Annotated in this window: 56 protein-coding genes and 1 pseudogene (1 of these 57 cut by a window edge); 22 read left to right on the forward strand and 35 right to left on the reverse strand. The window is 63.5% G+C overall.

The window, feature by feature from the left end; genetic code table 11:
- Nucleotides 1-136 precede the first annotated feature (136 nt).
- The 14 genes from ACLEJR_RS21370 to ACLEJR_RS21435 all read right to left on the reverse strand — a co-directional run bounded on the left by ACLEJR_RS21370 (nt 137) and on the right by ACLEJR_RS21435 (nt 14,572).
- Nucleotides 137-1,054, reverse strand: a complete 918-nt coding sequence (locus ACLEJR_RS21370; protein ID WP_092252247.1) for a dihydrodipicolinate synthase family protein — start codon at nt 1,052-1,054, stop codon at nt 137-139.
- A gap of 192 nt (nt 1,055-1,246) precedes the next feature.
- Nucleotides 1,247-2,275, reverse strand: a complete 1,029-nt coding sequence (locus ACLEJR_RS21375) for a trans-3-hydroxy-L-proline dehydratase (RefSeq protein WP_440816286.1) — start codon at nt 2,273-2,275, stop codon at nt 1,247-1,249.
- A gap of 118 nt (nt 2,276-2,393) precedes the next feature.
- Nucleotides 2,394-3,116 carry an amino acid ABC transporter ATP-binding protein gene (locus ACLEJR_RS21380; protein WP_440816289.1) on the reverse strand — a complete coding sequence of 241 codons (723 nt, stop codon included), beginning with the start codon at nt 3,114-3,116 and terminating at the stop codon, nt 2,394-2,396.
- The gene (locus ACLEJR_RS21385; RefSeq protein WP_440816291.1) at nt 3,109-3,759 is read right to left on the reverse strand and encodes an amino acid ABC transporter permease; all 651 of its coding nucleotides are present in this window, start codon (nt 3,757-3,759) and stop codon (nt 3,109-3,111) included. Before ACLEJR_RS21385 ends, ACLEJR_RS21380 begins: the two co-directional genes overlap by 8 nt.
- Before the next feature lie 54 nt (nt 3,760-3,813).
- Nucleotides 3,814-4,479 (reverse strand): amino acid ABC transporter permease, encoded by a 666-nt coding sequence (locus ACLEJR_RS21390; protein ID WP_440816294.1) that lies wholly within the window; start codon nt 4,477-4,479, stop codon nt 3,814-3,816.
- Entirely contained in the window at nt 4,472-6,238 is a 1,767-nt protein-coding gene (gene lhpI, locus ACLEJR_RS21395) for a cis-3-hydroxy-L-proline dehydratase (protein WP_440816295.1), read from the reverse strand. Before lhpI ends, ACLEJR_RS21390 begins: the two co-directional genes overlap by 8 nt.
- Nucleotides 6,239-6,248: 10 nt before the next feature.
- Nucleotides 6,249-7,067 carry an ABC transporter substrate-binding protein gene (locus ACLEJR_RS21400; RefSeq protein WP_440816297.1) on the reverse strand — a complete coding sequence of 273 codons (819 nt, stop codon included), beginning with the start codon at nt 7,065-7,067 and terminating at the stop codon, nt 6,249-6,251.
- Between the two features lie 230 nt (nt 7,068-7,297).
- On the reverse strand, nt 7,298-8,047 hold the full coding sequence (locus ACLEJR_RS21405) for a helix-turn-helix domain-containing protein (protein ID WP_440816299.1): 750 nt from the start codon (nt 8,045-8,047) through the stop codon (nt 7,298-7,300).
- A gap of 490 nt (nt 8,048-8,537) precedes the next feature.
- Nucleotides 8,538-9,794, reverse strand: a complete 1,257-nt coding sequence (locus ACLEJR_RS21410; protein WP_440816300.1) for an FAD-dependent oxidoreductase — start codon at nt 9,792-9,794, stop codon at nt 8,538-8,540.
- Entirely contained in the window at nt 9,791-10,027 is a 237-nt protein-coding gene (locus ACLEJR_RS21415) for a (2Fe-2S)-binding protein (RefSeq protein WP_440793232.1), read from the reverse strand. Before ACLEJR_RS21415 ends, ACLEJR_RS21410 begins: the two co-directional genes overlap by 4 nt.
- Nucleotides 10,028-10,185: 158 nt before the next feature.
- Nucleotides 10,186-11,301: an NAD(P)/FAD-dependent oxidoreductase gene (locus ACLEJR_RS21420; protein ID WP_440816302.1), complete on the reverse strand. Its 1,116-nt coding sequence runs from the start codon at nt 11,299-11,301 to the stop codon at nt 10,186-10,188.
- A complete protein-coding gene (locus ACLEJR_RS21425) occupies nt 11,298-12,230 on the reverse strand; it encodes a 4-hydroxyproline epimerase (protein ID WP_440816304.1) in 933 nt (310 codons plus the stop codon). The genes ACLEJR_RS21420 and ACLEJR_RS21425 overlap by 4 nt, the downstream gene beginning before the upstream one ends.
- Nucleotides 12,231-12,514: 284 nt before the next feature.
- On the reverse strand, nt 12,515-13,186 hold the full coding sequence (locus ACLEJR_RS21430; RefSeq protein ID WP_440816307.1) for a GntR family transcriptional regulator: 672 nt from the start codon (nt 13,184-13,186) through the stop codon (nt 12,515-12,517).
- A gap of 219 nt (nt 13,187-13,405) precedes the next feature.
- Nucleotides 13,406-14,572 (reverse strand): MFS transporter, encoded by a 1,167-nt coding sequence (locus tag ACLEJR_RS21435; RefSeq protein ID WP_440816309.1) that lies wholly within the window; start codon nt 14,570-14,572, stop codon nt 13,406-13,408.
- Nucleotides 14,573-14,699: 127 nt separating this feature from the next.
- On the opposite strand from ACLEJR_RS21435, the gene ACLEJR_RS21440 reads away from it, so the two are divergent.
- Both ACLEJR_RS21440 and ACLEJR_RS21445 read left to right on the forward strand, forming a co-directional pair.
- Nucleotides 14,700-16,088: a PLP-dependent aminotransferase family protein gene (locus ACLEJR_RS21440; protein WP_440816312.1), complete on the forward strand. Its 1,389-nt coding sequence runs from the start codon at nt 14,700-14,702 to the stop codon at nt 16,086-16,088.
- 100 nt (nt 16,089-16,188) lie between these two features.
- Complete coding sequence (locus tag ACLEJR_RS21445; RefSeq protein ID WP_440816314.1) at nt 16,189-18,330, forward strand: TonB-dependent siderophore receptor; 2,142 nt, start codon at nt 16,189-16,191, stop codon at nt 18,328-18,330.
- Nucleotides 18,331-18,439: 109 nt separating this feature from the next.
- Here the strand turns inward: ACLEJR_RS21445 and ACLEJR_RS21450 are convergent, their stop codons facing one another.
- Together ACLEJR_RS21450 and ACLEJR_RS21455 are read right to left on the reverse strand one after the other, a co-directional pair.
- Complete coding sequence (locus tag ACLEJR_RS21450; RefSeq protein WP_440816422.1) at nt 18,440-19,174, reverse strand: SDR family NAD(P)-dependent oxidoreductase; 735 nt, start codon at nt 19,172-19,174, stop codon at nt 18,440-18,442.
- 301 nt (nt 19,175-19,475) lie between these two features.
- Nucleotides 19,476-19,682, reverse strand: coding sequence for a tautomerase family protein (locus ACLEJR_RS21455; RefSeq protein ID WP_025213530.1), 207 nt, complete (start codon nt 19,680-19,682; stop codon nt 19,476-19,478).
- Nucleotides 19,683-19,810: 128 nt separating this feature from the next.
- Here ACLEJR_RS21455 and ACLEJR_RS21460 point away from each other — a divergent pair, with 128 nt between their 5' ends.
- Nucleotides 19,811-20,734, forward strand: coding sequence for a LysR substrate-binding domain-containing protein (locus ACLEJR_RS21460; protein WP_440793218.1), 924 nt, complete (start codon nt 19,811-19,813; stop codon nt 20,732-20,734).
- A 76-nt stretch (nt 20,735-20,810) separates the two neighbouring features.
- Here the strand turns inward: ACLEJR_RS21460 and ACLEJR_RS21465 are convergent, their stop codons facing one another.
- The 3 genes from ACLEJR_RS21465 to ACLEJR_RS21475 all read right to left on the reverse strand — a co-directional run bounded on the left by ACLEJR_RS21465 (nt 20,811) and on the right by ACLEJR_RS21475 (nt 22,988).
- Nucleotides 20,811-21,050, reverse strand: coding sequence for a hypothetical protein (locus ACLEJR_RS21465; protein ID WP_440816316.1), 240 nt, complete (start codon nt 21,048-21,050; stop codon nt 20,811-20,813).
- Between the two features lie 322 nt (nt 21,051-21,372).
- Nucleotides 21,373-21,807, reverse strand: a complete 435-nt coding sequence (locus ACLEJR_RS21470; RefSeq protein ID WP_440816319.1) for a nuclear transport factor 2 family protein — start codon at nt 21,805-21,807, stop codon at nt 21,373-21,375.
- A 284-nt stretch (nt 21,808-22,091) separates the two neighbouring features.
- Nucleotides 22,092-22,988: a LysR substrate-binding domain-containing protein gene (locus ACLEJR_RS21475; RefSeq protein WP_440793214.1), complete on the reverse strand. Its 897-nt coding sequence runs from the start codon at nt 22,986-22,988 to the stop codon at nt 22,092-22,094.
- Nucleotides 22,989-23,098: 110 nt separating this feature from the next.
- Between ACLEJR_RS21475 and ACLEJR_RS21480 the strand changes: the two genes are divergently transcribed.
- The 3 genes from ACLEJR_RS21480 to ACLEJR_RS21490 all read left to right on the forward strand — a co-directional run bounded on the left by ACLEJR_RS21480 (nt 23,099) and on the right by ACLEJR_RS21490 (nt 27,434).
- Complete coding sequence (locus ACLEJR_RS21480) at nt 23,099-24,496, forward strand: MFS transporter (RefSeq protein WP_440816321.1); 1,398 nt, start codon at nt 23,099-23,101, stop codon at nt 24,494-24,496.
- A complete protein-coding gene (locus ACLEJR_RS21485; protein ID WP_440793210.1) occupies nt 24,493-25,767 on the forward strand; it encodes a glucarate dehydratase family protein in 1,275 nt (424 codons plus the stop codon). The genes ACLEJR_RS21480 and ACLEJR_RS21485 overlap by 4 nt, the downstream gene beginning before the upstream one ends.
- Nucleotides 25,768-26,249: 482 nt before the next feature.
- Nucleotides 26,250-27,434 carry a porin gene (locus tag ACLEJR_RS21490; protein WP_440816324.1) on the forward strand — a complete coding sequence of 395 codons (1,185 nt, stop codon included), beginning with the start codon at nt 26,250-26,252 and terminating at the stop codon, nt 27,432-27,434.
- A 280-nt stretch (nt 27,435-27,714) separates the two neighbouring features.
- Here the strand turns inward: ACLEJR_RS21490 and ACLEJR_RS21495 are convergent, their stop codons facing one another.
- From ACLEJR_RS21495 to ACLEJR_RS21545, 11 genes and pseudogenes are all read right to left on the reverse strand, one after another.
- Complete coding sequence (locus tag ACLEJR_RS21495; RefSeq protein WP_440816327.1) at nt 27,715-29,211, reverse strand: cytochrome D1 domain-containing protein; 1,497 nt, start codon at nt 29,209-29,211, stop codon at nt 27,715-27,717.
- Complete coding sequence (gene cobA / locus ACLEJR_RS21500) at nt 29,208-30,044, reverse strand: uroporphyrinogen-III C-methyltransferase (protein WP_440816330.1); 837 nt, start codon at nt 30,042-30,044, stop codon at nt 29,208-29,210. The genes ACLEJR_RS21495 and cobA overlap by 4 nt, the downstream gene beginning before the upstream one ends.
- A 45-nt stretch (nt 30,045-30,089) precedes the next feature.
- Complete coding sequence (gene nirJ, locus ACLEJR_RS21505) at nt 30,090-31,262, reverse strand: heme d1 biosynthesis radical SAM protein NirJ (protein WP_440816333.1); 1,173 nt, start codon at nt 31,260-31,262, stop codon at nt 30,090-30,092.
- 145 nt (nt 31,263-31,407) lie between these two features.
- A pseudogene (ahbB, locus tag ACLEJR_RS21510) lies at nt 31,408-31,911 on the reverse strand (siroheme decarboxylase subunit beta); the annotation flags it as partial.
- Entirely contained in the window at nt 31,886-32,329 is a 444-nt protein-coding gene (locus ACLEJR_RS21515; protein ID WP_440816336.1) for an Lrp/AsnC family transcriptional regulator, read from the reverse strand. The gene ACLEJR_RS21515 and the pseudogene ahbB (ACLEJR_RS21510), both read right to left, overlap by 26 nt.
- On the reverse strand, nt 32,322-32,834 hold the full coding sequence (gene ahbB, locus ACLEJR_RS21520) for a siroheme decarboxylase subunit beta (RefSeq protein WP_440816339.1): 513 nt from the start codon (nt 32,832-32,834) through the stop codon (nt 32,322-32,324). Before ahbB (ACLEJR_RS21520) ends, ACLEJR_RS21515 begins: the two co-directional genes overlap by 8 nt.
- The gene (locus ACLEJR_RS21525; RefSeq protein WP_440816342.1) at nt 32,831-33,289 is read right to left on the reverse strand and encodes an Lrp/AsnC family transcriptional regulator; all 459 of its coding nucleotides are present in this window, start codon (nt 33,287-33,289) and stop codon (nt 32,831-32,833) included. The genes ahbB (ACLEJR_RS21520) and ACLEJR_RS21525 overlap by 4 nt, the downstream gene beginning before the upstream one ends.
- Before the next feature lie 2 nt (nt 33,290-33,291).
- On the reverse strand, nt 33,292-34,470 hold the full coding sequence (locus tag ACLEJR_RS21530) for a cytochrome D1 domain-containing protein (protein WP_440816345.1): 1,179 nt from the start codon (nt 34,468-34,470) through the stop codon (nt 33,292-33,294).
- A complete protein-coding gene (locus ACLEJR_RS21535) occupies nt 34,467-34,796 on the reverse strand; it encodes a c-type cytochrome (RefSeq protein WP_440793193.1) in 330 nt (109 codons plus the stop codon). The genes ACLEJR_RS21530 and ACLEJR_RS21535 overlap by 4 nt, the downstream gene beginning before the upstream one ends.
- 179 nt (nt 34,797-34,975) lie before the next feature.
- On the reverse strand, nt 34,976-35,287 hold the full coding sequence (locus tag ACLEJR_RS21540; RefSeq protein WP_440793191.1) for a c-type cytochrome: 312 nt from the start codon (nt 35,285-35,287) through the stop codon (nt 34,976-34,978).
- 24 nt (nt 35,288-35,311) lie between these two features.
- Nucleotides 35,312-37,006 carry a cytochrome D1 domain-containing protein gene (locus tag ACLEJR_RS21545; protein ID WP_440816348.1) on the reverse strand — a complete coding sequence of 565 codons (1,695 nt, stop codon included), beginning with the start codon at nt 37,004-37,006 and terminating at the stop codon, nt 35,312-35,314.
- 198 nt (nt 37,007-37,204) lie between these two features.
- Between ACLEJR_RS21545 and ACLEJR_RS21550 the strand changes: the two genes are divergently transcribed.
- The 6 genes from ACLEJR_RS21550 (at nt 37,205) to ACLEJR_RS21575 (ending at nt 42,984) form a co-directional block, all read left to right on the forward strand.
- Nucleotides 37,205-38,008 carry a CbbQ/NirQ/NorQ/GpvN family protein gene (locus ACLEJR_RS21550; protein WP_440816351.1) on the forward strand — a complete coding sequence of 268 codons (804 nt, stop codon included), beginning with the start codon at nt 37,205-37,207 and terminating at the stop codon, nt 38,006-38,008.
- Entirely contained in the window at nt 37,992-38,576 is a 585-nt protein-coding gene (locus ACLEJR_RS21555) for a cytochrome c oxidase subunit 3 (protein WP_440816354.1), read from the forward strand. Before ACLEJR_RS21550 ends, ACLEJR_RS21555 begins: the two co-directional genes overlap by 17 nt.
- 12 nt (nt 38,577-38,588) lie before the next feature.
- Nucleotides 38,589-38,846: a cytochrome C oxidase subunit IV family protein gene (locus tag ACLEJR_RS21560; protein ID WP_440793183.1), complete on the forward strand. Its 258-nt coding sequence runs from the start codon at nt 38,589-38,591 to the stop codon at nt 38,844-38,846.
- Between the two features lie 280 nt (nt 38,847-39,126).
- Nucleotides 39,127-39,567 carry a c-type cytochrome gene (locus tag ACLEJR_RS21565; protein ID WP_245138113.1) on the forward strand — a complete coding sequence of 147 codons (441 nt, stop codon included), beginning with the start codon at nt 39,127-39,129 and terminating at the stop codon, nt 39,565-39,567.
- A 3-nt stretch (nt 39,568-39,570) separates the two neighbouring features.
- Complete coding sequence (locus ACLEJR_RS21570; RefSeq protein ID WP_440816357.1) at nt 39,571-40,998, forward strand: cbb3-type cytochrome c oxidase subunit I; 1,428 nt, start codon at nt 39,571-39,573, stop codon at nt 40,996-40,998.
- Between the two features lie 147 nt (nt 40,999-41,145).
- A complete protein-coding gene (locus ACLEJR_RS21575) occupies nt 41,146-42,984 on the forward strand; it encodes a nitric oxide reductase activation protein NorD (RefSeq protein ID WP_440816360.1) in 1,839 nt (612 codons plus the stop codon).
- 4 nt (nt 42,985-42,988) lie between these two features.
- On the opposite strand, the gene ACLEJR_RS21580 is transcribed toward ACLEJR_RS21575, so the two are convergent.
- Together ACLEJR_RS21580 and ACLEJR_RS21585 are read right to left on the reverse strand one after the other, a co-directional pair.
- Nucleotides 42,989-43,189, reverse strand: a complete 201-nt coding sequence (locus tag ACLEJR_RS21580; RefSeq protein ID WP_440793176.1) for a protein DnrP — start codon at nt 43,187-43,189, stop codon at nt 42,989-42,991.
- Nucleotides 43,186-43,869: a Crp/Fnr family transcriptional regulator gene (locus tag ACLEJR_RS21585; RefSeq protein ID WP_440793174.1), complete on the reverse strand. Its 684-nt coding sequence runs from the start codon at nt 43,867-43,869 to the stop codon at nt 43,186-43,188. Before ACLEJR_RS21585 ends, ACLEJR_RS21580 begins: the two co-directional genes overlap by 4 nt.
- A 583-nt stretch (nt 43,870-44,452) precedes the next feature.
- Between ACLEJR_RS21585 and ACLEJR_RS21590 the strand changes: the two genes are divergently transcribed.
- Nucleotides 44,453-45,643, forward strand: coding sequence for an NnrS family protein (locus ACLEJR_RS21590; RefSeq protein ID WP_440816363.1), 1,191 nt, complete (start codon nt 44,453-44,455; stop codon nt 45,641-45,643).
- Nucleotides 45,644-45,668: 25 nt separating this feature from the next.
- Entirely contained in the window at nt 45,669-46,112 is a 444-nt protein-coding gene (locus ACLEJR_RS21595; RefSeq protein ID WP_440816366.1) for a hypothetical protein, read from the forward strand.
- A gap of 130 nt (nt 46,113-46,242) precedes the next feature.
- Here the strand turns inward: ACLEJR_RS21595 and ytfE are convergent, their stop codons facing one another.
- Nucleotides 46,243-46,917 (reverse strand): iron-sulfur cluster repair protein YtfE, encoded by a 675-nt coding sequence (gene ytfE / locus ACLEJR_RS21600; protein WP_440793168.1) that lies wholly within the window; start codon nt 46,915-46,917, stop codon nt 46,243-46,245.
- 159 nt (nt 46,918-47,076) lie between these two features.
- On the opposite strand from ytfE, the gene norR reads away from it, so the two are divergent.
- The 8 genes from norR (at nt 47,077) to ACLEJR_RS21640 (ending at nt 54,145) form a co-directional block, all read left to right on the forward strand.
- Nucleotides 47,077-48,603: a nitric oxide reductase transcriptional regulator NorR gene (gene norR, locus ACLEJR_RS21605; RefSeq protein WP_440816369.1), complete on the forward strand. Its 1,527-nt coding sequence runs from the start codon at nt 47,077-47,079 to the stop codon at nt 48,601-48,603.
- Nucleotides 48,604-48,799: 196 nt separating this feature from the next.
- A complete protein-coding gene (pdxH, locus tag ACLEJR_RS21610) occupies nt 48,800-49,447 on the forward strand; it encodes a pyridoxamine 5'-phosphate oxidase (protein ID WP_440793164.1) in 648 nt (215 codons plus the stop codon).
- A gap of 88 nt (nt 49,448-49,535) precedes the next feature.
- Complete coding sequence (moaB, locus tag ACLEJR_RS21615) at nt 49,536-50,090, forward strand: molybdenum cofactor biosynthesis protein B (protein WP_440793162.1); 555 nt, start codon at nt 49,536-49,538, stop codon at nt 50,088-50,090.
- On the forward strand, nt 50,087-51,322 hold the full coding sequence (locus ACLEJR_RS21620; protein ID WP_440816372.1) for a molybdopterin molybdotransferase MoeA: 1,236 nt from the start codon (nt 50,087-50,089) through the stop codon (nt 51,320-51,322). Before moaB ends, ACLEJR_RS21620 begins: the two co-directional genes overlap by 4 nt.
- 80 nt (nt 51,323-51,402) lie before the next feature.
- Nucleotides 51,403-52,398 (forward strand): ubiquinone anaerobic biosynthesis protein UbiU, encoded by a 996-nt coding sequence (gene ubiU, locus ACLEJR_RS21625; protein WP_440793158.1) that lies wholly within the window; start codon nt 51,403-51,405, stop codon nt 52,396-52,398.
- A gap of 10 nt (nt 52,399-52,408) precedes the next feature.
- A complete protein-coding gene (locus tag ACLEJR_RS21630) occupies nt 52,409-53,299 on the forward strand; it encodes a U32 family peptidase (protein WP_440816375.1) in 891 nt (296 codons plus the stop codon).
- A complete protein-coding gene (gene ubiT / locus ACLEJR_RS21635; RefSeq protein ID WP_440793154.1) occupies nt 53,293-53,766 on the forward strand; it encodes a ubiquinone anaerobic biosynthesis accessory factor UbiT in 474 nt (157 codons plus the stop codon). Before ACLEJR_RS21630 ends, ubiT begins: the two co-directional genes overlap by 7 nt.
- Nucleotide 53,767: 1 nt before the next feature.
- Nucleotides 53,768-54,145, forward strand: a complete 378-nt coding sequence (locus ACLEJR_RS21640; protein WP_440793152.1) for a putative zinc-binding protein — start codon at nt 53,768-53,770, stop codon at nt 54,143-54,145.
- Nucleotides 54,146-54,301: 156 nt separating this feature from the next.
- Here the strand turns inward: ACLEJR_RS21640 and ACLEJR_RS21645 are convergent, their stop codons facing one another.
- Nucleotides 54,302-54,979, reverse strand: coding sequence for a Crp/Fnr family transcriptional regulator (locus ACLEJR_RS21645; RefSeq protein WP_440816378.1), 678 nt, complete (start codon nt 54,977-54,979; stop codon nt 54,302-54,304).
- A 129-nt stretch (nt 54,980-55,108) separates the two neighbouring features.
- Nucleotides 55,109-55,276 carry the final stretch of a two-component system response regulator NarL gene (narL, locus tag ACLEJR_RS21650; protein ID WP_440793148.1) on the reverse strand. 480 nt of this gene lie beyond the right edge of the window, so only the last 168 of its 648 coding nucleotides appear in the window; the start codon falls outside the window, past its right edge — the gene reads right to left on this strand; its stop codon occupies nt 55,109-55,111.

Below are 55,276 nucleotides of genomic sequence, written 5' to 3' on the forward strand. Positions count from 1 at the left end.
CCACCCCCCCCCTCCCCCCCCCCCCCCCCCCCCCGATGGCGGTGTGTCAGCCACCGCAGAGTCGACTGATAGATCACTATCGCGAGCAGGCTCGCTCCCACAGGGGGCCGTGTCAGCCAATGACTTCGGGTAACGCCTAAAGCCCCACATCCGGCAACGCCGGCCGGTTCGCCATCGCCTTGGCCATGATCTGCTCCACATACACCCGATCCGCCTCCGGCAAGGCCAGGCGCGGTGGGCGGGTGAGGGCGCTGCCGCGGCCGGCGATGGCTTCGCACAGTTTGATGCATTGCACCAGGTCGGCGCGGGCGTCCAGGTGCAGGATCGGCATCAGCCATTCGTAGATCGGCATCGCTTCGGCAAAGCGCCCGGCGCGGGCCAGGCGGAAGATGGTCTCGCCTTCTTTGGGGAACACGTTGGACATGCCCGACACCCAGCCTTCGGCGCCGACGGCAAGGCTTTCCAGCACCACGTCGTCAAGCCCGGCGAACAGCACGAAGCGATCACCCACTTCATTGCGCACGTCGATAAAGCGCCGGGTGTCGCCGGACGAATCCTTGAAACACACCACGTTGTCGCAATCGGCCAGGGAAATCAGGATGTCCGGGGTCACGTCGTTCTTGTAGATCGGCGGGTTGTTGTAGACCATCAGCGGCACGTCGGCATGCCGGGCCACGTAGCGGAAGTGCTCGGCGGTTTCGAACGGCTTGGAGCCGTAGACCAGCGCCGGCATCAGCATCACTCCATCGACGCCGACCTTGCGCACGGCGTTGGCAACCTTGGCCGCTTGCACGCTGGTGAATTCGGCCACCCCGCAGATCACCGGCACCCGGCCACGGGAAGCGTCCACCGCGACTTCGGTCACGGCGATTTTCTCTTCGGCGCTCAGGGAAGTGTTTTCCCCCACCGAACCGCAGACCACCAGGCCCGATACACCGTCACGGATCACGTTGGAAATCACCTGGTGGGTTTTTTCCAGGTTGATGGAAAAGTCATCGTTGAATTGGGTGGTGACGGCGGGGAATACGCCGCTCCAGTTGATGCGTTTGCTCATGGTTGTCTCCGGTGGATGTTATTTCGTATACGAAAATGTTTATGAAAATTGCAGCACCCTGTGGCGAGGGAGCTTGCTCCCGCTGGGCTGCGCAGCAGCCCCCATGGATTCACCTGACATACCCGGTTGGGGCCGCTTCGCGACCCAGCGGGAGCAAGCTCCCTCGCCACGGGGGCTGTGTGATTTCAAGCGTCATGCGCCAGGCCAGGTATCCGAGAGCCGGTAGCCCTGCGGCCAGGGATCGGCTGGGTCCAGCAGCAATTGATGGGTGCCGGTGATCCAGGCTCGTCCGGCAATGCACGGATAGATCGCCGGGCGTCCGGCCAGGTCGGTCAGCGAGTCGATGCGGCAATGAAATTCGGAGCCGATGATCGAGCGCCCGATGAAGCGGTCGCCCACCTGCATCCGTCCTTTGGCCTGCAACACGGCCATGCGCGCCGAGCAACCGGTGCCGGTGGGGGAGCGGTCGATCTTGCCGGGCTGTATCACCACGGCGTTGGCGCCGGTGGCAATGCCGTTCTCCTGGATGATGGGCGCGGCAATCTGGCAGAACGAAATGTGCGACCAGTCGGGGTTCAGCGGATGGACGAAGCCCAGCTGTTCATTGGCTGCCCGGGTGATTCTGAGCCCGACGGCCACCAGGTCGGCGGCTTCGTCGGGACAGATGGAAAACCCCAGGCGCTGGGCGTCGGCGATGACAAAACTGTCACCGCCGTAGGCCGTGTCCACCTGCAACGAGCCCAGGCCTTCGACTTCGATCCAGGCGTCGAGGCGGTCGGCGAAGGACGGCACGTTCTTGATCTCCACCCGTTGCACCTTGCCGTCGCGGCAGTCGGCCACGGCTTCGATCAGTCCGCCCGGCGCCTCCAGCACCAGGCGGGTCTGGGGTTCGGTCATCGGCAGGATGCCGCTGTCCAGCAGCACGGTCGCCACGCACAGCGAGTTGGAACCGGACATCGGCGGCGTGTCGGCCGGCTCCATGATGATCCAGGCCATCTGCGCCCGCGGGTCCTTGGCCGGCACCAGCAGGTTGACGTGACGGAACACCCCGCCACGGGGTTCGTTGAGTACGAAGTTGCGCAGGGTCTGGTCACGGGCGATCCAGCGCGATTGTTCCCACACGGTGGCGCCAGGGGGAGGGGCGACGCCGCCGACGATCACATCGCCGACTTCGCCTTCGGCATGGCAGCTGATGATGTGGATGATCTTGGATGAGCGCATGGGGTGGGTCCTTGGGTTGTCTGTTCGGGCCTCATCGCGAGCAGGCTCGCTCCCACATGGGATTTGCGTGCGGCACCGTCCCCTGTGGGAGCGAGCCTGCTCGCGATAGGGCCATCAGTTATTTCACCGACCTGAGAAACGCCGCCGTCTCCGGCTGCACTGGATTGCCAATCACCTGGTCCGGCGGTCCGATCTCATGCACCCGGCCATTGCAGAAGAACGCCACGCGGTCGGACACGTCGCGGGCGAAGCGGATTTCGTGGGTCACCAGCACCATGGTCATGCCGTCTTCGGCGAGCATGCGCATGGTGTCCAGTACTTCGCCCACCAACTGCGGGTCGAGGGCCGAGGTGGCTTCGTCGAACAACATGTAGTCCGGCGACATCGCCAGCGCCCGGGCAATCGCCATGCGCTGCTGCTGGCCGCCGGAAAGCTTGCTGGGAAAGGCCTTGAGCTTGTCCCCAAGGCCGACGTGTTCGAGCTGGCGCACCGCGAGGGCTTCGGCGTCCTGCTTGCTTTTGCCCAGCACCTTGCGGGGCGCCAGCATCACGTTTTCCAGCACGGTCAGGTGCGGGAAGGCATTCCACTGCTGGAAGACGATGCCGATTTTCTGCCGCAAATGGTTGAGGTCGGTGGCCCGGTCGTGGACCTCGACACCGTCCACCCGAATACTGCCTTGCTGGATCGGCTCCAGGCCGTTGACGCACATCAGCAGCGTCGATTTGCCGGAGCCGGAGCCGCCGATGATCGACACCACTTCGCCTTTGTCCACGGTCAGGCTCACGCCCTTGACCACTTCCAGGTCGCCGAAGGATTTATGCACGTTTTCGATCTCAATCATTTTCCTGCCACCTTGTTTCCAGGCGTGCGCCGAGGCGGGCGACCACCAGGCTCATGACGTAGTAGATGAGGCCCGCGATGCACAGCACCAGGAGCGGTTCCTGGATGCGGGTCACGATGGTTTGCGAAGCGCGCAGCAACTCGACGATGCCGATCCACATCACCAGCGCCGTGTCTTTCATCACCCCCAGCACCAGGTTCAGCCAGCCGGGAAAGGCCACCCGCGTGGCAATCGGCAGGACGATGAAACGCAGGTCCTGCAGGTAGCTCAGGCCCAGGGAACGGCTGGCCCGTCGGGTACTCAACGGCACCGCGAGCACACCGCCACGGACGATTTCGGTGAAGTACGCGGCGGCATAAACCCCCAGCACGATGCAACCGACGGCGAAGGCGCTGATGTTCAGACCGGCGATGCTCTTCAAGGAATTGAACAGCACGAACTGGATCAGCAGCGGCACGCTGCGAAACACGTCCAGTACCCAGGCCAGCGGCAGGCTGGCCCGTGGCAGCAGCGCCCGCAACAGGCCGAACAGCAACCCGGCCAGGGTCCCCAGCAGGATCGACCACGCGGTCAGTTGCAGAGTGACCCAGGCCCCTTCGAGCAGGAACAGCAGGTCGTTGACGGTGAGGCTTGTGGCAAACATGACGAGCCCTCAATAACAGAACCTTCAGTAACGATGCTTTCAATAACGATGCTTTCAGTAACGAAAGAGCCGCCAGGACAACAGTCGGGCCAGCCCGACGATCAGCTTGGCGATCAGGTAGTACAGCGCCGCCGCGAGGGCGAAGTATTCGAAAGTGCGGAAGGTCTTGACGTTGTATTCCTGGGTGACGCCGGTGAGGTCGTTGTTCAGGCCGACCACCACCCCCAATGACGTCATCAGCACCGCCCAGACCATCTGGTTGGTCAGCGGGTAGAAGACGATGCGCAACAACTGCGGGACGATGATCATCCGGTACGCCTGGAACGCGCTCATGCCCAGGGAGCGGGCGGCGCGCATCTGCGTGCCGGGCACGGCCTTGAGGCCGCCGCGAAAGTTTTCCGCCAGGTAACCGGCGTTGTTGAAGGTGATCCCCACCAGCAACGCGAGCCATGAGCTGACGTGCAGCCCGAGGGAACCGAGGCCGAAGTAGAGGATGTAGATCTGGAACAGCGAGGGCGTGTTGCGGGCGATCGACACCCAGCCATTGCCCACGCCGCGCAGCAACGGGTTGCGCGCCTGGCGCATCACCGTCAATACCAGGGCGATCAGCACGCCGAAGATCATCGACAGCGCGGCCGTCTCGAACGTCACCCAGGCGCCGGCGAGCATGTCCGGCAGGGCGCGCAGGGCCGGGCGCCACTGGAAACTGTAGTCAAACATGGGCAGGCGTCCTCGGTTGGAGCCAGGCCGGCGGCTGGCCGCCGGCCTGGGCGGTGCACGCGGCCTCGACGCAGTCGGCCAGGCTGGCGAAGTGCACGCCGCGCCCGACCAGGCCAGGCGCGTAATGGGCGTATTTGCCGGAATTGGTCATCAGCGTCGTGGCTTGGGGCGGGATCACCGGTTCACCCACCATGCACCAGCAGGTGTCGGTCACCAGGATCGCACCGAACGTTTCGATGGCACTCAGGTGGCCGGCCTGGCGCGCCTGTTCCAGCACAGCGCGACCGCAGGTGATCGCCAGCACCACGTCCGGATGCTTGGTCCGGCCTGCGCACAGCGTCGCGAGGCTGGCGAACTCGCTGAGGGAAAAATGCGGGTTGCCCAGGGAGACCACGTCCACTCGCTTGTCCCGGGCGCTGTTGAGCTCGCGCCAGCTGGCAAGCAGGCCTGCGACGTCGACCGTTTGCACTGTCAGCGGGGTGTCCGCGTCCATTACGCTGGCCGGAGTGAGGGCTTCCGGCGTGACCCCGGCGATGTGGAACAACGGCGCGGCGCTGGTGGTGGCGAAGGCGGCGCCGAAGGCTTTCAGGTCATCCAGGGTCGGGGCGGCGTTTTCCAGGCCGCGGATCAGTGGGATGCGCCGGCCCGTCAGGCTACCGATGTGGTAGCCCAGCAGCGGGTAGAAACTGTCGTCCACGCGCCCCAGCGTCGGCATTTCGATGATCAGCTCGGCCTTGCGCTGTTCGTCGAGGTGGCAGCCGGTCAGGGGGGCGCGTCCGCACAGGGCAATGCAGATGTCGAGGAAGTCCGGATACTTCTGCGTGCGTGCACCGAGCACGCTGTTGGCGTACACCACTGCGTTGGATTCGGCCCAGACGATCTGCTCGCCGGCCTTGGGCGCGCTGTCCAGCAAATACGGCGCGCAGGTGAAACTCAGCTGCGCACCCATCGCCATGTAGGCATCGCCCAGGGCGCTGGCCGGTTCGCCCAGGGCCGGATCGACGCCCAGCTCCCGCCAGCGCCGCTGGTCCACGGAGATGGCATTGAGGGTGGTCGGCACGCGCACCTTCGCGCCCCATTGCACCAGTTGTTCGGCGAAGCGCAGGCTGGCCGGGCCGGTGTAGATGCAGCCGTCGATGTGGGCCTGGGTCACGTCCAACAATTGCGTGGCGCCCTGGATATCGGCCATGCGCAGTACGATCTGCATCGCCACCTGGGCGGCCTTGCCATGGGCGCCGTCGAGCAGCGCCCGGTCCTGTTCGGATAGGCAAAGGGTTGAGGATGAGGGCATCTGCAACGGCACATCGGCGGCTTGCCAATGGTCACTGGGACGCCGCCCGGACAATGTCAGGCGCTCGCCCTCCAGGCGCACAAAGCCCTGGCCGCGCAGTTTGTCGAACGCCGCGTGGCCCACGCACAACACCGGCAGTGAACGCTGGAAAATCACCTGGGCCACCAGCACCCCCAGCGTCAGGATCTCATCGGCTTCGGCCAGCACCAGGGCGGCCGGCGCGTGGCCGTTGCTGATCAGCTCCATCAGCACGCTGCTGCCGGTGCACGAACCGCGTCCGCTGGGAATCGCCAGCACCCGCCCGGCCAGGCGTTCGCCGCTCAGCGGATGGTGCCGGTCGATGACTTCGCCACTGACCGGATCGACGCCGCCCCAGAAACTCAGGCCCACATCGGCGAACAGCAGGGCGCCCTCGGCGGCACCCTCCACCAGGCTGCGACCGCTGACGCGGACAGGCTTGCTCGGCATGCCGCGATCCTCAGTAGTAGACCTGGGGCACGGTCAGGTTGGTCGGCGGAATCTCGGTGCCGACCCATTTGACGAACAACTCCTTGTAACGGCCGGTGCGCACCTGCTGGTTGACGAACAGGTTGAGGTAGTTGATCAGGCCGTACTCGCTGCGCTTGGCGCCGAGGGACACATAGTCGATGACGTAGGGCGCGTCGCCGGCGATTTTCAGGTTCTTGTATTTGCCGGATTTGATCGTGGCGGCGGCGACGGTGTTGGTCACCACTGTCGCGTCGATGTGTCCCTGGGCGACGGCCAGCAGCGTGTCGTTCTGCGACTGGTAGGCGCGGAAACTGCCGCTGCCCCAGCTCTTCTGGTCTTTTTCCAGGGCGATGGCTTCATAGGTGCCGCTGGTATTGCCCAAGGCCTTGCCCTTGAGATCGGCGTAACTGTTGATGCCGGTGTTGTCGCGGGTCAGCACCACCATCTGGAAGGCGAAGTAGGGCACGGTCAGGCCGACGGTCTTGGCCCGCTCCAGGGTGTCCGAAGTGGACGCGACGATCACATCGGCGCGACCGGAGATCAGCGCCGGGATCCGGTCAGGGAACGGCGTTTCCACTACTTCGGCGTCTACGCCGAGGACTTTCGCCAGATCATGGCAGTAATCGACATCGAAGCCTGCCGGCTTGTTGCTTTCGTCACGAAAGCCCATGGGCGGGAAGTCCAGAGTCACGGCGCAACGCAGCTTGCCGGAGCCGATGATGTCGTCGAGTTTGTCGGCCTGGGCCGGGGCAATGAGAAGCGGGGTGAGGACAACGCTGAGGGCTACGACCAGTACTGGGTTCTTCATAAATGCCTCGCTGTCGAATAAATGCGGTGAGATATCGTATTGAGGATTTCGTATACGATATTAGATAAGCAAGCGGCGTGCCTGTTTGACGGGTACCCACCGAATCGCCTAACAGCCTTGATTCAGAGGCTTGTCATGAAAGAGGAGGGATCAGTTGGGCGACGCGCGAGGTGTGTGGAGTGTTACAGATGGGAGCAATCCGAGAGCCGTCGCCCCATCAGGGAACACGCTCAGCGTCGGTTTTCGCGATATTGGCTGGGCGACAGGCTGGTCAGGGCACGAAATTGACGGCTGAAAGCGCTGTGGTCGGTGTAACCGCAGCGCAGGGCGATTTCGGTGATCGGCAGATCCTTGTCCAGCAGCAACCGTGACGCTTCTTCCAAGCGCGCCTTGTGAATCATCTGCCGCGGTGTGAGCTGAAAGATCCGCTTGCAGTGCCGCTCCAGCTGCGCCACCGACAACCCGGCGATGGCGGTCAGTTCGGCGAGGCTGATGGGCTGGGCGAAGTGCTGTTTGATGTGAGCGTCGACCGCTGCCAGTTTCTGGAAGGCCGGATGGCTCGATTGCGGCAGTTGCAGGTCGCGGGAGATCCCGGCCAGGCCGACGGTCTGGCCTTCGGGGTCGTGCAGCGCCAGTTTGTGGGTCAGGCACCACACCGGTTGGTTGCCGTAGTACAGGTGCAGTTCGAGCTGGTCGGCCAGTTCGCGGCCGCTGGATAGAACGCGGCGGTCCTGTTCGGTGTAGAGCGGGCCGAAGCGTTCGGGGAAGACTTGTTCGGCGGTCAGGCCCAGCAGGTCGGCGCTGTGCATGAAGCCACAGCGCCGGGCCAGGGTCTGGTTGACGAAGGCGTAGCGAGCCTGGCTGTCCTTGATGAAGAATACGACGTCCGCCAGGGTGTCGAGCAGTGGTGCGATGGGTTGCAGGCTGCTTAACAGGGTGTTCAGATCGCAGGGGGGCAGGGTGGTGAGCGAGGGGTACATGGGGGCTCGGTTCTGGGGGGGGACGTTGGGATCATAGGGGGAAAGTTGTTTGGGTTCACTTGGTTCGTTGGTTTGGTGATTGAGTGGGTGTTCGTTGTTGCGGTCGATTACATATCCGTTGCTGCGGTAACGGCTGCTGGTGGTTCCGCCCTTACGGCGGCTTACTTTTGAGAAGCGCAAAAGTAAGCAAAACGCTTTTGCCCCACCACTGGGCACCTCGCCGAGGCTCGGTGTTCCCTCACTCCGGCATTGCTCCGTGGGCCCGCCGCGATGGGCCATCCATGGCCCTGCGCGGCTATCCCGGCATCCATGCCGGGATGCCCACTGCGCAATGCCTGCGTTCGGCCCTTGTGGTTGATGGGGCGTCTAAGATCAAAAGCAAAGCAAAGCAAAGCAAAGCAAAGCAAAGCAAAAGCGAGGCGGCCTGGCAGTCGATCTGGCTTTCCAGGCTGCACTTAAGTCCAGCTGTTTAGGGTTTAGGGTTTAGGGTTTAGGGTTCAGGGGTTTGGTCCAGGTCCAGCAAGGTTTCGATCCGCGCCGGGCTGAAGGGCGGGCGCGGTGTTGGTGGGGGCCAGCCGAACAGGTGCTGCAGCGCCGCGCCGCAGACTCGGCCTTGGCAGGCGCCCATGCCGCAGCGGCTGGCGAGTTTGGCTTCACGCCAGTGTTCATGGCTGGACAATTCGGCGTAGGGCACGTCCTCGCAGCGGCACACCAGCGTGTCGTCACGCGCCAGGGTCTTGAGGCGTGGATCAAGGGCGAAGGCTTTGTTCAAGGCTTGGGCGAAACCCTGCCAGCGTGCCCGACGCGGCCACAGGCGTTGTGCAGCCGTGGTGTTACCGACTGCGGCATGGCCGGCGATGGCGCCTTCTACCAGAGACAGTTCGCTGCCACCGAAACCGGTGCATTCGCCCGCGGCGTAGTGGTCCGCGCGAGTGGTGGCTTGCCAGGTATCGACCGCGAGGCCGTGGCCTTGCAAGGCGCAGCCCAGGGCCTGGCCGAGCTGGGTGTTGGGGACCAGGCCGAAACCGCAAGCCAGTCGGTCGCAGGCCAGTTCAATCGTCCGGCCTCGCTGCGACAGGCGCACGCCTTCGAGCCGCTCGCGCCCCAGCGCCTCCAGTACATGGGTATCGGTGCGATACCCGGCGTCGTACAAACCGAACGATTGAAAAAGCTTGCCTGGCCAGCGCGGTAATTGCGCGGCGAATCCGGCCACGGCGGCGCGCCTGGCTTGCTCGGCGATTCGCAGTACCTGGGCGCCTTGATGTTTCGCGGTGGCGGCGCTGGCTAACAGCAACGGGCCGCTGCCGGCGATCACCAATCGTTCGCCACGCACCGGCAAGCCACCCTTGATCAACGCCTGCAAGCCACCGGCCCCGGTCACGCCGGGCAAGGTCCAGCCGGGGAAGGGCAGCAGCAATTCGCGGGCGCCGGTGCAGAGGATCAGGCGTTCGTAAGTGATCAGCCAACCGCGCTCGGCATCCTCGATCAGCAGGGTTTTGTCGGCGGCTTGGGCGATGACCCGAGCGCCGGCGTAGCAACGGACGTTGGTGCACGCCTGTAACTGTGCGCGCAGGTGTCGCGCCTGGCCGGGCAACTCGGCCTGGGGACCGTCGCGCCAGATCTGGCCGCCGGGCATCGGGTTGTCATCCAGCAGCACGATGCGTGCACCGCTGCTTGCAGCGGCCAGGGCGGCGGCCATGCCGGCGGGGCCGGCGCCGATGATCAGCAGTTCAGTGGTTTCGTTCATGGTCGGGTCTGCACATGCATGCCGTCACGGCACAGGGTTTGGCACGCCAGGCGCCGACGGCCGTCGATGGTTACCCGACATTCCTGGCAGATGCCCATGCCGCACAAGGGCGCACGGCGCTGGCCGCTGACCGAGGTGCGACTGGAGCCGTCGGAGCCCAGCGCCAGGGCTGCGGCGACGCTGGTGCCGTCGGCTACTTGCAGCGGGCGGCCGTCGAGGAATAAGTCAGGCATTGGTCCCGTCCTTGGTTAAACGGATGTCAGGGGGACACTCACATCCCGTGGCGAGGGAGCTTGCTCCCGCTGGGCTGCGCAGCAGACCCGAAATTTTGGCGATTGCTGCGCAATCGAGCGGGAGCAAGCTCCCTCGCCACAGGGGACGGTGTCGGGCTTCAGGCATGGGCCGGTTCCCCGAGGAAGCGTTGAGGCAGGTAGGGTGCCGGGGCCAGCGGCGCGGTTTCGTTGAACAGCTGCGCGGCCAGCAGGTCGGCGGTCGCTGGGGCCGTGGTGACGCCCAGCCCTTCGTGACCCACCGCCAGCCATAGGCCTTCGCGCTGCGGATGCTGTCCCACCAGCGGCAGGCCATCGGGGCTGGCGGCGCGGAAACCGGTCCAGGCGCGAATGCCATTGAGCGCTGCCAGTCCCGGCAAATAATCGACCGCGCGCCTGAGCATCTTCGCCAGCATCCAGCTGTCCACTTGCGGATCGACGGTGCCGAACTGCCGCGAGGCGCCGATGAATAATTGTCCGGTCGGGCGTGGCTGGATATTGCATGCCACCGACGGGCCGCTGGCGTTGTGGGCGCTGGTGACATAGCCCAGTTCCACCAGGGTGTGAGTGACCGTGGCGGGGTAACGGTCGGTGATCAGCAGGTGGCCCTTTTTCGGTTCGATGGGCAGTTCGGGGCAGAGCTCGGTAGCCTGGATGCCATTGGCGAGGACCACCGCTTCGGCGCTCAACCATCGCCCGTCGTCGAGGCGTACGCGACGGCCATCGACTTCTGTCACCTGGGCCCGCTGCTGGAGAATGTTGGCCGTGTCCAGCATCCAACGAGCGGCCGCCGGAGCATAGAGGATGCCGTCGCCCTTGATCAGCAATCCACCCTCCAGATCAGGGCGCAAGCCGGGTTGGCGTTGATGCAGCGCAGCACGACCGATCAGTTCGCAGTCTTCGCCATGGGCCAGCAGATTCAGATATTTACTATCGGCCACCGCCATTTCCTCGGCGTTGGCCGCCAGCCACAAGGTGCCGTTGTTGCGCCAGGCGCAGCCGTCGGGCAGGGCCGGGGCCAGTTCACGCCAGCGTTGCAGGGAGTATTGACTGAGGGCCAGTTCCGCCGGGTTGTCATCGAGCACCAGCAAGTGGCCCATACCGGCGGCTGTGGCGCCGTGCCAACCGGCGTCAAGCACCAGCACCTTCAAACCGCGCCGTGCCAATGTCCGAGCGCAGGCGGCGCCGATGATTCCGGCGCCGATGACGATGATGTCGGCGACAGGCCCCTCGCTCACGAACGAATGCCCCAGGCGAACGGGTCGTCCGCTTCGATGATCAGTGAGGCTTCGGCGCTGATGAAGGCACGGCCGCGAATGGTCGGAATGATGCGTTCGCCGGCTTGTTCGTAAGAGCCTTCGAATTCGCTGCCGATCACGCTGGCCTGGCGCCAGATCTGTCCGGGTCGCAGTTTCCCGTCGGCCGCCAGGCAGGCCAGTTTGGCACTGGTGCCGGTGCCGCAAGGGGAGCGGTCATAAGCCTTGCCGGGGCAGAGCACGAAGTTGCGGCTGTCGGCCTGCGGGTCGTCGGCGAACAGTTCGATGTGGTCGATCAGCCCGCCATCCTCGCCGCGAAAGCCTTGCTCTTCCAAGGCCTGCTGGACAGCGTAGGTGTAGGCGGTCAACGCGTCGAGATTGTCGCCGGCCACGCGCTGGCCGTGTTCGGCAATCAGGAAGAACCAGTTGCCGCCCCAGGCCACGTCGCCCACCACCGGGCCGATGCCGGGCACTTCCAGGCTCAGGGCCTGGCGGTAACGGTAGGCCGGCACGTTGCGCACGCTGACCGAATGATCCTCATGCAAGGTGGCCTGTACGGTGCCTACCGGCGTCTCGATGCTGTGCACCCCAGGGCCGATCCTGCCCAGATGGGCCAGCGACGCCACCAGGCCGATGGTGCCGTGGCCGCACATGCCCAGGTAGCCGCTGTTGTTGAAAAAGATCACCCCGGCACAGGCACTCGGGTCCACCGGTTCACACAGCAGCGCGCCCACCAGCACATCGCTTCCCCGGGGCTCCAGGACACAGGCGGTGCGCCAGGCATCGTGCTCCTCGGCCAACCGGCGCTTGCGCTCGGCCATGCTGCCTCGGCCCAGGTCCGGAAAACCGTCGATGACCAGGCGGGTCGGTTCACCGCCGGTGTGGGAATCGATCACGGTGATGCGTTTCATGGGGCGCTTCCGTTCAGGGGAGATGACGGCAAGCGTGGCGCGCATCAGGGGCGGCGGCTTGATGGTTTTACCCGGCGCGGATGACGAAATCGGCACAGCTACGGATTTGAATCAAACAGTATCCATTGTGGGAGCGAGCCTGCTCGCGATGGGGGCTTAACGTTCAGCGCAGATGTTGCCTGACCCACCGCTATCGCGAGCAGGCTCGCTCCCACAAGGGGTGACGCTTGTACTCGGGACCAGTGTCCGCCTCAAAACAAACTGTGGGAGCAAACCGGTGGCTTTCAATGGCTGGCCGGCAAGAACTCGAACAGTGTCTGGCAGACGCCGGCGATGTGTTCGTCCAGCAGTTTCACCGCCCGGTCCACATCCCCGGCGCGGCAGGCGTCGACGATTTCCCGGTGTTCGTGATCGGCGCGTTCCTTGCCCGCCGACAGGCTCATCTGCATGCGCAGGTAGCGCTCCAGTTTGTCGTGGACCGAGCGAATCAGGCTGACCATGAACGGCCGCTGCGCCGGTTCGTACAGGCACGCATGCAGTTGCCAGTTGAGCTCGGCCCAGCGTCCCACGTCGTCCTCACCGATGAATTCCCGGCAGATGCTTTCGGCGCGGGTGAAGGTCGCTTCGGTCATGTTGGGGATTGCCAGGCGCAGCACTTTGTCTTCCAGCAGCATCCGCACTTCGAACATCTGCGCCAGCTCCGCTTCGGAGATCCGCGTGACCATGGCCCCCCGATTGCGCTGGAACATCACCAAGCCCTCGGCCTCCAGCCGCTTGAGGGCTTCGCGCACGGGAATCTTGCTGACGTTGAACTGACGGGCAATGTCGTCCTGACGAATCGGCTCATCCTCGGCAAAATGCCCGGCGACGATCGCATCGCGCAGATGGCGGGTAATGATTTCCGAAGTGGACGGAGTGTTGCCTAGGTCAGGTAGGTTGAACTTGGATAAAGTCACGGCGGCGGGGTCGTTCGGTTGAGGTGGGGATATGGTATACGACTTTGCGACGGCCGGGTCGAGCCCTCCAAGTCTGCCGCTGGCACGCTTTGCTGTGGCGAGGGAGCTTGCTCCCGCTGGGCTGCGCAACAGACCGGAGATTTTTGCGATTGCTGTGCAATCGAGCGGGAGCAAGCTCCCTCGCCACGGGTGGACACCGTACTCTGACGGGATTTTCGTTCAGCCTTGGGAAAGCTGAGCCCCATAGGCTTGCGTGCGAACGATGCACAACCCGGTGATACTCGCCCCAATCGCCAACGCCAGACCGAACAGGACCAGCGCCACATCGGCGCCGAAACGGTCCGCCAACACCCCGGTCACCACCACCGGAATACTGAACCCGACATAGGCAAACAGGAAGAACCCGGCACTGACCCGGGCCTTTTCCGCACCGGCCATGGCAGTGATCGCCGATAACCCACCCAGGTAAAGAAAACCGTAACAGGCGCTGCTGGCCCCCAGGGCGCCGAGCAGTACGGCGGCCAGGGAGCCGACGCTGGCGCCCCAGGCCAGCAACGCGTAGCTCAACGGCAGGATCAGCAACCCCAGGGCGGTGGCCCGGGCCGGGTGCAGACGTCGCACCCACGGCTGGAACAGCAATCCGCAACTGATCACGGTGAAGGTCGACAGACCGGACCAACCCTGCAAGCCGTGGATCGCCAGCACCGACGGCAGGATGGCGATCACCAGCCCCGAAGTGGCCCAGGCCAGCAGCATGGAAAAGCTGTAGGGCAGGCTGCCAGTCGGGAACAGCGGCAAGCGCAGCAGCGGCGCATTGCCGATTTTCACGGCAGGATCCGGCAGCTGCCAGACCACGATCATCGCCGTGGCCGCCAGCACCAGTTGCAGCCAGAAACTGCCGGGCGTAACGCTGTGATGAACGGCCAGGAACAGGCTGGTCAACGCCGCGCCGAGGCCAAACCCCAGGGATGTACTGGCGGTCACCCGGTTGGCCGGCGAGCGCGTGTCGCCGCTGGCCATGAGCTCAGCCATGTAGGCGGTCGAGGTCGCCGAGGCCAGTCCGGTCCCGACGCCCATCATCAGCCGCGCCAGGCCCAGTGCTTCCAGGCTGGGCCAGAGCAGCGTGACGACGGTCGCCAGCATCGAGAGTGCGAGCGCCACCAGGATCAGAGGCTTGCGTCCGACCCGATCAGCCAGCCCGCCGAAGGCCAGCAGTACTGGCAGCACACCGAGCACATACCCGGAAAACGCCACCGCCGTGGCGCCGGCACCGTAGCCGGACAATTGCGCGTAGGTGGTGTAGAGCGGCGCTTGCAGGTTGACCGCCAGGGTGATCAGGCACAGGCCGAAAGCCAGTCCCCACGAGTGTTTTTGATGGGCGTCCAAAGGTGTTCCTTGAGGCGAGTGAAGTGCCTGGGACTATCTCTGGCGGGCGTCTTGCAAACAAGGAACAGAGCGGGGCCTTTTATGCTTAACTGTTCGCTCGAAATCCGAGAACACCTGAGAGCCTGTCGTGGATCTGAAGATTGAGCGTAACGTGGCTGAACCCCTGATCCACCAACTGGTGAATCAACTCTCGGAGTGGATCACCACCCATGGCATTCGCCCCGGTGCGCGGATGCCCTCGATCCGCCAGTTGGCGCGGGAAAACAATCTGAGCCTGTCGAGCGTGATCAAGGCTTACGATCATCTGGTTGCCAGTGGCGTGCTGGAATCCCGGCACGGCGCGGGCTTCTTCGTCGCCCGGCAGACGTGCGCGCTGACAGAGCCTGAAAGCCAGGCGGATAACCCGGCGTGGCGACTGTTCGACAACGCCTCGACGCAGCTCAAGCTGGGGTGTGGCTGGCTGCCCGATGCGTGGCGCGACGACGCCGACCTGGGCCAGGCGATCCGTCAGGTGGTGCGCAGCGACAGCCAGGCGCTGTTCAACTACAGCACTCCGTTGGGCTCAGCCCCGTTGCGCCTGCACATCCAGAAACGCCTGGGCCTGATCGACATTCACGTCGAACCGGGGCAAATCCTCACTACTCAGGGCGCCAGCCACGGGCTGGATCTGCTGGTGCGCACGCTGCTCAAACCCGGCGACCTGGTGCTGGTGGAAAGCCCCGGTTACTACAACCTGTTCAATCTGCTGAAGTTGCACGGGGTCAGGACCCTGGCGGTGCCAAGGACTGCGCAAGGCCCGGATATCGCCCACCTGGAGCAGTTGCTGGGCCGACACAAGCCTGCGTATTTCTTCATTAACAGCATGTACCAGAACCCCACCGGCACCAGCCTTTCGCCCAGCGTGGCGTATCGTCTGCTGCAACTGGCCACCGCCCATGACTTTCGCATTATCGAGGACGACATCTACGCCGATTTCCAGAACGGCCCGACAGCACGCCTGGCGTCGCTGGATGCCTTGGACCGGGTGATCTACCTGGCGAGTTTTTCCAAGACCTTGTCCAGTTCGCTGCGCATCGGCTATGTGGTTGCCCGGCCCGAGGTCATCAACCGGTTGGCCGAAGTGAAGATGGTGACCGGCATCGGTTGCTCGTTGCTGGCGGAAAATGTGGTGGCGACGCTGCTGGCGAACGGTGCTTATCGCAAACTGCTCCAGCGCCTGCGCCAACGCCTGAACAAGCAGATGGCGAGCACGCTGCGTCAGCTGGATCCCAGGTACTGGGAAGTGTTTGCCGAGCCCGTGGGCGGCCTGTTCATATGGGCCAGGCCCCGGTGGCTGGATTCGCAGCGGGTGCAACAGATCGCCCGCGACCTACACATCCAGCTCTCGCCAGGTTCGGCGTTCCTGCCGGCGGGGGAGACTTGTGACTGGCTGCGGCTGAATGTGGCTTACACCCAGGACGTGCGGGCGCAGACCTTCTTGCGGCGCATCGAGGAGGCGTGCACTGCGATGCGTTAATGGGAATTCATATCAAACAGGAATGAGTTGCTGTATCTTTCGCAACACATTTTTGTCTGCTGCCAGCGATGGCGGCATTTTTGATCGGGATTGTGTGTCGATGCGTCGGATTCTCGTTTCACTGTGTGTGCTTCAGGCTTATTCCATCTCCACCTGGGCAGACGAGCCTATCGTCGCCCACCCGGCGACCCTCGAACTGCAGGCCACCGACATTGTTGGCAGCGCCGACTACGAAAACGCACAGGGCCCGGTCAAGGGTTATCACGCGACCCGTTCTGCCAGCGCCACCCGGACGGACACCGCGATCCATGAGACCCCGCAATCGATCTCCGTGGTCTCCCGCGACGTCGTCGAAGACCTCGGCGCCACGCGCTTGCAGGACGCCCTGGACTACGCCGGTGGGGTGGGCCGGGCAAACAACTTCGGCGGCCAGGGCCTGACGACCTTCACCGTGCGCGGGTTCACCACCGGCGAGTTCTATCGCAACGGCTTCCCGATCAACCGGGGTTACCCGAACATGCCGGACGCCAACACCATCGAGCGCCTGGAAGTGCTGCGGGGCCCGGCAACCATGCTGTATGGCCGCGGCGACCCGGGCGGTACATTCAATGTGGTGTCCAAGCAACCCTTGGCCGAGCGCATGGTGACCCTGGGCAGCCAGCTCAGCGACCAGGGTATGCGCCGTGGCACGCTGGATGCGTCGGGCCCGCTGGATGAACAAGGCAACCTGGCTTACCGGCTGAACGTGGTGGGCGAGGGCGGCGATACCTTCCGCGACCATGTCGAGACTGAGCGTTACGGCATCGCACCGGTGGTCAGCTGGCAGGTCAACGACACCACGCGACTGACCTTCGAAGGCGATTTCATGCGCAACAATGCGCCGCTGGACCGTGGCCTGACCCATTACGCCGGCCAGCGCGGGACCGCCTCGCGCGACACATTCTTCGGCGAGAAAGACGCTGGCAAGCTGCACAACGACAACACCATGCTGCAGGTGCGGTTCGAGCACATGCTCAACGACGACTGGACCCTGGCCGGCGGCACCCAGTGGCTCGACGGCACGTTGCAGGGCAATGCCGTCGAAGGCAACGGCATCGGCGCCGATGGCCGGACCCTGGGCCGCAACTTCAACTACCGCAAACTGGAATGGACCGACCGCGACTACCAGCTCAACCTCACTGGGCATTTTTCCACGGGCGGCTTCGAACACACGCTGCTGACCGGCGTCGAGTATGAAGACTACGACTACCAGTCCATCATCCGGCGCTCTGCCGCAGGCGCCGGTGCCTACCCGATCGACATCTTCGACCCGGTGTACGGCCAGCCGCGCCCGGCGTTGACCCGCACGCCGACCGACGATCAGGAAAACCTCAAGACCTTCGGCGTGTTCATCCAGGACCAGGTGGCACTCACCGAGCGCCTGAAATTGCTGGCGGGTGCGCGCTTCGAGCGGTTCGAGCATGAGTACGAGAGTTTCGTCCCGCAGAACCCGCCCGGTAGCCGCAACTGGGAAGTCACCGACCATGCCGTCACGCCTCGGCTGGGTGTGCTGTACGACCTGACCGATACCGTGGCGGTCTACGCCAACACCGCACGCTCGTTCAAGCCCAACAACGGTGCGAGTCGCCAAGGCGGTGGGTTCAAGCCGGAGGAGGGCAAGTCCTACGAGGTGGGCGTCAAGTGGGAAGCGCTGGACCGTCAGCTGAGCGTGGATGCTGCGGTGTACCAGATCGAAAAACGCAACGTACTGACCACCGACCCGGTGGACTCGACCTTCAGCGTGGCCGCTGGCGAAGTGCGCAGCCGTGGCTTCGACTTGAACGTCGCGGGCAACCTGACGCCGGAATGGCGGATGATCGGCGGCTATGCCTATGTCGACGCCGAGGTGACCAAGGACGCCAACATCCCGTCCGGCACCCGTCTGCTCAACGTCCCCGAGCACAGCTTCAGTCTGCTCAATGTCTATGAATTCCAGGATGGCGGCCTCAAGGGCCTGGGGCTTGGCGTGGGCGCCAAATACGTTGACGAACGCGCCGGCCAGACAGCAGCGAACGCGTTCTCCATGGACAGCTACACCGTCGTCGACCTGCTCGGCTACTACAAGGTCAACGAGCGGATCCGCCTGAACCTGGACCTGAAAAACCTGTTCGATGCCGACTACGAAGAAGGCGCGTTCGGCAACGTCTACGCCTACCCAGGCGCACCACGGACCGTACAGGCCGGGATCTCCTACACCCTGTGAAGCAACAAATCCCTGTGGGAGCGAGCCTGCTCGCGATAGCGTCGGGTCAGTCAATGAAAGGTTGACTGGCCGGACCCCATCGCGAGCAGGCTCGTTCCCAGAGCTTTTTCTACCACTTACCGGTGCTCATCCCGCCGTCCACCGGCAGGATCGCGCCGGTGGTGAAGTCTGCGCCGGCGAGGTACAGCACGGCCTCGGCGATTTCGGCGATGGTGCCGACGCGGCCGGCCGGGGCCAGGTTGTTGAGAAATTCGCGGTGGGCTGGGTCATGCATCGGCGTATCAATGATGCCCGGTGCCACGGCGTTGACCTTGATGTTGTGCGGCGACAGTTCAAGGGCCAGGGCGCGGGTCATCTGGTTGACGCCGCCCTTGATCAGCACCGGCAGCGCCGCTGGCACCTGGATGTTCGGCTGCAACGCCACCGAGGCGGAGATGTTGATGATGAAGCCTTCGCGGCGGCTGATCATGTGCGCGGCCGCCGCCTGGCTGGCATAGACGAGCCCCTTGAGGTTGGTGTCCAGCAACGACTCGAGGTCCTGCGGGCTGTATTCGACGAAGGGTTTGGGCAGGAAGAACCCGGCATTGTTCACCAGCCCGTCGACCGAGCCGAACGCCTCGATGGCTTTGCCGATGAGCGCGGTGGAAGTCGCCGGCGCGGCAATATCGCCGGCCACCCCGATGAAACCGGCCGGATGACCGAGTTGTGCCGCGGCCTGGTCCAGCCCGGACTGGGAACGTGCGTTGCCCACCACGTTGTAGCCCCGGTCCAGGAACGCCTTGACCAGACCCAGGCCGATGCCACTGGAAGCGCCGGTGATGATGACGGTTTTCTTGCTCATGATTCGACTCCTGATCACATTGGTTGAACCGCGGCGCCGGGAGAGGCGCTGGTTGGGATCAGGTTATTGCTGCGCCTGGATTTGATAAATGGGGCTTCTGGTACTTGAGTTGATACGTGGTGTAATTAATCGATGAGCCACACGCTGTTCAACTGTGGGAGCGAGCCTGCTCGCGATAACGGTGGGCCAGCCTCAGCTGTATTGACTGATGTGCCGCTATCGCGAGCAGGCTCGCTCCCACAGAGGGCTTGCGCCAGGCAGAAAAAAGCCCGGTCATCTGGACCGGGCCTGGAAAGCAACACCCTCACTCTTTGGGAAGACTTCGATATTCCGTGGTCGTCATTCCCGCATAGCCCCAGTTATCGGTATCGACTTCCTCGATCACGATATGGGTCAGGTGCGGATCCTTGCCCAGCACGCGCTGGAGGGTCTCGGTGATCTCCGAGATCACCTGGGCTTTCTGTTCGCGGGTGACGCCGTCGCGGGTAATCCGCACGTTGACGAATGGCATGTTGCACTCCTGCTGATGAGAGATGAGCGCAGGAAGATTCCTGCGCAACCGAAGGCCACTGTATTTATACGCCGCCGACTGATAAACAGGCAGTGGGCATATTCAGTTGATACGCGGTGTAACGAATCATGAAGCGGCACTTCGAGGATTTGCAATTGGGCAGCATAGAACTGTTCTGCCTGGCAGCAGAGGCGGGCAGCTTCACCGCAGCGGCGCAGGTGGCGGGTGTCACCCCGGCGGCAGTGAGCCGTTCGATCTTCCGCCTGGAAGAGCGCCTGGGCTCGCGGTTGTTTGTGCGAACCACCCGCAGCATCCGCCTGACGGACGCCGGCAAGACCTATTTCGAACAGTGCCGCCAGGCGCTGACGCAACTGGTCGAGGCGCAACAGGAAATGATGGGCGCGCAATCGGTACCGTCCGGGCAACTGCGCATCAGCTTGCCCACCACCTACGGTCATCACCGGATCCTGCCATTGCTGCCGGCGTTTCGTGCGCTGTACCCGCAGGTAAGCGTGGATATCCACTTGAGCAACCGAAACATCGATTTCGTCGCAGAAGGCTACGACCTGGCGATTCGTGTGCGGGCACAGCCGGACTCTTCGATGATCGCCCGCCTGCTGGAGGACGCCAGACTGGTCGTGGTCGCATCTGCGGATTACCTGCGCAAAGCCGGTACGCCGCAGACCGTTGAAGACCTCGGCGATCATGAATGCATCCAGTTCGAATTGCCCAGCAGCGGGCGGCGGATTTCCTGGCTGTTCAATGTAGATGGCAAGGAACGGGAGGTTTTCGCCCAGGGCAACTACAGCTGTTCGGACGATGTACTGGGCGGGGTGACGCTGGCCAAGCATGGGGCAGGGTTGTTCCAGACCTATCGATTTATCGTCGAACAGGAACTGGCGGACGGTCGGTTGGTGGAAGTCTTGCAGCCATTCGGCGGACGTTCACGGCCTTTTACATTGCTGTATCCGCACGGCCGCTATGTGCCGCAACGGGTACGGGCATTTGTGGATTTTTTGTTGCAGCACCGTGAACAGTGGGCCGGAGATTGACGGAAGAGGCCAGGTGCAAGGGGTCTGTGAGGTGGTTGAGCCTGGTCCTGCGGCCAGGCTCGTGTGCTATTGATAGTTATTTATCGATATCGCCTATTAGGTGGCTTATATCAGTCGATCCGTGGAAAGAGCTTCCTGATGGAACTTCCGAAAGCTCCGATAGAGCATATGAGTGCTCCCTGAAGTTCATATCCTGCAAGTTGATTCTTTCCGCGTGAACCGATGTGAAGTAGCCATGGATTTTCGAACCATTGGCAATAATAGTTACATGGTCGCCGGCTTTATAATTTTTAAAGTCATTTGCAGTGATGCTCATGATCGCGCTCTCCAAAGATAGAAGAGTCTATTGTTTTTCGGTTTGCCTTGTGAAAGGTACTGTAAGAGTCGACAGTTTTTTATAGTTTTTTGACAGCAGTGGATTGCTAGATATTCTGTTTGGCTATGCTTCGTCCTTCGGCTCAGTGAAGATCCGGGATTGACTTCATGTTGCCTGATTGTTCGCATTATCCGCCGGAGTAGGCCAAGTCATGACCTTATAATCAAGCTTGGCCTCTCTCTGATGTGACCCTGAATCGCGATATAGACCTGTAATAGACCTACATACTTTCTTCAAAGCGTTTCCTACAACCGTATTAATATTAGAACCTAAACGCCTGACGCCCAATCAACAACCATTTCCCATCCTTCTGCTTCTGCCAGATCTGGAAGTTCTCGATTTCAGTCGGCACCACCTCTGTGCCTTTAAGCGCCTGCGCCGAGAAATGATTGCGCACCAGGGCCGTGTCCCCGGACAAGGTGATCTTCTGGTTCTGCATTTCCAGGGTCTTGAACGCGCTCTTACCGGTCTCGATGTCGGCGATGAAGGCCTTCTTGTCCTGGATATTGCCGCTGGAGTGCCCGTAGGTCAGGTTCTCGGCGGCAAGAGCCTGGAGCTGGGGGATGTCCTTGTGCAGCATGGCCTGGGTCAGATGATCGACGGCCTGGGCCACCTCTTGCTCGGCGGATGGAGCGGCCGCTGCTGCGTAGCCGCTGAACAGGCACAGGAAGCTGATGGCGAGTGTAGTCTTCTTCATGGGGATCCTTGTTTTTGTTGGTATCGGAGAAGGACGAGCGTTGCATTCTCGTCGGTCATCGTACAACTAGAAGAGGGCGACGGGAATATCTGATGCTCCAATTAAATCCTGCTAAGCAACCCAATTGGAGAAACGCAGGGTGCCTCTGTGGCGAGGGAGCTTGCTCCCGCTGGGCTGCATAGCAGCCCCAACAACGCCCAGGCGACCCGGTGTGTCAGGAAGACTCTGGGGGCCGCTTCGCAGCCCAGCGGGAGCAAGCTCCCTCGCCACGGGACCGCGTCGGCTCACAGTCCCTCCCGAACCGCCCCCCGAATTCCCTCCAGCAACATGGTAAACGCCGGGTTATCGTTGTCCTCGCGCCACACCAGGTGCAGTTCGCTCTGGACCCCTTCGCCCAGGTCGATCTCGCGGAATACCACTTGCTTGAACACCACGCTGGTGGCGCACCGGGGCACCAGCGCCAGGCCCATGCCGGCGTTGACCAGCGCCAGGATCGTCAGCGAGGACCCCAGCCACTGCACGTATTGCGGCGCGACCCGGGCCGAGCGGAGCGTGCCGGTGAGCAGTTCGTTGAAGGGTGGGTAGGCAGAGTGCGAGTACATCAGGAACGGCTGGGCATCCAGGTCCTGGACGCTCACCGTGTCGGCAGTCGCCAGCGGATGTCCGGCCGGGACCGCCAGCACGAAAGGCTCGCGCACCAGGCACTCGGTGGCGTAGCCGGTTTCCAACAGCGGTGAGCGCACGATCCCCAGGTCGATACGCCGGGCCCGCAAGGCTTCGTGCTGCTGGTAGGTGTTCATTTCCGCCAGGACGATCTTGACCTGCGGCTGCTTCAGCCGCGCCTCGGCAATCACCTTGGGCAAGAATTCATACACCGCGCTGCCGACAAAACTGATGGTGACCGAGCCGATATCGCCCTGGGCGAAGCGCCGGGCGGCCACGGCGGCTTGTTGCGCCTGTTGCAGCAGGTTCTGCGCCTCGATGAAAAACGCCCGGCCGGCGGCGGTGAGTGCGACGCTGCGGGTGCTGCGAGTGAACAGTTCGACGCCCAGGTGATGTTCCAGCAATTGGATCTGTCGGCTTAGTGGCGGCTGGGTCATGTTCAACCGTTCGGCGGCGCGCCGGAAGTTGAGTTCGGTCGCCACCGTGGTAAAGCAGCGCAGTTGGGCCAGTTCAAACATTGATCCATTCCGGGTATCAATCAAGTGCCAAGTTAGATTAGACGGAAACAATCCACCGCGTCCATCATCATCGTCCCGTTCCCCACAAAAACAATGATCGGGAGGCACCCTTGAACAACGTACCGGACTCCACGCAGGCCAGCACCCTGGCACTGGCGGCGGCCAAGGTGAAACGTCATGTACTTCCACTGGTAGTGGTGATGTTCATCGTCAACTACATCGACCGGGTCAACATCGGCTTCGTGCGCAGCCACCTGGAAACCGACCTGGGCATCGGCGCCGCGGCCTATGGGCTCGGCGCCGGGCTGTTCTTCGTCGGCTACGCGCTGTTCGAAGTACCGTCCAACATGCTGCTGCAACGTTACGGCGCCCGCGCCTGGCTGACGCGGATCATGTTCACCTGGGGCGCGGCGGCGATGGCGATGGCCTTCGTGCGCGGTGAAACCAGTTTTTATGTGCTGCGTTTTATCCTCGGCGCGGCGGAGGCGGGGTTCTTTCCCGGGATCATCTACTACTTCACCCAATGGTTGCCGGCCAACGAGCGCGGCAAGGCGATGGCGATCTTCCTGAGTGGCTCGGCCATCGCCTCGGTGATTTCCGGTCCGGTGTCCGGCGCCTTGCTGCACATCAGCGGGGCCGGGCTGCACGGCTGGCAGTGGATGTTCCTGATCGAAGGCTTCGCCTCCATCGTGCTCTGTGGGTTTGTCTGGTTCTGGCTGCAATCGCATCCCAGCCAGGCCAAATGGCTGAGTACCGAAGAGAAGAGCGTCCTGATCGCCGCAATTGCAGAGGAACAACGGGCGCGGGAGGCCGCCCAGGTGATCAAGCCCTCGGTGTTCAAGTTACTGGCCGACCGACAGATCGTGCTGTTCTGCTTCATCTACTTTTCCATTGCCCTGACCATCTACGGTGCCACGTTCTGGCTGCCGAGCATGATCAAGAAAATGGGCCACCTGGGAGACTTCCAGGTCGGCTTGCTCAATTCCATTCCGTGGATCATTTCCATCGTGGCGATGTATGGCTTCGCGGCGTTGGCCGGCAAGTGGAAGTTCCAGCAGGCCTGGGTCGCGCTGACGCTGATCATTGCCGCGCTCGGCATGTTCATCTCCACCACCGGCGGGCCGGTCTTTGCCTTCGTGGCGATCTGTTTTGCGGCGATCGGTTTCAAGGCGGCCTCGGCGTTGTTCTGGCCGATTCCCCAGGCGTACCTGGATGCCCGTATCGCGGCGGCGGTGATCGCGCTGATCAACTCCATCGGCAACCTTGGCGGCTTCGTCGCGCCGACGACGTTCGGGTTCCTGGAGCAGACCACCGGATCCATCGAGGGTGGCTTGTATGGGTTGGCCCTCACCTCGCTGGTCGCCGCCGTGGTGATCTTTTTCGCCCGCACCACACCAAAGCGCGACACCCCGGATTCGCTGTCCGGCCGGCCCGACACCGTGGCCCAGGCCGAGCCACAGGATAAACCCCAAGCCTTGAACCCTGGCCCATCGGGAGCCGCTGTATGAAGATCAAACGCGTCACTGTCACACCCATCGCCTTTCGCGATCCACCGTTGCTCAACGCCAGCGGCATTCATGAGCCGTACGCGCTGCGCTCGATCATCGAGATCGAGAGCGACAACGGTTATATCGGCCTGGGGGAGAGCTATGGCGATGCGCCGGCCCTGGCAATCCAGCAGCAGCTTCAGGAACGGTTGATCGGCCTGGATCCGTTCAACCTCAACCAACTGCGCGCTATCGTCCAGGCCACGGTCGCGGCACAGCGCCCGGCCAGTGTCGCCGGGGCCGAACTGGCGCCCGGTTCCCATGCCAGCAAAGCGGTGAGCAATGCCTATTCGGCATTTGAAGTGGCGTGCCTGGATCTTCAGGCCCACTACTTGAACGTGCCGTTGGTGGACCTGTTGGGCGGTGCGATTCGTGACGAGATTCCGTTCAGTGCCTACCTGTTTTTCAAATATGCCGAGCACATCGATTCGCCGTACCCGGCGGACAACTGGGGCGAGGCGCTCAGTGAACAGCAGATCGTTGCCCAGGCCCGGCGAATGATCCGCGACTACGGCTTCAAGAGCATCAAGCTCAAGGCCGGTGCGCTTGAACCCGAGCATGAAGTCGCCTGCATCAAGGCCTTGAAACAAGCATTCCCAGGCTACCCGCTGCGCATCGACCCGAATGCCAACTGGTCGCTGGAAACCTCGATCCGCATGGCCGAGTTGCTCGGCGATGACCTGCAATATTACGAAGACCCGACGCCGGGGTTGGAAGGCATGGCCGAGTTGCACAAACGCACCGGCCTGCCGTTGGCGACCAACATGGTGGTCACCGATTTCGATGAGTTCCGTCGTAGCGTGGCGCTGGACAGCGTGCAGATTGTCTTGGCCGATCACCACTACTGGGGCGGGCTTCGGGACACTCAGGCCCTGGCGAAAATGTGCGGCACGTTCGGCCTGGGGGTGTCGATGCATTCGAACTCGCACCTGGGCATCAGCCTCATGGCCATGGCCCACGTGGCGGCGGCGGTGCCGAACCTGGATTACGCTTGCGACACTCACTACCCCTGGCAGGAGCCGGATGAAGAAGTGATCAAGGGTGGCAAGCTGCCGATTGTCGAGGGCTGCGTGAAGATCACCCGGGCACCGGGCCTCGGGTTGGAGCTGGATCGCGATCAGCTGGGCAAGCTGCATGACCAGTTCCTCAGCTGCGGCATCCGCCAGCGCGATGACGTGCGGCAGATGCAGCGTTACCGACCGGAGTGGAAAACCGTCAAGCCGCGGTTCTGACTTTAAATCCAGGGGGCCTGCTGCGCAGGCCAGCGGGAGCAAGCTCCCTCGCCACGGATTATCGGGTGGACATCAGTCCTGTGGGAGCGAGCCTGCTCCGCGATTGCGGTGAAACAGTCATATCGATATGTGCTGACACACCGCAATAGCGGGAGCAAGTTCCCTCGCCACGGATTATCGGGTGGACATCAGTCCTGTGGGAGCGAGCCTGCTCGCGATTGCGGTGGAACAGTCATATCGATATGAGCTGACACACCGCAATCGCGAGCAGGCTCGCTCCCACATCTCCGGACTTCCCAGATTGTGGATAGGGTTGGGTCCGAAGTATTGCTTCTGCGAGTTCCGCAGTCTTACACCCAAACTGCCGCGCCACACCCGCGCCACCAAAGCACTCGCCAATTGCCTCCAAGGCAGCGTATGGCGCTGCCCATAGCCTTTCGATAATCGCTTCCGACATCCTGTCCCACGTCGCGGAGCGCGCCATGCACAACAATAAAAATACCCGCCACCGTCTGTTGCCTGCGGTCATCGCCAGTCTTTCCTCCCTCGGCCTGGCGCCTTGGGCCCAGGCGGAGATCATGCTGTACGACAAAGACCAGACCACCTTTTCCACCGACGGCTACATCAACGCCTTCTACGTCAACAGCGACGTGGACCGGGCCGGGGAGCAGTACGACCGGCGGCAGGCGCGGGTCAAGATGGGGTTCCTGCCCAACTACCTGGGTTTCAACATGGGCAAGCAGGTCGACGACCTCAAGCTCGGTGCCCGTGCCTCGTTCTGGGTCACCATCAATGACAGCGAGACCAACGGCACCGACACCGCCATCGATGTGCGGCAGTTCTACGGCACCGTTGCCAATCCGGAATGGGGCGAGGTACTGGTCGGCAAGGACTTCGGCCTGTTTGCCCGTTCCAACATCCTTTTGGACGAACTGCTCGCCGGCTATGGTCAGGTCAGTGATTCCCTGGGCCTGGTGGACGGTGGCGGGGTTTCGTTCGGCAACATCGGCAGCGGTTATCCGTACCCGTTCCCGACCTCGCAGATCACCTACCGCACCCCGGTGATGGATGGCCTGCGGGTCGCGGTGGGGATCATGGACCCGGTGGACACCAACGATAACAGCGCTACTGGCAAGGCCTACCAGGAGAATCCGCGCACCGAGAGCGAGATCACCTACCAGTTCGACCTGGGCGGGGCGAAGATCTACAGCTGGCTCAACGGCAGCTACCAGACCTCGGACAACACCGACTCGACGGTCGAGTCGGTCACCTCCAAAGGCCTGGGCTACGGTGTACAGGCCAAGATGGGCGGCTTGTCGCTGACAGGCTCGGGCTTCCAGGCCAAGGGCATCAATCCGTTCTTCACCAACAATGCCGGTGAGGCCACTTTGCGCAACGTCGACAGCAAGGGCTACCTGTTGCAGGGTTCCTACAAACTGGGCAAGAACCGCCTGGCGCTGTCCTACGGCAAGACCGACGACGACGGCAACGGTGTGGTGGGCAGCGGCGCCGATTACGAAACCCGCGGCATTGCGCTGTTCCATGACATCAACGACAACCTCAAGCTCGTGGCGGAGTACAACCAGTTCGAAATCAACGGTCACGATAGCAGTGCGCAGAACGAAGACACCGATACCTTTGCAGTGGGGGCGGTGTTGACCTGGTGATCGACCGGGCCGCCTGGTTTTGGGGGCTGCTGCGCAGCCCAGCGGCAGCAAGCTCCCTCGCCACAAGAGCCTCGTTGCATCCGTAACGTGTGGGAGTGGGCTTGCTCGCGAAAGGGCCATTGCATCCAATATCTGTGCAGACTGATCTACCGCATTCGCGAGCAAGCCCGCTCCCACAGTGGTCAGCGTTAGCCCCGAAGTACTGCTTTCCTCAGCAGTACACCCGTGGCGAGGGAGCTTGCTCCCGCTGGCCTGCGCAGCAGGCCCCCAAAGCGGCCGGCTAGTGCGAAGTCCCCTCGGCAAACTCGATCTTGTTCCCCACGTTGTACTTGCCCGAAGGCTTGTTCATCGGCAAGCGCTTGATCTCCTGGAGGGTGTCGCTGTCGTAGACGATCAGCGCACCGTCGGTGGCCCAGATGCTCAGCAGCAGATAACGACCGTCGCGGGTGAATTCGACATGGGCGGCGGTTTTTCCGGGCATCGGGCGCAGGGTGTGGGCGATTTCCAGGGTCTGCTTGTCGATCAGGTGAATCGCATCGTTGTCCGGGCCGAAGAACACATCGGTCCAGGCGTAGCGCGAGTTGACGTGGCTGCGCAGGAAGAACCCCGGCCCCAGGGTCGGGATCTGCCTGATGACTTTCCAGCTATCGAAATCAATGACCGAGACCAGCCCCTTACTGATATTCGGCGTGGCGAATATCCAGTGCCCGTCGCGCTTCCAGTAGGTACCCGAGCCCAGGTGAGGCATGCCCGGCAACGCGATGTCGGTTACCACTCGGCCATTGTCGAGGTCGATCACCTGGCCACCCTGGGCCTTGCGCGAGGTGGCGAGCAGTTGCCGGTAATCGGGCGAAAAGGAAAAGTCATCCAGATAGTCCTCGGCCTCGATACGCCTCGGCACGAAGTCCGGGTTCGGGCCGGTCGGCAATTCCCAGACTTCTTTCACGTCCTTCAATGCGACGATGAAACTGTTGCGCGGCGGTGCGGTGTAGACCGCGCTGACCCGCGAGGCCTGGCCGTCACGATCCAGGGTGGCGATGGTCTTGACCAGTGACAGATCCCGCCCATCGAGCACCGTCAGGCTACCGGGCAGGTAGTTACCCACCAGTACCCAGCGTCCGTCCTTGCTCACTGCCAGGTTGCGCGTGTTGAGCCCGGCCCGTATTTCGGCGATCAGCTTGAGATTGTGCAGGTCATACAGGCTTATCCAGCCGTCCCGGGAGGCGACGTAGACGAAGCGCCCATCCGGCGAAAACTTCGGCCCGCCGTGCACGGCAAAGTGCGAGGCGAAACGCGCCAGCACTTCGAAACGGTCGCCGTCGACGATATCGATGTGATGATCGCCAGCTTCCACCACCACGAACAGGTTCAGCGGGTCGGCGTGGTGCTGGGGTTTGTCCGGCAGGCTGGCGAGATCCGCCAGCACGCGATGGCTGTGGCGAATGTCATCCTCGCTCCAGCTGGGTTCGACGGCGGGTGGACGCTGGAGATATTGCGTCAGGCCATCGATCTGCGCGGCATCGAGCACCTTGCCGAACGCCGCCATCTGACTGGCTGGACGCCCATGCTCAATCACCTGACGGATCTCGTCGGGTTTGATCCGGCTCAGGCTCTGGGGCAACAGGGCGGGGCCGGTGCCGCCGATCCGGTTGACCCCGTGACACTGCTGGCAGTGTTGCTGGTAGTTGCGCTCGGCCAACGCCTGGTCCGCCGGGGGCGCGGCAACGCCGTGGGCACTGCCGAGCCACAGCAACGGCACCAGCCACCAGCCCCTCACAGTGCCACCTTCGACAGGCTCGATTGCGGGGCAGGGAGAAGACGCGCCGGATGTTGCAGTGATTGCCGGGCGAATAAATCCACCACCTTGCCGATCACCGTCAAGGTGGGCAGGCCTTCGGCGCACGCCCGGGCCATCGTCGGCAGCTCTCGGAGCGTGGCACGCAGTACCTGCTGGTCCGGGCGCGTGCCGTTGCTGATCAGGGCGGCCGGGGTGTCTGGTGCCAGGCCGGCTCGCATCAGCCGCGTGGCGATGGTGCCCAGGTTCGACAGGCCCATGTAGAACACCAGGGTCTGGCTGTCATCTGCCAGGCTTTGCCAGGGCAGGTTCAACTCACCGTCGCGTTGCAGGTGACCGGTAATGAAGCGACAGGAGTTGACCAGGTCGCGATGAGTCAGGGGAATGCCGGCGTAGGTGCTGCAGCCGGCTGCGGCAGTAATCCCCGGCACCACCTGGCAATCGATGCCGCGCGCCAGCAGGTATTCCAGTTCTTCGGCACCTCGGCCGAAAATGAACGGGTCGCCACCCTTGAGCCGCACCACCCGTTGACCCTGGCCCGCCAATTCGGCCAGCAGTTCGTTGATCTGCGGCTGGGGCAGGCTGTGACAGCCGGCGGCCTTGCCTACGTAGTGCCGGGCGCAGGACAACGGGATCAGGCCCAGCAGTTGCGGGCTGATCAAACGGTCGTAGACCACCGCGTCGGCCTGCGACAACAAGCTCCAGGCACGCAAGGTCAGCAGGCCCGGATCACCGGGGCCGGCGCCGACCAGGGCGACTTCCCCCGGTCTGAAGGGCGATTGCAGGGCTGCGGGTAAGACGAAGGGGGCTGGCATGGGACTTCCTTGGTTCGGTATCAGGTTCGCCGACGGTGTATCGGTTCAGGGCAGTGCAATGCTGGGGATCGAATCCAGGCCGATTTCCTCATCGCTCAGATGGCAGCCGGGGTCTTGGCCCCACAGGTCGCCTTCGGCCCAGGCGCGGGTGCGGGTGTTGCCGTTACAGATCTCCAGCCAGCGGCATTGACCGCAGCGGCCCCCGACCGCGCGTGGGTGTTCGCGCAGTTGCAAAAGCAGGGCGTCGGGACGGTCGCACCAGAGGGTCTTGAACGGCGTGCGGCGCACGTTGCCCACCGAGTGCTGCCACCAGTAGGTATCGGGATGAACCTCGCCGGTGTTGTCGATGTTGGCGATGCCGCTGCCCGAAGCATTGCCGCCCCAGGCCCGGAGCATCTGTTCCAGAGCGTCGTAATGGACGGGTTGGCGGGCCGCGACCCATTGCAGCAGCAAAATGGCGTCGGCGTCGTTATTGCCACTGACGAAATCGCTGTCGCGGCCCTGCTCGATATCGCGCCAGGCCCGTTCGAAGATCAAGGTCATGGCCTCGCGGCTCATCTGTTGCCGAGCGTCGAGCTTGCGACTGCGCTTGCCTCGGCCGCTGTAGTTGAGGTGCGACAGGTAGAACTTCTGCACGTCGTATTCATCCATCAGCTCCAGCAAGCGTGGGAGCTGGGCTTGATTGTGCTGGGTGAGGGTGGTGCGCAAGCCGACCCGGATTCCATGCTCGCGGCACAGCCGGATCGCCGCCATGGAGCGGGCGAAACTGCCCTTGAGCTGGCGGAACGCATCGTGGGTCGCTTCCAGGCCATCGATGCTGATGCCCACGTAATCGAAGCGCGCGGCGGCGATCTGCTCGATGTTGCCTTCGTCGATCAGCGTGCCGTTGGTGGACAGGGCCAGGAAAAATCCTTTGTCACGGGCATAGGCGCTGAGCTCGAACACGTCAGCGCGCAGCAACGGTTCGCCGCCGGACAGGATCAGCACGCGCACACCGGCGTCATGCAGGTCGTCGATGACTTGCAGCGCGGCGTCGGTGTCCAGTTCGTCGCGAAACTGACTGTCAGCCGAGGTCGCGTAGCAGTGCTTGCAGGTCAGGTTGCAGCGCCGCAGCAGGTTCCAGATCACCACGGGCGGGCGGTTACTGCCCGGCGGTGCGCTGCGCGGTGCCGGGCATTGACCGGCCAGGGCGCGCAGGTAATGGCTGATCCTTAACATGAAACGCTCCTTCGATTTCGATCGACGTGTGGGTTCAGCGCGGCTTATCCCCATGTGGCAGGAGCAAGGCTTGCCCGCGATGAAGCTGATGCGGTCCATCAGAAACCGAGGCGCCTGTTTCGCGAGCAAGCGTCGCTCCCACGGTGGCCAGGCGCAGGCCGGTTTTCTTCAGGATCCGACTGCTCACCAGCATGTCGTCGGCGACGCAGGCGTCGCCCAGCAGGTAGCGCAGGTGGTCGCGGTAACTGTCGATTTCTTCGCGGCTGCGACCATGGACCATGGCGAACAGGTTGTAACGCCAACCGGGCCGGCGTGGACGTCGGTAGCAATGGCTGACGAAGGGCTGCGCACCGAGCAGGGCGCCGAGGCGCGGCATCTCTGTGTCGGCCACGTCCCAGACGGTCATGCCGTTGTGCCGATAACCGAGGCGATAGTGGTTGGGCACGGCGGCGATGCGCCGGATCGCGCCTTCGGCCTGCAAGCGCTTGAGCAGGTCCAGGGTCGACTCCACGCTCAAGCCCAGTTGTTCCGCCAGCCAGGCCCAGGGATCTTCCAGCAGGGGCAGGCCGGCCTGGGTCAGCTCCACCAGGCGCAGGGCCAGGGATGGATGCTCCAGCGCCGGGTCAGACCGGGAAGTACAAGCCGACATGGTAGGTCTCCTCTTTGGGCAGGTTCAGCGGCACCAGGCCGGTCAGTCGCTCGATGCGCAACAACGTTTCGCTGATCGCCTGTTCGCTGGCGCAGGCGAGCACGAACCACATGTTCCAGGTGTGCTCGCGGCGATAGTTGTGGGCCACTTCGGGCAGATCCCCAAGTAGCTCGGCGATGGTCTCGAAGCGCGCTTCGGGCACTGCCAGTGCGGCCAGGGTGAACGCGCCGCCCAGGCGGTCGAGGTCGAACATCGGGCCGAAACGGGTGAGCACGCCGTCGACGAGCAACTCGTGCAGGCGGTCGAGCAATTCGCTGCTGCTGCAACCGAGTTCAGCGGCCAGTACCTGCCACGGCTGACGCACCAGCGGCAGGCCCAGTTGCAGGCGGTTGATCAGGCGGCGGTCCAGATCATCCATCGGCGCGGGCTCCCGCGGGTGGGGCGAAGCGTCCGCCGCATTGCTTGAACAGGTGGGTGCTGAACAGTAGCTGGTGGGGCAGGTCGTCCAGCAGATGCTGTGCCAGCAGCGCCTGGACTTGCGCTTCCACGCGGTCACGTTGGCGACCATGGATCATGCAGAACAGGTTGTACTGCCACTGGGGCAAGCGCCGTGGGCGCTGGTAGCAAAGGCTGATTCCCGGAGCCTGGCCGAGGCGTCGACCGACCTCGTCCACCAGCGCATCCGGCACATCCAGCACCAGCATCGCGTTGGCGGCAAAACCCAAGCCGCGATGGTTGACCACCAGCCCGACGCGGCGAAACAGGCCTTGTTCATGCCAGCGCCGGACCTGCTCCAGCACCTGCTGTTCGCTGGCCTCGATCTGTTCGGCCAGGGCCTGGAAAGGCCGCGATGCCAACGGCAGGCCGGTTTCCAGCTGCCGGCGCAGTTGCAAGGCTTGTTGCGTGTTCAAGATGTCTGTCATGGGGCGGTCTCCAGGGCGAAGCCCAGGTCGATGCGGTAGGCGGTCAGCATGGGCAGGTCCAGCGGCGTAAGTCCGGTGTCGCTTTCCAGTTCCTGGAGGATGCTGTCCAGGTGGGCGCGGTCGGGACCGGTCACTACGAACCACAAGTTGTAGCGGTGCTCCCGGGCATAGTTGTGATTGACCTCAGGGTATTGGCTGACCCGCGCCGCGACTTGCTGCAAGCGTTCTTCCGGCACCGCGAGGGCGGCGAGGGTGCTGGCCCCGGCCCGGGTGTGCTCGAACACCGGCCCGACCCGCGACAGGCTGCCGGCCACTTGCAGGTGACGCAGGCAATCGAGTACCTGGGTTTCGCTGCAACCCAACGCGTCGGCCATGGCCCGATAGGGTTGCGCGCACAACGGCAGGCCATGCTGGAATCGATCGATCAGGCGCCGGGCCAGCGAGTTGACGGTCATGTTCAATACCCCGGCTTGTGCGCACGACTGCTGAAGAAAATACCGCTGGGGCTGGCGGCGGGCAGGCTGCCCAGGCGCTCCAGTCGGTACGGGTTCCAGACCTGAACCTCGCCGCCGTCCCGGGCCGACAGCCATAACTGGTCGCCGCGGGCGGTGAACTCCATGTGCAGCACCGCTGGCCCTGGTCGCAGGTCGGCGACAATGGCATGGGTCTGGCTGTCGATGACCTGGACCCGGTCGTTGTCCGGGTAGGCGAAGTTGACCCACAGCTGCCGACCGTCCGGGCGTGCGGTGACGAATACCGGTTGCCCGGCGACCTCGATGGCGTCGGTCTGCTTCCAGCTGGCGGTGTCCATCACCAGCACCTGGTGATGGCCGACGGCGGGTACGAAGGCGTGCTGGTCGGCCAGGGCCCAGCCTTCCAGGTGGGGCATTTTGTACACCGGGAGTCTGGCCTGGCCGCGTCCGTAATGGCCGAGCACACGTTTCACGCCACGCTCCGGGTGCCAGAGATCGAGTTGCGCCATGCCGTCTTCACCGAACAGGCCGGCCATGTAGTAGCGCCCGTCCGGGGTAATCAGCGCGTCATAGGGTTGCTGGCCGATGGCGCTGAAGCGCTCGATGCGCGGCGTGAGGCCCTGGCTGAAATCGGCGGTCCAGATCTCACCGGTGTCGAACAGGCTGAACACGAAGCGCTGGCCCGGCGCGTCCACCAGGCCGACCACCCGCGAGCGCTTCTGGCCGTCGGGCAACGGCGTGGCCGGAATGTCAGCTACCTGTGCCAAGGTCCGGGCATCGAACACCTTGACGCCGCCGGGCTCGTAGTTGGATACGGCGATCAGCGCACCGTCCTGGCTGATCGCGCCACCGATGCTGTTGCCGCCCTGAATGATCCGCCGCTCGATTTTCGCCGTGAGCAGGTCGACCTTGCTCAGGCCGCCATCGCGGCCGAACACATAGGCGTAACGCTGATCGCGGGAGAACACCACCGAGGCATGGGACAGGTCGCCCAGGCCTTCGACGCGGGCCAGGGCGGTGCGGGTGTCGCTCTCGATGATTTGCAGGCTGCCGGTGGCACGCTCCACCACCACGCCAAGGTCGCCGGTGCCGCGCAGCGGTGTCTGGGCGCAACCGCTCAGCAATAGGGAGACGGCGGTCAAGGACAGGAAGGAACGGATCATGAGGCGGGTTTTCCTTGCAGGAGCCGGTCAACCAACCAGCGGATGTCGTCGGCGCCCAGCAGCGGAGCCCAACCGGGCATGGCGCTGCCGGGCCGTCCCAGGGTGACAGTGGCGATGAGGCTGTCGCGCGATTTGCCGGACAATGCCTGGCGAGTCAGTGGCGGGCCGAGGCCGCCGGTCAGGTACAGGCCGTGGCAAGCGCCACAGTCCTGGTCCAGCAGGTGTTGCAGTCGGGCTTGGCGCTGCGGGTCGGGAGTGGCCAGCGCGCCGGCCGAAAAACTGAGGAGCAGGAGCGTCATCAGGGTTGCAGCGCTGTGTCGTTCCATGACGTCCTCCTGATTGAAATTCGCCTGTATGGCTGTTGTGGCGAGGGAGCTTGCTCCCGCTGGGCTGCAAAGCAGCCCCTGGGTTTTTGCCTGATATAACGAGTTGCCAGGTCTTTGTTGGGGCTGCTTCGCAGCCCGGCGGGAGCAAGCTCCCTCGCCACAGGGTTTTGTGCCTGGGGTTACTTGAGGCTCAACACCCACGCCGCCAATACCTTCGCTTCCTCTTCAGTCACCGGGTTGGCCGGCATCGGCATCGGTCCCCAATTACCTTGCGTACCTTCCTTGATGTGTTTGGCAAGCACCTCCTGGGCGCCCGGGACGTTGGCGTTCTTCGCCGCGACGTCCTTGAGAGCCGGGCCGACCACCTTGGTGTCGATGGAATGGCATGCGGCGCAGGGTTTGCTCTTGAACAAGGTCGGTCCGTCTTCGGCCAACGCCGGTTGCAGGGTCGATACCGCGGTCAGGGCCAGCGCGATCAGAATAGGCTTCATGGTTTTTCCTCTTATTGATGGGGCTCAATAGATGTCGTGTTGGGTGTTGTAGACGTTGAATTTCCCGGTGGGCGTGATCAGGCGCTTGTCCTTGATCACGTTCTTGACCTTCAGCGTCTTGTCGTCGATGACCACCAGGGCCGACTCGTCTTCCTGGCCGCTCCAGACCGAGAACCAGACCTCGTCGCCGGCCTTGTTGTATTCCGGCTGCACCACGCGCAGGGCGCCTTTCTTGATGCCGGCGTACTCGGCAATCGGCAGCACGGTGTAGCCGGCGTCGAGCTTGTCGATGTTGAACACCGCCACCGACTGACTGAGCTTGGCGTCGGGGCTCAGGGTGGTGTCGACATACAGGTGGCGCGACTGCGGGTGGGTCTTGATGAACAGCGAACCGCCGCCCTGGCCCTGGAGCGAGCCGACCTGTTTCCAGGCGTATTGCGGGTGCTTGACCGGGTCGGTGCCGATCAGCGAGACGCCGGCATCGCCCAGGTGGCTGGTGGCCCAGACCGGTCCGTAGAGCGGGTGGTTGAAGTTGGCGCCGCGCCCCGGATGCGGGGTCTTGCCGACGTCCACCAGGGCGGTGAGCTTGCGTTCCTTGGAGTCGATCACCGCGACCTTGTTGGAGTTGTTCGCAGCGGTCATGAAGTAGCGATGGCTGCTGTCCCAACCGCCATCGTGGAGGAACGGCGCGGCGTCGATGCTGGTGATGGTGAGGTTCTTGATGTCCTGGTAATTGACCAGCATCACCTTGCCGGTTTCCTTGACGTTGACGATGAACTCCGGCCATTCATGGGAGGCGATGATTGCCGCGACCCGCGGTTCGGGGTGGTACTGCTGGGTGTCGACGGTCATGCCGCGGGTCGAGACGATCTGCTTGGGCTCCAGGGTCTCGCCATCCATGATGGTAAACTGCGGCGGCCAGTACGAACCGGCAATGGTGTACTTGTCCTCGTAGCCCTTGAACTTGGAGGTTTCCACCGAGCGGGCTTCGATGCCGACCTTGATTTCGGCGACCTTGGTCGGCTCCTTCGGCCACAGGTCGATCATGTCGATCTTGGCGTCGCGACCGATCACCAGCAGGTAGCGCCCCGATGCGGAGATACGCGAAATGTGCACCGCGTAGCCGGTGTCGATCAGCTTGACGATCTGCTTGCTGTCGCCGTCGACCAGGGCAATCTTGCCGTCGTCGCGCAGGGTCACCGAAAACAGGTTCTGCAGGTTCAACGAGTTGAGTTGTTTGCTCGGCCGGTCCTCGGGCTTGACCAGTACTTTCCAGGTTTTCAGGGTTTCGGCCATGCCCCATTCCGGCGGCGTAGGCGGGGTGTGCTGGATGAACTTGGCCATGACCGTGATCTGGTCTTTGGTCAGGGCGTTGGAGGTGCCCCAGTTCGGCATGCCGGCGGCCGAGCCATAAGTGATCAGCGCCTCCAGGTAGGCCTGGCCGCGCGCCTGAGTGATGTCAGGAGTCAGCGGTTTGCCGGTGGCGCCTTTGCGCAGCACCCCGTGGCAACCGGCGCAACGCTGGAAATAGATTTCCTTGGCCGCGTCGAAATCGGCCTGGCTCAGGTCCGGGGCGCCTTCGGTCTTGACCAGGCGAGGTGACTCTTGCGCGGTGGGTTGGTCGGCGACAGCGTAGGGTGCGGCCAACGCCGCACACAGCGCCGAGACCCCCATTGCTGTGATCGTCAGCGCCGACGATGTTTTGTGGCTGATCAGCATTCCATTTCTCCTCAGGCGTGACCCGTGCTGCGCTGCAACTGACCTTCGGCGCGCAGCTTCTGGGTGCGTTGCAAGGCTATGCCCAGGCCGGTGGTCAGCCGCTTGACGGCGATCAAGTTTGCCGGCCGCGGCCCTTGCCAGGTTGTCGCAGGGCCCCGTAGCGTGAGGCGCAATCGATTAATCCGAGCAGGTCGTGCCATGAACGCAATCCACCCTCTGCAACAGCCGGACGAACCCTTCTATCAAGCCCAGGACAACGAACCGACGCTGTTCGAACAGGCCTGGCGCCACGGCATGCCGGTGCTGATCAAGGGGCCGACCGGATGCGGCAAGACCCGTTTTGTCCAGCACATGGCCCACCGTCTGAAATTGCCGCTGTACACCGTGGCCTGTCACGATGACCTGAGCGCGGCCGACCTGGTGGGCCGGCATCTGATCGGCGCCCAGGGCACCTGGTGGCAGGACGGGCCGTTGACCCGTGCGGTGCGCGAGGGTGGTATCTGTTATCTGGACGAGGTGGTCGAGGCGCGCCAGGACACGGCCGTGGTGTTGCACCCGCTGGCCGATGATCGTCGGCAGCTGTACCTGGAACGCACCGGGGAAGTGCTCCAGGCGCCGCCGTCGTTCATGCTGGTGGTGTCTTACAACCCCGGTTACCAGAACCTGCTCAAAGGCATGAAGCCCAGCACCCGGCAGCGCTTCGTGGCGATGCGTTTCGATTATCCGACAGTGGACGACGAGGAACGCATCGTCGCCCGCGAAGCCAACGTCGACATGGCCCTGGCCAGCCAGGTAGTGCGACTCGGCCAGGCGCTGCGACGCCTCGATCAGCATGACCTGGAAGAGGTCGCTTCGACCCGGCTGCTGATCTTCGCCGCACGGATGATCGGCTCCGGCATGGACTCGCGCCAGGCCTGCCTCGCATGCCTGGCCGAACCGTTGAGTGACGACCCGCAGACCGTTGCTGCGCTGATGGATGTGGTCGATGTCCACTTTGGCTGAAGCCGTTACCCCATCGCGACGGCTGCCGGGTGACCTGGCGATGTGGTTTTTCATCCTCGCCGAGCTGTCGGTGTTCGCGCTGCTGATCCTGGCGTTCACCGTCGCGCAGGCGCTGGACCCACAGACGTTCAGCGAAGGCCGTCATCTGCTGGATCGCTCCACGGGCCTGGCGATGACCCTCAGCCTGCTCACCGCCGGACTGTTCGCCGCGCTGGCCCAGGAGCAGGTCAGGCAAGACCGGCCGCGTCGCGCCGCACGGTTATTGTGTGTGGCGTTGCTGCTCGCCTGCGGTTATGTGGGGATCAAACTCACGGAGTACGCCCATCTATTGGCGAACGGCCTGGGGATGGAGCACAACACATTCTTCACGTTGTACTGGATCCTCACCGCGTTTCATTTTCTCCATGTGTTGCTGGGCATGGTGATCCTCGCCTGGCTGGCCGAGGGGTGTCGGCGACGTCGCTATCGGGCGCAACGCAACAGTGGGTTGGAATCCGGCGTGCTGTATTGGCACATGGTCGATCTGGTCTGGGTGCTGCTGTTCCCGGTTGTCTACATCCTTGATTGAGCGGAGGTATGCATGTCGGCTTCCCGTGTCCTGATCGCCTGCTGGATGACGCTGGCCGTGTTGAGCACCGGCACCGTTGCCCTGGGCCAGATCGCAGCTACCGGCCTGGTGTCCATCGCCATCCTGGTGGTCGCGGTGACCAAGGCCTGGCTGATCGCCGACGGCTTCATGGAACTGCGCCACGCGCCGCGATTGTGGCGGCGGCTGGTGTTGAGCTGGGCGGTGGTGCTTGCGACCGTTATAGGGATCGTCATCTCACGCACGATCTGAATCCCGGCGCACCTTCCGTTGTGGCGAGGGAGCTTGCTCCCGCTGGGCTGCGCAGCAGCCCCCATAGCAACCACTCAATCTGCCTGATACACCGCGCCAGCAGGTTTTAGGGCCGCTTCGCAGCCCAGCGGGAGCAAGCTCCCTCGCCACAAAAGCCTGCCTGTCTTTCGGACTGTGCCGGAACAACCCACCAAAACCATCGGAGATTCTTGATCGCCATCAAGCGGTTTCGAGGGGCTCGCTTCCTAGAATGGTCACGCCAAGCAATGAGGAAGTGACCATGTCAGATACCTTCACCAAAGGCATGGCCAGGAATATTTACTTCGGGGGAAGCGTGTTCTTCTTCCTGATATTCCTGGCCTTGACCTACCACACGGAACAGACCTTTCCAGAACGCAGCAACCAGGCGCAATTGACCGAATCGGTGATCCGCGGCAAGGGCGTCTGGGAGCGTAACAACTGCATCGGCTGCCATACCCTGCTGGGCGAGGGCGCGTACTTTGCGCCGGAGCTGGGCAATGTGGTCAACCGCCGCGGCGGCGAGGAAGCGTTCAAGCCGTTCCTGCACGCCTGGATGAAAATGCAGCCGCTGGGCGTTCCCGGGCGCCGGGCCATGCCGCAGTTCAACCTCAGCGAGCAGGAGGTCGACGACATCGCCGAATTCCTCAAGTGGAGTTCGAAAATCAATACCAATGGCTGGCCGCCAAACAAGGAGGGCTGAGAGATGAGCATGGCTAATCCGCATCTGAAATTCGCCTCGCAGGCCGTTGCCAAACCCTATTTCGTGTTTGCCCTGATACTGTTCCTGGGCCAGGTCCTGTTCGGTTTGATCATGGGCCTGCAATACGTGATCGGCGATTTCCTGTTCCCGCTGATTCCTTTCAACGTGGCCCGCATGGTCCACACCAACCTGCTGATCGTCTGGCTGCTGTTCGGCTTCATGGGCGCGGCCTATTACTTGGTACCGGAGGAGGCCGATCGCGAGCTGCACAGTCCGAAACTGGCGCTGCTGCTGTTCTGGGTGTTCGCCATCGCCGGGGTGCTGACAATCCTGGGCTACCTGTCGGTGCCGTACGCGACGCTGGCGAAAGTCACCGGCAACGACCTGCTGCCGACCATGGGCCGTGAATTCCTGGAGCAGCCGACCATCACCAAAATGGGCATCGTGGTGGTGTGCCTGGGCTTTCTCTATAACATCGGCATGACCCTGCTCAAGGGGCGCAAGACCACGGTCAGCATGGTGATGATGACCGGCTTGATCGGCTTGGCGGTGTTCTTCCTGTTCTCCTTCTACAACCCGGAAAACCTCGCCCGCGATAAATACTACTGGTGGTGGGTGGTGCATCTGTGGGTCGAAGGCGTTTGGGAACTGATCATGGGGGCGATGCTCGCCTTCGTGCTGATCAAGATCACCGGGGTGGACCGGGAAGTGGTGGAGAAGTGGCTCTACGTGATCATCGCCATGGCGTTGATCACCGGCATCATCGGCACCGGTCACCACTTCTTCTGGATCGGTGCGCCCGAGGTCTGGCTGTGGGTCGGTTCGATCTTCTCGGCAATGGAGCCGCTGCCGTTCCTGGCGATGGTGATATTCGCCTTCAGCATGGTGCGCAATCGTCGCCGGCAACACCCGAACCGCGCCGCCACGCTATGGGCCAAGGGCACCACGGTGACCGCATTCTTCGGCGCCGGCGTCTGGGGGTTCCTGCATACCCTGGCACCGGTCAACTACTACACCCACGGTTCGCAACTGACCGCGGCCCACGGTCACCTGGCCTTCTACGGAGCCTATGCAATGATCGTGATGACGCTGATCAGCTACGCCATGCCTCGCTTGCGCGGCCTGGGCGAAGCGGCGGATGAACGCTCCCAGCGCCTGGAAATCTGGGGCTTCTGGTTGATGACCCTGTCGATGGTGCTGATCACTCTGTTCCTCACTGCGGCGGGTGTGGTCCAGGTCTGGTTGCAACGCTGGATGGCCGACGGCAGCGCCTTGCCGTTCATGGCGACGGTGGATCATTTGAAACCGTTGTTCTGGGCACGGCTGCTCAGCGGCGTTGGGTTCCTGGCCGGTTTGCTCTGCTACCTGCTCAGCTTCCGCCAGCGTGGCCGTGCGGCCCAGCGGGCGTCGGCGGCGGTGGTGCCTTCGTGAGTTACCACAGCGATTAAGCCGGACTCATTAGTGGCGAGGGAGCTTGCTCCCGCATGAGTGCGAAGCGCTCACAAAAATGGGCTGCTGCGCAGCCCAGCGGGAGCAAGCTCCCTCGCCACCATGGGTTCGGTTTGGGAGGAGGAAAGCATGGCATTCACCCTGGAGCTGGAAGAATGGGTCGGCAGTGTCTGGCACCGTTTCATTACCCGCCGCGCCAGCACGGATTTTCCCGAGGCGCGGGTCGAGCTGATGGATCGGCAACGCGCCTTGCGAGTGTTGCTGCGGGCCACGGGCGGGGCTCGTCACCTGGGGGTGGAAGCCGTCAGCGACCGCGATGTGTTGCTGCGCCGCAACCTGTTGCGGCAGATCGCCGGCACTTGCAAACAGATGCCCCTGGCCTGGTGCGATGGTGACAACCTGCGCTTGCCAGCGAGCCTGGCGGTGCTTCCCGATACCCGGCTGAACGAGGAACTGTATCGCTGGCTCGCCTTGTTGGCCGCGCAGTCCGGGCCGATGCAACATTGGGCGCGTGACAACCAGCGTTGGACCCTGGCGGTGTTGCAACGCTATCCGGCAATGCGTGCGCGCTATCGGCGCCTGGTGGAGGCGCATCTGGCCTTGCGCCCCGACCCGGCCAGTCTTAACCCGGCCGAAGCGGCCCTGGAGCGCGCGCTGTGCCAGGCGTTGCGCGAACCGGGCAGCGTCGAGCAGTTTCCGCGCAGCGAACGGGCGGCCTGGCCGCTGCCGTTGTGGCTGTATCCTGCGCAACACCTGGCCGATCCCCAGGCCGCCGACCTGGAGGAATCCGAGCAATACCTGGCGACCCCGGCAGGTGAGCAGAAGGGCGGTCGCAAGCGCGCCGAGCGGATCGACGAAACCACCCGCGACGGCGGCTTGCTGATCGTGCGCCTGGAAAACCTGTTCAGCTGGACCGAGCACGTTGACCTGGATCGCTGGGCCGATGACAGCGAAGATCCGGACGCCGCCCGCGTTGCCGAAGACCTCGACCAGTTGAGCCTGTCGCGGACCCGCTTGCGCAAAGGGGGTGGCTTGAAGCTGCATCTGGACTTGCCACCGGCCGACGTGGATGACATCCCCCTGGGCGAGGGCGTTCTGTTGCCGGAATGGGACTACCGCAAACAGCGCCTGCAGGAGGACTACGTCAGCCTGCAGACCTTTATTCCCCGTGACTGCGAACCCCAGCCGCTGCCGGTACGCCTGCGTCCTGCGGCGCAACGCTTGCGCCGCCAGTTCGAGCACTTGCGCAACGACCGCCAATGGCTGCGCCAGCAGACCCAGGGGGCGGAGCTGGACCTGCAAGCCTGGCTGGATTTCCACGTCGAGCGCCAGCACGGCCCATGCAGCGAACGCGGCCTGTTCCTCGAACAACGCCAGACCCGCCGCGACCTGGCCTGCCTGTTGCTGGCGGATCTGTCGATGTCCACCGACGCCCACCTCAACGACGAGCATCGGGTGATCGAAGTGATCCGCGACAGTCTGTTGCTGTTCGGTGAGACCCTCTCGGTGCTGGGGGACGATTTCGCCTTGTACGGGTTCTCCTCGTTGCGCCGCCAACAGGTGCGGCTGCATGAACTCAAGACGTTCAACCAACGCTACGACGACCACACCCGTGGCCGGATCCAGGGTCTCAAACCCGGTTATTACACGCGCATGGGTGCAGCGATCCGCCACGCTACACAACGGCTGGCGGGCTGCAAACGGCGGCGCAAACTGTTGCTGTTGCTCAGCGACGGCAAACCCAATGACCTGGATCTCTACGAGGGACGCTACGGCGTGGAAGACACCCGCCAGGCGGTGCTCGAAGCGCGGCGCCAGGGGCTGACGCCGTTCTGCATCACCATTGACCGTGAGGCGGGGGACTATCTGCCGTACATGTTCGGCGCCAATGGCTACACCTTGATTCGCCAGCCTGCGCAACTGCCGCTGCGCCTTGTGCAGTTGTACCGGCAATTGACCCAGGATTGAGCGTTCAGCCGATGTCGCGGGGCAGCCAGAAGAACATGACGATGCAGAACAGCGTCAAGCCGACACAGAACCAGGTGAACCGCCGCAATCGCCGTTCGCCGGCCAGTTTCGCTTCGGTCGGCAAGGGCATGCCGCACTGGCGGCATTCGCTTTCATCGGCGTGATAGGCCCGTTGGCAGTACAGGCAGGTGGGTTGCGGGCTCATTCGAACTGCTCCAGGCGCAGGCGGTCGAGGATTGCGATCTGCCGACCGTCCTGGGTGATGATCTTTTCGTCGATCAGGCGCCGGATGATCCGCGAGAAGGTTTCCGGCTGGATCGACAGGTGCCCGGCGATCAGCTGCTTGGCCATCGGCAGTTCGAACTGGCTGTCGACAGTTTGCAGGCGCACCAGCTGCGTGAGCAGGTAGCGCACCACACGGTGGGTGGCGTTCTTCAGTGACAGCGTCTCGATCTCGTTGACCCGCTGGTGCAGGCGCACGCAGAGCTTGCCGAGCAGGGCAAAGGTCAGCCGGCTGTTGCTTTGCAACAGGCGCATGTAGGTGGCGTTGGACAGCCGGTACAACTGGGTCGGTCCGACCGCTTCGGCAGAGGCGACGTAGTTGGGGGTGTCCATCAGCATCATGGCTTCGGCGAAGGTCTGGCGCTCGCCGATCACCTCGAAGACCTTTTCCTGGCCGTCCGGGGTCAAGCGATAGATCTTCACTGCGCCGGCGATCACGAAATAAAACGCCTGGGCCGGCTCGCCCTGGAGAAACAGCGGCTCGCCCCTGTCGACGTTCAACAGTTGGCTGGTGCTCATCAATTCGTCGAGTTGTTCCTCGTTCAACGGCTCGAACAGGTGATGGCTGCGCAGAATCTGGTGATGGATGCGGTGGAGCACCATGGGATGGAATCCTTTTTAAGACGGGAAATGGATCGGATCAGATCAGGCTCAGGGACAGGCCGCTGGCGAGTGCCAGGATGCAGGACAGCACGACGAACCAGGTCAAAGGCAGAGCGATGTACTTCATGGAGGGGGCCCGGATAGACAGTCTATGAGCTGGCTGAGCAAGAGCCGGGCCAGGCGCTGGGGGGCAGGTATTCAGCAAGGTTCGGGAGGTAGAGGGTGAAAATGACCCAAATGCGACAGGGTTAAAAGAACCCTGATAGGGTTCTAAGTACCCTGAGGGTCCCTGTGGGAGCGAGCTTGCTCGCGATTGCGGCAGGGCAGGTTGCATCGATGCTACATGTGCGACCGCCATCGCGAGCAAGCTCGCTCCCACAGGGGGCATATTCATATGTGCCTTGGCATGATCGCGAGGCAATTGCGGCAAGCCCCTTGCAAAGGACACTTTGAGGTAGTCGATCATCCGCAAGCGAGCTTGATCTGAGACAAGCTCCCTCGGGCATCGATAGCCGATCATTCGAACCCTGTTCGTTGACCCTCGTCAGTGGCCCCGCGACTCGATGAGGTTAAGGAGTGAAGTATGCAAGTGCTCGACCGTCGCAAGGCCATGGCCATTTTGCCGCTGTGGCGCCTCGCGTTCCGGCCGTTCTTCCTGGCCGGCTGCGTGTTGGCGCTGTTGGCCGTCCCGCTGTGGCTGGCGGCGTTCAGCGGACGGTTGTCCGGGTGGCAGCCGGCCGGTGGCTGGCTGGCCTGGCACCGTCATGAGCTGTTGTTCGGGTTTGGCCTGGCAATCATCGCAGGGTTCCTGCTGACGGCGGTGCAGACCTGGACCGGGACCCCAGGCCTCAGCGGCAAGCGGCTGGCAGCGCTGACGGTGCTATGGCTGGGGGCTCGGCTGGCCTGGCTGATTGATGCGCCCTGGCCATTGTTGGCATTGCTGGAGCTGGGTTTTGCCCTGGCTGTGGCGGCGCTGATGGGCTTGACCTTGTGGCGCGTGCGGCAGAAGCGCAATTACCCGATCGTCCTGGTATTGCTACTGTTGGCCGCGGCCGACGGCTTGTCGGTCTATGGCCTGGTGCAGCGTAACGAGGGCATCGAGCGGCAAAGCGTGCTCACCGGCCTATGGCTGGTGGCGGCGATGATGGGGTTGATCGGTGGGCGGGTGATCCCGTTCTTCACCCAGCGCGGTCTTGGCCGGGTGCAAGGCGTCGCGGCCTGGCCGTGGCTCGATCGCCTGTTATTGCTGGGATCGGCGCTGGTGGCGCTGTTGTATGCGTTCGGCGTGGCGCTGACGCCCCATATCGCTTGCGGCCTGCTGTTCGCTGCACTGGCGGTGGGCCACGGGATTCGCCTGGTGCGTTGGCATGATCGGGACCTATGGCGAGTGCCGCTGCTGTGGTCGCTGCACCTGGCCTACGCCTGGCTGGCACTGGCCTGCCTGGGCATGGCGCTATGGCATTTCGGCGTGCCGGTGAACCCGAGCCTGGCGGTCCACAGCCTGACCATCGGCGCCATGGCCGGGCTGATCCTGGCGATGATTGCCCGTGTCAGCCTGGGTCATACCGGACGTCCCCTGGAGCCGCCAGCAGGTATGACGTTGGCGTTTATCCTGTTGAACCTGGCGTGCTTGAGTCGCGTGCTGCTGGTGCTGGTGTTCTCGTTGGCCGGACTATGGCTGGCGGGGGTGTGCTGGACGCTGGCGTTCGGGCTCTATGCCTGGCGGTACGGGCCGATGCTGTTGCAGGCTCGGGTGGATGGGCATCCGGGATGAAACGACTGAGCGCAGGTAATCGATAATGTATGGGCTCTTGCTGGTCACCCACTTGTTGGCGGCGATTGCCTTCATCGGCACGCTGTTTTTCGAAGTCTTTATCTGGCATACCGCCCGCAGGCCACTGGCCGTAGAGGCCAGGGACGCTGCCGACCAGGCCATCGGCAAGCGCTCGCGGCAGGTGCTGCACGGCGTCGTGCTGTTGTTGTACGGCGCCGGCATTGGCCTGGCCTGGCAGCATCGTGGCGCCTTGAGCCAACCGCTCGATAGCAGTTTCGGCCTGCTGCTGAGCCTGAAGATCCTGCTGGCGTTGAGCATCATCGGACACTATTTATGGCTGGCGCACTGGCTGCGCAAAGGCCGCCTGAGCCCGGGACGAGCCAGCTGGATACGGCGCAGCATTCTCGGGCATATGCTGCTGATTGTGCTGTTGGCGAAGGGGATGTTCTATTGGCAATTCCAAGTGTGAACAAACACCACTGAACCTGTGGGAGCGAGCCTGCTCGCGATAGCGGTATGCCAGTCACCACCGATGCTGGCTGATCCTCCGCTATCGCGAGCAGGCTCGCTCCCACAAGGGGAATTGTGGTGTTTGATGATCAGCGATCAGGCCTCATCGCATTGACGAACAACACATTGTTTTCCAGATGAATGTGCTGCATCAGGTCGTCACGAAACTCCACCAGCCCGCGGTACAAGGCGCGCCAGGTGTTGCACGCGTCGGCGGGTGGGGTGATGTGGTCGGTCAGGGCGAGCAGGGTTTCCAGGGCTTCACCGTGCTGGTCGTGTTCATAGCGCAGGACCTGGATCGGCGCCGAGGCGCGTTCGCCCAGGCCGTGTTGGAGCATCGGGAACAGCACCTGCTCCTCCTTGAGCATGTGGCCTTCGAGTTCCTGGTACATGTCTTCCAGGTGGTCGGCCAGGCCGTTCGGGCAACTGGCCCGTGCGCCGTGCACTTGCTCGACGCGGCGGGCCAGACGGATCAGCTCCGGCAGTTGCTCGCGGTGCCGGGCGTGGTAACGCTCCAGGATATGAGCGATCAGCAGTGCCTGGGGCTCGTCGCGCCAGTCGTGTCCCGGCTCGCCGGCGGCTTGCAGAGTGCTGAGGGCGTCGGCGATCAGCAGTGGATTGAGGCCTTTGCCGAGGGCCGCTTCGCGCAGGGATTTTTGCCCGCCGCAACAGAAGTCGAGGTTGTAATGATGGAAGGTACGGGTCGCACCGGGGATGTCGCAGGCCAGTTGGCCGAGGCTTTGGTCCAGCAAGTCGAGGCTCATCGTGTTTCCTTGGGTTGGATCCCGGGAGGGACGGATACCCAGGCGTTGCAGTCGCCATGCCATCTGTAAGTTGTTGATTAATCGCTGGTAATTTTTTCGCGGGGTGATTGTCACCCTGTGGCAGAGGGGTCAAACGTACCCCGGAGGGTAACCACTACCATGCTGCGTGAAAGCCTGGCCGCCGACCTGATTGTCGAGCTGCCCAATGCGGTGCGATTGCAGCGCCTGGTGCAGACCCTGCGCGAATACTTCAATAGCGGTGCCGTGGGCCTGTTGCGCCTGGACGAAGACAGCCTGCGGCCCGTGGCGACCGTCGGGCTGGTTCACGAGGCACTGGGCCGGCGCTTCGTGATTGCCCAGCATCCGCGTCTGGCGGCGATCATGGCGTCCCGCGAGCCGACCTGGTTCGAGCCCGACAGCCGTTTGCCGGATCCTTATGACGGCTTGCTCGACCCTCATGTCGGCGAGCCGCTGCCGGTGCACGACTGCATGGGCGTGAGTCTGTACGTGGAAGGCCGGCTCTGGGGCGCGATTACCCTGGACGCCTTGCACGCCGGTACGTTCGACAGCCGTGCCCGTGAAGAACTCAAGCGCTGCACGTTGCAGATCGAGGCAGCAGTGCGGGTGACCCGGCTGGAGCAGGAAAACCGTAGCCTGCGCGCCTCGCGCAGCGATGCGCCAGACCTGCGCCTGCCGAGCGAGGAGGGCGAGATCCTCGGTCGCAGCGAAGGCTTGCAGCAGTTGCTCAACGAATTGGATGTACTGGCCGACTCCGAGTTACCGGTCCTGTTACTGGGGGAAACCGGAGTGGGCAAGGAGTTGTTCGCCCGGCGCTTGCATCGTTTGTCCCGGCGCTGCCGCAAGCCGCTGGTCCAGGTCAATTGCGCGGCGTTGCCGGAGTCCTTGGCCGAGAGCGAATTGTTCGGTCACGTCAAAGGCGCGTTTTCCGGGGCGACCACCGACCGCGCCGGGCGTTTCGACGCGGCCAATGGCGGCACGCTGTTTCTCGATGAGGTGGGCGAGCTGCCGTTGAGCGTGCAGGCCAAGCTGCTGCGCACCTTGCAGAACGGCGAGATCCAGCGCCTGGGCGCAGACAAGCCGCTGCACGTCGATGTGCGAATCATCGCCGCCACCAACCGGCACCTGCCGGACAGTATTCGCGACGGGCTGTTCCGTGCCGATCTGTATCACCGGCTGTCGGTCTATCCGGTGCCGATCCCACCGCTGCGCGAGCGTGGTCACGATGTGCTGATGCTGGCCGGGCACTTCCTCGAACTGAACCGTACCCGCCTGGGCTTGCGCGGGTTGCGCCTGTCACCGGCTGCCGAGCAGGCGCTGCTGGACTACAGCTGGCCGGGCAACGTGCGCGAGCTGGAGCATGTGATCAGCCGCGCGGCGCTCAAGCAACTGAGCCGCGGCGCCAGTCGCAGCCTGATCATGACCCTGGAGCCGCAAGTGCTGGATCTGGATGTCGCTGCATCCCCGGCGCACGCGGTGCCCGAGTCGTCCATGGAGATCGTTGACGAGCCAGTCCGGTCCTTGAGTGAAACGGTCGACAATTGCCAGCGCCAGGCGATCTTCAAGGCCCTGGAGCGCTGCGCTCGGAACTGGGCGGGGGCGGCGCGGTTGTTGGAGGTGGATCCGAGCAATCTGCATAAACTGGCGCGGCGGTTGGGGCTTAAGTAGGGCTTTGAATCGAGTCGGCTTCATCGCGAGCAAGCTCGCTCCCACAGGTATCGTGAGCGCCGCAGATCCCTTGTGGGAGCGAGCCTGCTCGCGATGGTGTCGGCACAGCCCATCGACAACCCCGCATTGACAACGATCAAGGCCACCCCTCATCCCACACTCCACACTGGGCCGAACCCCCTGTGGAGATACTGCTATGCCGCTGTCCCTGGCCAACATGCGTCGCCAGTACACCCTCGACGGCCTCAACGAAGCCCAGGCGCCGGACGATCCGCTGGTTCTGTTCGAGCGCTGGATGCAACAGGCCCGCGACACCGAAAGCCCGCCGATAGAAGCCAACAGCATGCACCTGGCGACCGTGGACGCCGCGGGCCGGCCCCATTGTCGGGTGCTGTTGCTCAAGGGGTTCGACCACGACGGCTTCGTGTTCTTCGGCAATTACGACAGCGCCAAGGGGCAGGACCTGGCGGCCAATCCCTGGGCGGCCATGACGTTTTTCTGGCCAGGGCTGGAGCGGCAGGTGCGTGTCGAAGGAACGGTCCAGAGGTTGGATCCGACGTTGTCGGATGCCTATTTCGAATCCAGGCCCCTGGCCAGTCGCATCGGTGCCTGGGCCTCGCCGCAAAGTCATGGGCTAAAGGACCGGGCAGCGCTCGAAGCCTTGCTGGCCCAGGCCCGACAGCGGTTTGCCGGGCAACCGCTGCGGCGCCCCGAGCATTGGGGCGGTTATTGCCTGCGGCCTGAGCGCCTGGAGTTCTGGCAGGGCCGTGCCGACCGGCTGCATGACCGTCTCGACTATCGCCTGCGCGACGCAGCATGGCAGCGCAGCCGCCTGGCGCCTTGAGCGCCGGGGGAGGTACCTCGAAGGAGGAATAGGCCCGGCAGGGAATGCGGTTCAGGCTGGGCCATCTTTTCTGACAGGACGGCTGATCATGGCCCATCTGACGCAACGCCTTTTCCAACCCCTGAACATTGCGGTACTGACCATCAGCGATACCCGCACCTTCGACACCGACACCTCCGGGCAGACCCTCGCTGATCTGCTGCAAACGGCCGGGCATGTACTGATCAGCCGGGCCCTGGTGAAGGACGATATCTACCAGATCCGCGCCCAGGTCTCCCAATGGATTGCCGACCCCGCCGTGCAAGTGGTGCTGATGACCGGCGGCACCGGTTTTACCCCACGGGATAACACGCCCCAGGCGGTGCTGCCGCTGCTGGACAAACAGGTGGACGGTTTTGGCGAATTGTTCCGCCAGGTGTCGCTGGCGGAAATAGGCATGTCCAGCCTGCAGTCGCGAGCATTGGCCGGGATGAGCAACGGTGTGCTGGTGTGTTGCCTGCCGGGTTCGCCGGGTGCTTGCCGGACCGGTTGGGAGCAGATCCTCGTCGGGCAGTTGGACAGTCGCACCGGCCCATGCAATTTCACCCCGCACCTCAAGCCTCAGGACGGTGTAGCCCCTGCGGCCTGCGAGACGCGCTCATGAGCGGGCGGGTGTGCGACAGCGGCGCGCTGGTGCCGGTGGATGAGGCGATCCGGCATCTGCTGGATCAGGCGCCGCCGCCCCCGGCGGTGCAGCAGCTCACCCTGGATCAAGCATTGGCCCGGGTGTTGAGCCAAGACATTTTCTGTCCGATGAACCTGCCGGCCTGGGACAACAGCGCCATGGACGGGTACGCCTTGCGAGCCGCCGATGTGCCGACCGATGGTGGATGCCTGACGGTGGTCGGACGGATCGCCGCCGGTGACGGCCCCGGCGAGCCGCTGGGCGCAGGGCAGGCGGTGCGGATCTTCACCGGTGCGCCGCTGCCGCCGGGGGCGGACACGGTGGTGCCTCAGGAGAGCTGCCGGGTCGAGGGCGAGCGGGTCTGGTTGCCGGCACTTGACTGCGGCGAACACGTGCGCAAGGAGGGCGAAGAACTGCGCCGAGGCGAACGGCTTCTTCGGGCCGGCACGCGCCTGCGCGGCCAGGAGCTCGGGTTGCTGGCCGGCGCCGGGATCGGCCGGGTAGAGGTCTACCGCCCGCTGCGGGTGGGTCTGCTCAGTAGCGGCGATGAGCTGCGCGAACCGGGTGAGCCGCTGGCGCCGGGGCAGATCTACAACAGCAATCGCCATAGCCTCGCCGCATTACTGCGCGGCTGGGGCTTGGAGGTGCACGACTTCGGGGTCATGCCCGACCAATTGCTGGCCAGCCGGCAAGCCTTGAGCCTGGCCGCTGCCGAGTGCGACGTACTACTGACTTCCGGCGGCGTTTCGGTGGGTGAGGAGGACCATCTCAAGCAAGCCATCGAGGGCCTGGGCAGCATCGACCTCTGGCGCCTGGCGATCCAGCCGGGCAAGCCGTTGGCCTTCGGCGACGTGGAAGGCAAACCCTGGATCGGCCTGCCGGGCAATCCTTCGGCGGCGCTGATCACCGCGCTGATCGTGGTGCGTCCATTCCTGTTTCGCGCCCAAGGCATGGGCGACGTGCTGCCCGTGCCACTACCGGTGCCGGCCGGGTTCGACTGGCTGCAACGCAACAAGCGCCGGCAATACTTGCGCGCCAGGTTGAGCCAGGATGCCGGCGGTCATTTGTGCGCGGAGCTGCATCCCCAGCAAAGCTCGGCGATGTTGAGCGCCGCCTGCTGGGCCGACGGGCTGGCGCTGGTGGAGCGTGAGACGCAGGTGCACAAGCACGACGGGGTCCTGTATCTGCCGTTCGCCACACTGATGCACTGAGCGCAATTGATTGCCGTCAAGGTCACCCGCCGAGGGCTGGCTAGACTGGCGGCGCTTGTGTTTTCTCCTGAGGATGCCCCATGCAACTGGTTTGCCCGGCAGGGAACCTGCCTGCCCTCAAAGCGGCGGTGCGCCAAGGCGCCGATGCCGTCTATGTCGGCTTTCGCGATGACACCAATGCCCGGCATTTCGCCGGGCTGAACATGGACGACAAACAGTTTGACGCAGCGGTCGCGCATATTCGCCAGCACCAACGCAAGCTGTACGTGGCGGTCAACACCTACCCGCAACCCAAGGGCTGGGAGCGCTGGCAACGAGCGGTGGACCGCGCTGCGGATTTCGGCGTCGATGCGCTGATTGCCGCCGACCCCGGTGTGCTCGGCTACGCCACCCAGCGTCATCCCCGATTGGCGCTGCATCTGTCGGTCCAGGGCTCGGCGACCCATGCCGCGGCCCTGGGTTTTTATGCCCAGCGCTACGACATCCGCCGTGCGGTGCTGCCACGGGTGCTGTCCCTGGCCCAGGTGCGGCAGGTGGCTGCGGCCAGCCCGGTGCCGATCGAGGTCTTCGGTTTCGGTAGCCTGTGCATCATGGCCGAGGGCCGCTGTCACCTGTCTTCCTACATCACAGGCGAATCGCCGAACCTCTGCGGCGTCTGCTCGCCAGCCAAGGCGGTGCGCTGGAGCGAAGACGCCCAAGGCTTGAGCGCACGCCTGAGCGAGGTGCTGATCGACCGCTACACACCCGAAGAGCCGGCCGGCTATCCGACGCTGTGCAAGGGCCGCTTCCTGGTGGGCGGCAAGCGTTTCCACGCGCTGGAAGAACCCACCAGCCTCGACACCCTGGACCTGCTGCCGGAGCTGGTTGCTATCGGTGTCGAAGCGGTGAAGATCGAAGGCCGCCAGCGCAGCCCGGCTTATGTCGAGCAAGTGACCCGGGTCTGGCGCGCTGCACTGGATGCCCACCAGGCCGCGCCACAGCGGTTCCGGGTACGCGAAGAATGGCGCCAGGCGCTGGCCGGGCTGTCCGAAGGCAGCCAGACCACGCTGGGTGCCTACCATCGATCATGGCAATGAAGGAGGTCCGATGAAACTCAGCCTGGGACCGGTCCTGTTTTACTGGGACAAGACGCAACTGGGGAATTTTTATGCCGAGATGTCGGCATTGCCGCTGGACGTGATTTACCTGGGAGAAACCGTGTGTTCCAAGCGCCGGGCACTCTCGCTGGATCAATGGTTGGGCCTGGGCCGCGAGCTGCAAGGCTGCAGTCAGGCGCAGATCGTGTTGTCGAGCCTGACGCTGATCGAGGCCGCCTCGGAGCTGTCGACCTTGCGCCGGCTGTGTGACAACGGCCAGTTGCTGGTGGAAGCCAACGACATGGGCGCGGTGCAGTTTCTTGCCGAGCGCAAGCTGCCGTTCGTGGGCGGACCGGCGCTGAACCTGTACAACGGGCATGCCCTCGGGCAGTTGCTCGACGGCGGCATGATGCGCTGGGTGCCGCCGGTGGAATGCTCCGCCGCGCTGATTGCCGATGTGCTGGAGCAGGTGCGCGAACTGGGCCGCGAGGTGCCCGAGGTGGAGATCTTTGCCTACGGTCATCTGCCCTTGGCCTACTCGGCGCGCTGCTTTACCGCCCGGGCCGAAAACCGGCCCAAGGACGATTGCCAGTTCTGCTGCATCAATTACCCCGATGGCCTGGCGTTAAGCAGTCAGGAAGGCCAGCAACTGTTCACCCTCAACGGCATCCAGACGATGTCAGGCGAGATCACCAACCTGCTGGCCGACTACCCGGCATTGGTCGCCTGCGGCGCGGATGTACTGCGCCTGAGTCCGCGGGCCCAGGGCATGGCCGAGGTGGTCACGGCGTTCGACAAAGTCCGTCAGGGCGAGGCGCCGCCGCTGTATGTCGAAGGTTGCAACGGTTACTGGCATGGCCATGCCGGCATGCTCAAGGTAGAGGAGGCGGGCCTGTGCTGAGTCCGAAAAAATGGCTGCTCAAAAGCGCCGATCGCTTGTTGCCGCTGGTGGGCAAGGTGCCGTTCGTGGTGCAGCGCCTGGCGTTGCAGCAGGCCCTCAACCGCTGCCTGGCCGAACCGCTGGGCGATGGCGGGTTCGATGTGCTGCGCGGGCGCTGGTTGTGCCTGCGGGTGCTCGACTTGAAGTTGTGCTGGTACCTGACCCTGGCCCGCGACGGCTTGCGCATCGCCGAACGGGCCGAGGCCCAGGTCACCATCAGCGGCAATTGGCGCGAGTTCCTGCTGTTGGCCAGCCGTCAGGAGGATCCGGACACGCTGTTCTTCCGGCGGCGACTGGTGATCGAAGGGGATACCGAACTGGGGTTGGCACTGAAAAACCTGATCGACAGCCTCGATCCGGACGTGTTGCCGCCCTGGTTGTGGCGCAACCTGGAGCGGGCGGGAAAAGGCCTGGCAACGGTGGGATGAGATGAACGCTCTCGATGATTTGCCCCTGGTGTACTCCTGCTCCGGCTGCTCCAACGTCGCGCAGCTGGCCAATACCGTCGCCCTGCGCCTGGATCGGGCAGGCCTGGCCGAGATGTCCTGCATTGTCGGGGTGGGCGGGCATGTCGCGGCGTTGGTCAACAAGGCACGCTCGGGACGGCGGATCATTGCGCTGGACGGCTGTCCCTTGCAATGCGTGCAGGGCTGTTTGCAGCAGCACGCATTGAAGGCCGATGTGCATGTGATCCTGAGCCAGTTGGGCTTGCGCAAGCGCTTCGGGGTCGATTGCACGGATGAGCAGGGGAATGTGTTGTTCGAGTATCTGGTGCCGATGATGAAAGGGATGCCAGAGACAGATTGAAGCGCACAGCACCTGTGGCGAGGGAGCTTGCTCCCGCTGGGCTGCGAAGCGGCCCTTGGGTCAGTCACTGCGGTGCGTCAGGTATGTGGGGGGGCTTGTTGGGGGCTGCTGCGCAGCCCAGCGGGAGCAAGCTCCCTCGCCACAGGGGGACGCGGTTTACTGTTGGTAATCCATTAACTGATCCTCAGCCAGAATCCGGATATTGCGCCGCTCCATGGCAATCAACCCGCCGTCCACCAGCCGATGCAGGATCCGCGAGAAGGTCTCCGGCTGAATCCCCAGCTTGGAGGCCACCAGGCGCTTGGACACTTGCAGCACCACCTGGCCGTCGCGGGGATCGCGTTCCTGCAACAGGAAATTGATGACCCGTCGGCTGGCGCTGGCCAGGGTCAGGTTGTCGATGTCCTTGAGGCGTTGGTGCAGGTGGATACTCATGCTTCCCAGAATTGCCAGGCAGACCTGGGGCTGGTCTTCCAGGGCCTTGCGATAGTGAGTGCCTTCGATGCTCACCAAGACGCTGTCCTTGATTGCCGCCGCACTGACCGGGTAGCAACGGGCCTGGCTGAACAGCAACGCCTCGGCGAACGTCTGTCCCGGCTGGATGATCTCCACCAGGTTTTCCTGGCCTTCGCCGGTGACCCGGAACAGTTTGATCTGGCCACTGACCAGCAAGAAGAACCGCCTGGCCGGGTCGCCCTGGTGCATGAGGGTGCTGTTGCAATCCACGCGCTTGAGCACGGCGAGGTTGCAGACGTCTTCGAAAACCCGCTCCGGCAATTGGCTGAACAGGTGATGGCGACGCAACAGTAAAACGATGGAAGGGTGGGTCAGCATGGCGTACCTCCGCGTGCCGTCATGGTAGGGCCAGGACGCCCCCGGGCCTATGCCTCGGCAGGCTTACCTCGGAAGAGGGATGGGCAGTCTGTTAAACGCCAGACCCCTGTGGGAGCGTAGAGCGGATGGCTAGCCCGCGCCGCGCAGATGCTCCATCGCCCATACCGCGGCTTCGACCCGGGAGCGCAGGCCGAGTTTGTGCAGCAGGTTTTTCACGTGGACCTTCACCGTGCCTTCGGTAATGCCGAGCTTGTGGCCGATGACCTTGTTGCTGTAGCCGCTGGCGATGGCCTTGAG

Origin of the sequence: Pseudomonas sp. SMN5 (genome assembly GCF_052041925.1) — a bacterium.
GTDB lineage: Bacteria > Pseudomonadota > Gammaproteobacteria > Pseudomonadales > Pseudomonadaceae > Aquipseudomonas.

Excerpts from the sequence above, each read along its gene's own strand:
- ACLEJR_RS21380 (WP_440816289.1), bottom strand. The coding sequence starts at position 3,116 with ATGATTGAGATCGAAAACGTGCATAAATCCTTCGGCGACCTGGAAGTG.
- ACLEJR_RS21460 (WP_440793218.1), top strand. The coding sequence starts at position 19,811 with ATGAAGCGGCACTTCGAGGATTTGCAATTGGGCAGCATAGAACTGTTC.
- ACLEJR_RS21560 (WP_440793183.1), top strand. The coding sequence starts at position 38,589 with ATGTCGGCTTCCCGTGTCCTGATCGCCTGCTGGATGACGCTGGCCGTG.
- ACLEJR_RS21400 (WP_440816297.1), bottom strand. The coding sequence starts at position 7,067 with ATGAAGAACCCAGTACTGGTCGTAGCCCTCAGCGTTGTCCTCACCCCG.
- pdxH (WP_440793164.1), top strand. The coding sequence starts at position 48,800 with ATGCCGCTGTCCCTGGCCAACATGCGTCGCCAGTACACCCTCGACGGC.
- ACLEJR_RS21445 (WP_440816314.1), top strand. The coding sequence starts at position 16,189 with ATGCGTCGGATTCTCGTTTCACTGTGTGTGCTTCAGGCTTATTCCATC.
- cobA (WP_440816330.1), bottom strand. The coding sequence starts at position 30,044 with ATGCCAGCCCCCTTCGTCTTACCCGCAGCCCTGCAATCGCCCTTCAGA.
- ACLEJR_RS21580 (WP_440793176.1), bottom strand. The coding sequence starts at position 43,189 with ATGAGCCCGCAACCCACCTGCCTGTACTGCCAACGGGCCTATCACGCC.
- ACLEJR_RS21490 (WP_440816324.1), top strand. The coding sequence starts at position 26,250 with ATGCACAACAATAAAAATACCCGCCACCGTCTGTTGCCTGCGGTCATC.
- ACLEJR_RS21545 (WP_440816348.1), bottom strand. The coding sequence starts at position 37,006 with ATGCTGATCAGCCACAAAACATCGTCGGCGCTGACGATCACAGCAATG.
- ACLEJR_RS21620 (WP_440816372.1), top strand. The coding sequence starts at position 50,087 with ATGAGCGGGCGGGTGTGCGACAGCGGCGCGCTGGTGCCGGTGGATGAG.
- ACLEJR_RS21405 (WP_440816299.1), bottom strand. The coding sequence starts at position 8,047 with ATGTACCCCTCGCTCACCACCCTGCCCCCCTGCGATCTGAACACCCTG.
- ACLEJR_RS21570 (WP_440816357.1), top strand. The coding sequence starts at position 39,571 with ATGAGCATGGCTAATCCGCATCTGAAATTCGCCTCGCAGGCCGTTGCC.
- lhpI (WP_440816295.1), bottom strand. The coding sequence starts at position 6,238 with ATGCCGAGCAAGCCTGTCCGCGTCAGCGGTCGCAGCCTGGTGGAGGGT.
- ACLEJR_RS21375 (WP_440816286.1), bottom strand. The coding sequence starts at position 2,275 with ATGCGCTCATCCAAGATCATCCACATCATCAGCTGCCATGCCGAAGGC.
- ACLEJR_RS21525 (WP_440816342.1), bottom strand. The coding sequence starts at position 33,289 with ATGACCGTCAACTCGCTGGCCCGGCGCCTGATCGATCGATTCCAGCAT.
- ACLEJR_RS21630 (WP_440816375.1), top strand. The coding sequence starts at position 52,409 with ATGAAACTCAGCCTGGGACCGGTCCTGTTTTACTGGGACAAGACGCAA.
- ACLEJR_RS21370 (WP_092252247.1), bottom strand. The coding sequence starts at position 1,054 with ATGAGCAAACGCATCAACTGGAGCGGCGTATTCCCCGCCGTCACCACC.
- ahbB (WP_440816339.1), bottom strand. The coding sequence starts at position 32,834 with ATGACAGACATCTTGAACACGCAACAAGCCTTGCAACTGCGCCGGCAG.
- ACLEJR_RS21470 (WP_440816319.1), bottom strand. The coding sequence starts at position 21,807 with ATGAAGAAGACTACACTCGCCATCAGCTTCCTGTGCCTGTTCAGCGGC.
- ubiU (WP_440793158.1), top strand. The coding sequence starts at position 51,403 with ATGCAACTGGTTTGCCCGGCAGGGAACCTGCCTGCCCTCAAAGCGGCG.
- ACLEJR_RS21390 (WP_440816294.1), bottom strand. The coding sequence starts at position 4,479 with ATGTTTGACTACAGTTTCCAGTGGCGCCCGGCCCTGCGCGCCCTGCCG.
- ACLEJR_RS21485 (WP_440793210.1), top strand. The coding sequence starts at position 24,493 with ATGAAGATCAAACGCGTCACTGTCACACCCATCGCCTTTCGCGATCCA.
- ACLEJR_RS21535 (WP_440793193.1), bottom strand. The coding sequence starts at position 34,796 with ATGGAACGACACAGCGCTGCAACCCTGATGACGCTCCTGCTCCTCAGT.
- nirJ (WP_440816333.1), bottom strand. The coding sequence starts at position 31,262 with ATGTTAAGGATCAGCCATTACCTGCGCGCCCTGGCCGGTCAATGCCCG.
- ACLEJR_RS21475 (WP_440793214.1), bottom strand. The coding sequence starts at position 22,988 with ATGTTTGAACTGGCCCAACTGCGCTGCTTTACCACGGTGGCGACCGAA.
- ACLEJR_RS21575 (WP_440816360.1), top strand. The coding sequence starts at position 41,146 with ATGGCATTCACCCTGGAGCTGGAAGAATGGGTCGGCAGTGTCTGGCAC.
- ACLEJR_RS21590 (WP_440816363.1), top strand. The coding sequence starts at position 44,453 with ATGCAAGTGCTCGACCGTCGCAAGGCCATGGCCATTTTGCCGCTGTGG.
- ytfE (WP_440793168.1), bottom strand. The coding sequence starts at position 46,917 with ATGAGCCTCGACTTGCTGGACCAAAGCCTCGGCCAACTGGCCTGCGAC.
- ACLEJR_RS21415 (WP_440793232.1), bottom strand. The coding sequence starts at position 10,027 with ATGCCTGACTTATTCCTCGACGGCCGCCCGCTGCAAGTAGCCGACGGC.
- ACLEJR_RS21645 (WP_440816378.1), bottom strand. The coding sequence starts at position 54,979 with ATGCTGACCCACCCTTCCATCGTTTTACTGTTGCGTCGCCATCACCTG.
- ACLEJR_RS21555 (WP_440816354.1), top strand. The coding sequence starts at position 37,992 with ATGTCCACTTTGGCTGAAGCCGTTACCCCATCGCGACGGCTGCCGGGT.
- moaB (WP_440793162.1), top strand. The coding sequence starts at position 49,536 with ATGGCCCATCTGACGCAACGCCTTTTCCAACCCCTGAACATTGCGGTA.
- ACLEJR_RS21455 (WP_025213530.1), bottom strand. The coding sequence starts at position 19,682 with ATGCCATTCGTCAACGTGCGGATTACCCGCGACGGCGTCACCCGCGAA.
- ACLEJR_RS21385 (WP_440816291.1), bottom strand. The coding sequence starts at position 3,759 with ATGTTTGCCACAAGCCTCACCGTCAACGACCTGCTGTTCCTGCTCGAA.
- ACLEJR_RS21540 (WP_440793191.1), bottom strand. The coding sequence starts at position 35,287 with ATGAAGCCTATTCTGATCGCGCTGGCCCTGACCGCGGTATCGACCCTG.
- ACLEJR_RS21585 (WP_440793174.1), bottom strand. The coding sequence starts at position 43,869 with ATGGTGCTCCACCGCATCCATCACCAGATTCTGCGCAGCCATCACCTG.
- ACLEJR_RS21530 (WP_440816345.1), bottom strand. The coding sequence starts at position 34,470 with ATGATCCGTTCCTTCCTGTCCTTGACCGCCGTCTCCCTATTGCTGAGC.
- ACLEJR_RS21595 (WP_440816366.1), top strand. The coding sequence starts at position 45,669 with ATGTATGGGCTCTTGCTGGTCACCCACTTGTTGGCGGCGATTGCCTTC.
- ACLEJR_RS21410 (WP_440816300.1), bottom strand. The coding sequence starts at position 9,794 with ATGAACGAAACCACTGAACTGCTGATCATCGGCGCCGGCCCCGCCGGC.
- ACLEJR_RS21640 (WP_440793152.1), top strand. The coding sequence starts at position 53,768 with ATGAACGCTCTCGATGATTTGCCCCTGGTGTACTCCTGCTCCGGCTGC.
- ACLEJR_RS21425 (WP_440816304.1), bottom strand. The coding sequence starts at position 12,230 with ATGAAACGCATCACCGTGATCGATTCCCACACCGGCGGTGAACCGACC.
- ACLEJR_RS21550 (WP_440816351.1), top strand. The coding sequence starts at position 37,205 with ATGAACGCAATCCACCCTCTGCAACAGCCGGACGAACCCTTCTATCAA.
- ACLEJR_RS21465 (WP_440816316.1), bottom strand. The coding sequence starts at position 21,050 with ATGAGCATCACTGCAAATGACTTTAAAAATTATAAAGCCGGCGACCAT.
- ACLEJR_RS21565 (WP_245138113.1), top strand. The coding sequence starts at position 39,127 with ATGTCAGATACCTTCACCAAAGGCATGGCCAGGAATATTTACTTCGGG.
- ACLEJR_RS21515 (WP_440816336.1), bottom strand. The coding sequence starts at position 32,329 with ATGGATGATCTGGACCGCCGCCTGATCAACCGCCTGCAACTGGGCCTG.
- norR (WP_440816369.1), top strand. The coding sequence starts at position 47,077 with ATGCTGCGTGAAAGCCTGGCCGCCGACCTGATTGTCGAGCTGCCCAAT.